The sequence below is a fragment of the Traorella sp. mt218 genome, from assembly GCF_055420025.1.
In genome coordinates this window covers 57,672-115,342 of the sequence record NZ_JBVAYM010000002.1, presented here as the reverse complement: position 1 = coordinate 115,342, position 57,671 = coordinate 57,672, and the positions used below count along the sequence as shown (strand labels likewise).

At 37.7% G+C, this 57,671-nt stretch carries 57 protein-coding genes and 1 riboswitch (2 of these 58 cut by a window edge); of the genes, 8 read left to right on the top strand and 49 right to left on the bottom strand.

Annotation, left to right across the window (positions count from 1 at the left end; all coding sequences use genetic code 11):
- The 7 genes from ftsH to ACZYT3_RS01670 all read right to left on the bottom strand — a co-directional run.
- Positions 1–1,883, bottom strand: the 5' portion of a protein-coding gene (gene ftsH / locus ACZYT3_RS01700; RefSeq protein WP_464087456.1) for an ATP-dependent zinc metalloprotease FtsH. It extends 148 nt beyond the left edge of the window; 1,883 of the gene's 2,031 nt are visible here — the first part of the coding sequence; it begins with the start codon at positions 1,881–1,883; the stop codon falls past the left edge of the window.
- A 20-nt stretch (positions 1,884–1,903) separates the two neighbouring features.
- Positions 1,904–2,443, bottom strand: coding sequence for a hypoxanthine phosphoribosyltransferase (gene hpt, locus ACZYT3_RS01695; RefSeq protein ID WP_464087455.1), 540 nt, complete (start codon positions 2,441–2,443; stop codon positions 1,904–1,906).
- A 25-nt stretch (positions 2,444–2,468) separates the two neighbouring features.
- Positions 2,469–3,659: a tRNA lysidine(34) synthetase TilS gene (tilS, locus tag ACZYT3_RS01690; RefSeq protein ID WP_464087454.1), complete on the bottom strand. Its 1,191-nt coding sequence runs from the start codon at positions 3,657–3,659 to the stop codon at positions 2,469–2,471.
- Positions 3,660–3,679: 20 nt separating this feature from the next.
- Positions 3,680–5,500: a SpoIIE family protein phosphatase gene (locus ACZYT3_RS01685; protein ID WP_464087453.1), complete on the bottom strand. Its 1,821-nt coding sequence runs from the start codon at positions 5,498–5,500 to the stop codon at positions 3,680–3,682.
- Positions 5,501–5,555: 55 nt separating this feature from the next.
- A complete protein-coding gene (locus ACZYT3_RS01680) occupies positions 5,556–6,116 on the bottom strand; it encodes a hypothetical protein (RefSeq protein WP_464087452.1) in 561 nt (186 codons plus the stop codon).
- A 108-nt stretch (positions 6,117–6,224) separates the two neighbouring features.
- On the bottom strand, positions 6,225–6,440 hold the full coding sequence (locus ACZYT3_RS01675) for a hypothetical protein (RefSeq protein ID WP_464087451.1): 216 nt from the start codon (positions 6,438–6,440) through the stop codon (positions 6,225–6,227).
- A gap of 11 nt (positions 6,441–6,451) precedes the next feature.
- The gene (locus tag ACZYT3_RS01670) at positions 6,452–6,997 is read right to left on the bottom strand and encodes a hypothetical protein (protein WP_464087450.1); all 546 of its coding nucleotides are present in this window, start codon (positions 6,995–6,997) and stop codon (positions 6,452–6,454) included.
- Positions 6,998–7,210: 213 nt separating this feature from the next.
- Between ACZYT3_RS01670 and ACZYT3_RS01665 the strand changes: the two genes are divergently transcribed.
- From ACZYT3_RS01665 to ACZYT3_RS01655, 3 genes are read left to right on the top strand one after another with little or no spacing between them, the layout of a single operon-like run.
- Complete coding sequence (locus tag ACZYT3_RS01665) at positions 7,211–7,744, top strand: flavodoxin domain-containing protein (protein WP_464087449.1); 534 nt, start codon at positions 7,211–7,213, stop codon at positions 7,742–7,744.
- Positions 7,741–8,547 carry a hypothetical protein gene (locus ACZYT3_RS01660; protein WP_464087448.1) on the top strand — a complete coding sequence of 269 codons (807 nt, stop codon included), beginning with the start codon at positions 7,741–7,743 and terminating at the stop codon, positions 8,545–8,547. Before ACZYT3_RS01665 ends, ACZYT3_RS01660 begins: the two co-directional genes overlap by 4 nt.
- Entirely contained in the window at positions 8,544–9,680 is a 1,137-nt protein-coding gene (locus tag ACZYT3_RS01655; RefSeq protein WP_464087447.1) for a hypothetical protein, read from the top strand. The genes ACZYT3_RS01660 and ACZYT3_RS01655 overlap by 4 nt, the downstream gene beginning before the upstream one ends.
- Before the next feature lie 3 nt (positions 9,681–9,683).
- Here the strand turns inward: ACZYT3_RS01655 and ACZYT3_RS01650 are convergent, their stop codons facing one another.
- The 24 genes from ACZYT3_RS01650 to ACZYT3_RS01535 form a co-directional block, all read right to left on the bottom strand.
- A complete protein-coding gene (locus ACZYT3_RS01650; protein WP_464087446.1) occupies positions 9,684–10,451 on the bottom strand; it encodes an SDR family NAD(P)-dependent oxidoreductase in 768 nt (255 codons plus the stop codon).
- The gene (gene ilvD, locus ACZYT3_RS01645; RefSeq protein ID WP_464087445.1) at positions 10,451–12,178 is read right to left on the bottom strand and encodes a dihydroxy-acid dehydratase; all 1,728 of its coding nucleotides are present in this window, start codon (positions 12,176–12,178) and stop codon (positions 10,451–10,453) included. Before ilvD ends, ACZYT3_RS01650 begins: the two co-directional genes overlap by 1 nt.
- A gap of 72 nt (positions 12,179–12,250) precedes the next feature.
- Complete coding sequence (locus ACZYT3_RS01640; protein WP_464087444.1) at positions 12,251–12,949, bottom strand: FadR/GntR family transcriptional regulator; 699 nt, start codon at positions 12,947–12,949, stop codon at positions 12,251–12,253.
- 42 nt (positions 12,950–12,991) lie between these two features.
- Positions 12,992–14,053: an MraY family glycosyltransferase gene (locus ACZYT3_RS01635; RefSeq protein ID WP_294560626.1), complete on the bottom strand. Its 1,062-nt coding sequence runs from the start codon at positions 14,051–14,053 to the stop codon at positions 12,992–12,994.
- Positions 14,054–14,065: 12 nt separating this feature from the next.
- Positions 14,066–15,058, bottom strand: coding sequence for a rod shape-determining protein MreB (gene mreB / locus ACZYT3_RS01630; RefSeq protein WP_464087443.1), 993 nt, complete (start codon positions 15,056–15,058; stop codon positions 14,066–14,068).
- A 94-nt stretch (positions 15,059–15,152) separates the two neighbouring features.
- Positions 15,153–15,776 carry a peptidoglycan DD-metalloendopeptidase family protein gene (locus tag ACZYT3_RS01625; protein WP_464087442.1) on the bottom strand — a complete coding sequence of 208 codons (624 nt, stop codon included), beginning with the start codon at positions 15,774–15,776 and terminating at the stop codon, positions 15,153–15,155.
- Positions 15,777–15,811: 35 nt separating this feature from the next.
- The gene (gene spoIID / locus ACZYT3_RS01620; protein WP_464087441.1) at positions 15,812–16,696 is read right to left on the bottom strand and encodes a stage II sporulation protein D; all 885 of its coding nucleotides are present in this window, start codon (positions 16,694–16,696) and stop codon (positions 15,812–15,814) included.
- Between the two features lie 56 nt (positions 16,697–16,752).
- On the bottom strand, positions 16,753–17,229 hold the full coding sequence (rlmH, locus tag ACZYT3_RS01615; RefSeq protein WP_294561074.1) for a 23S rRNA (pseudouridine(1915)-N(3))-methyltransferase RlmH: 477 nt from the start codon (positions 17,227–17,229) through the stop codon (positions 16,753–16,755).
- A complete protein-coding gene (locus ACZYT3_RS01610) occupies positions 17,222–17,956 on the bottom strand; it encodes an MBL fold metallo-hydrolase (RefSeq protein WP_464087440.1) in 735 nt (244 codons plus the stop codon). Before ACZYT3_RS01610 ends, rlmH begins: the two co-directional genes overlap by 8 nt.
- Before the next feature lies 1 nt (position 17,957).
- The gene (locus ACZYT3_RS01605) at positions 17,958–19,472 is read right to left on the bottom strand and encodes a peptidoglycan DD-metalloendopeptidase family protein (RefSeq protein ID WP_464087439.1); all 1,515 of its coding nucleotides are present in this window, start codon (positions 19,470–19,472) and stop codon (positions 17,958–17,960) included.
- Positions 19,473–19,487: 15 nt separating this feature from the next.
- A complete protein-coding gene (gene dnaB / locus ACZYT3_RS01600; RefSeq protein ID WP_294561077.1) occupies positions 19,488–20,828 on the bottom strand; it encodes a replicative DNA helicase in 1,341 nt (446 codons plus the stop codon).
- A gap of 8 nt (positions 20,829–20,836) precedes the next feature.
- Entirely contained in the window at positions 20,837–21,286 is a 450-nt protein-coding gene (gene rplI, locus ACZYT3_RS01595) for a 50S ribosomal protein L9 (RefSeq protein WP_294561078.1), read from the bottom strand.
- Entirely contained in the window at positions 21,264–23,246 is a 1,983-nt protein-coding gene (locus ACZYT3_RS01590; protein WP_464087438.1) for a GGDEF domain-containing protein, read from the bottom strand. Before ACZYT3_RS01590 ends, rplI begins: the two co-directional genes overlap by 23 nt.
- Entirely contained in the window at positions 23,224–24,141 is a 918-nt protein-coding gene (locus ACZYT3_RS01585; RefSeq protein ID WP_464087437.1) for a DUF2232 domain-containing protein, read from the bottom strand. Before ACZYT3_RS01585 ends, ACZYT3_RS01590 begins: the two co-directional genes overlap by 23 nt.
- A 56-nt stretch (positions 24,142–24,197) precedes the next feature.
- Entirely contained in the window at positions 24,198–24,428 is a 231-nt protein-coding gene (gene rpsR, locus ACZYT3_RS01580; protein ID WP_071440849.1) for a 30S ribosomal protein S18, read from the bottom strand.
- 19 nt (positions 24,429–24,447) lie between these two features.
- Positions 24,448–24,909 (bottom strand): single-stranded DNA-binding protein, encoded by a 462-nt coding sequence (ssb, locus tag ACZYT3_RS01575; RefSeq protein ID WP_294561081.1) that lies wholly within the window; start codon positions 24,907–24,909, stop codon positions 24,448–24,450.
- A gap of 1 nt (position 24,910) precedes the next feature.
- On the bottom strand, positions 24,911–25,198 hold the full coding sequence (rpsF, locus tag ACZYT3_RS01570; protein WP_071440851.1) for a 30S ribosomal protein S6: 288 nt from the start codon (positions 25,196–25,198) through the stop codon (positions 24,911–24,913).
- Between the two features lie 186 nt (positions 25,199–25,384).
- Positions 25,385–25,669 (bottom strand): helix-turn-helix domain-containing protein, encoded by a 285-nt coding sequence (locus tag ACZYT3_RS01565; RefSeq protein WP_464087436.1) that lies wholly within the window; start codon positions 25,667–25,669, stop codon positions 25,385–25,387.
- Positions 25,670–26,100: 431 nt separating this feature from the next.
- Positions 26,101–26,859, bottom strand: coding sequence for a glucose 1-dehydrogenase (locus ACZYT3_RS01560; protein WP_464087435.1), 759 nt, complete (start codon positions 26,857–26,859; stop codon positions 26,101–26,103).
- Position 26,860: 1 nt separating this feature from the next.
- Positions 26,861–28,303, bottom strand: coding sequence for a glycoside hydrolase family 1 protein (locus tag ACZYT3_RS01555; RefSeq protein WP_464087434.1), 1,443 nt, complete (start codon positions 28,301–28,303; stop codon positions 26,861–26,863).
- Positions 28,304–28,351: 48 nt separating this feature from the next.
- A complete protein-coding gene (locus tag ACZYT3_RS01550) occupies positions 28,352–29,395 on the bottom strand; it encodes a hypothetical protein (protein WP_464087433.1) in 1,044 nt (347 codons plus the stop codon).
- A 12-nt stretch (positions 29,396–29,407) separates the two neighbouring features.
- Complete coding sequence (locus ACZYT3_RS01545; RefSeq protein ID WP_464087432.1) at positions 29,408–30,820, bottom strand: PTS transporter subunit EIIC; 1,413 nt, start codon at positions 30,818–30,820, stop codon at positions 29,408–29,410.
- 131 nt (positions 30,821–30,951) lie between these two features.
- The gene (locus ACZYT3_RS01540) at positions 30,952–31,779 is read right to left on the bottom strand and encodes a PRD domain-containing protein (protein ID WP_464087431.1); all 828 of its coding nucleotides are present in this window, start codon (positions 31,777–31,779) and stop codon (positions 30,952–30,954) included.
- A 7-nt stretch (positions 31,780–31,786) separates the two neighbouring features.
- On the bottom strand, positions 31,787–32,260 hold the full coding sequence (locus ACZYT3_RS01535) for a PTS sugar transporter subunit IIA (protein WP_464087430.1): 474 nt from the start codon (positions 32,258–32,260) through the stop codon (positions 31,787–31,789).
- Between the two features lie 408 nt (positions 32,261–32,668).
- On the opposite strand from ACZYT3_RS01535, the gene ACZYT3_RS01530 reads away from it, so the two are divergent.
- The gene (locus ACZYT3_RS01530; protein ID WP_464087429.1) at positions 32,669–34,054 is read left to right on the top strand and encodes an ATP-binding protein; all 1,386 of its coding nucleotides are present in this window, start codon (positions 32,669–32,671) and stop codon (positions 34,052–34,054) included.
- A gap of 56 nt (positions 34,055–34,110) precedes the next feature.
- On the opposite strand, the gene ACZYT3_RS01525 is transcribed toward ACZYT3_RS01530, so the two are convergent.
- From ACZYT3_RS01525 to ACZYT3_RS01480, 10 genes are all read right to left on the bottom strand, one after another.
- A complete protein-coding gene (locus ACZYT3_RS01525; RefSeq protein WP_464087498.1) occupies positions 34,111–35,550 on the bottom strand; it encodes a glycoside hydrolase family 1 protein in 1,440 nt (479 codons plus the stop codon).
- A 1-nt stretch (position 35,551) separates the two neighbouring features.
- On the bottom strand, positions 35,552–36,931 hold the full coding sequence (locus tag ACZYT3_RS01520) for a PTS transporter subunit EIIC (RefSeq protein ID WP_464087428.1): 1,380 nt from the start codon (positions 36,929–36,931) through the stop codon (positions 35,552–35,554).
- Between the two features lie 94 nt (positions 36,932–37,025).
- Positions 37,026–37,892 carry a PRD domain-containing protein gene (locus ACZYT3_RS01515; RefSeq protein ID WP_464087427.1) on the bottom strand — a complete coding sequence of 289 codons (867 nt, stop codon included), beginning with the start codon at positions 37,890–37,892 and terminating at the stop codon, positions 37,026–37,028.
- Positions 37,893–37,908: 16 nt separating this feature from the next.
- Positions 37,909–38,376 carry a PTS sugar transporter subunit IIA gene (locus ACZYT3_RS01510; RefSeq protein WP_464087426.1) on the bottom strand — a complete coding sequence of 156 codons (468 nt, stop codon included), beginning with the start codon at positions 38,374–38,376 and terminating at the stop codon, positions 37,909–37,911.
- A 280-nt stretch (positions 38,377–38,656) separates the two neighbouring features.
- Entirely contained in the window at positions 38,657–40,540 is a 1,884-nt protein-coding gene (locus ACZYT3_RS01505; protein WP_464087425.1) for an FAD-dependent oxidoreductase, read from the bottom strand.
- A complete protein-coding gene (locus ACZYT3_RS01500) occupies positions 40,537–40,812 on the bottom strand; it encodes a hypothetical protein (protein ID WP_464087424.1) in 276 nt (91 codons plus the stop codon). The genes ACZYT3_RS01505 and ACZYT3_RS01500 overlap by 4 nt, the downstream gene beginning before the upstream one ends.
- A complete protein-coding gene (locus ACZYT3_RS01495; RefSeq protein WP_294562464.1) occupies positions 40,812–41,051 on the bottom strand; it encodes a hypothetical protein in 240 nt (79 codons plus the stop codon). The genes ACZYT3_RS01500 and ACZYT3_RS01495 overlap by 1 nt, the downstream gene beginning before the upstream one ends.
- A gap of 61 nt (positions 41,052–41,112) precedes the next feature.
- Positions 41,113–42,387, bottom strand: a complete 1,275-nt coding sequence (locus ACZYT3_RS01490; protein WP_464087423.1) for a PTS sugar transporter subunit IIC — start codon at positions 42,385–42,387, stop codon at positions 41,113–41,115.
- A gap of 22 nt (positions 42,388–42,409) precedes the next feature.
- Positions 42,410–42,718, bottom strand: a complete 309-nt coding sequence (locus ACZYT3_RS01485; protein ID WP_294562459.1) for a PTS sugar transporter subunit IIB — start codon at positions 42,716–42,718, stop codon at positions 42,410–42,412.
- A gap of 17 nt (positions 42,719–42,735) precedes the next feature.
- A complete protein-coding gene (locus ACZYT3_RS01480; protein WP_294562457.1) occupies positions 42,736–43,053 on the bottom strand; it encodes a PTS lactose/cellobiose transporter subunit IIA in 318 nt (105 codons plus the stop codon).
- A gap of 138 nt (positions 43,054–43,191) precedes the next feature.
- Between ACZYT3_RS01480 and ACZYT3_RS01475 the strand changes: the two genes are divergently transcribed.
- Genes ACZYT3_RS01475 through ACZYT3_RS01465 form a run of 3 tightly spaced genes read left to right on the top strand, consistent with a single transcriptional unit; the run spans position 43,192 to position 46,143 of the window.
- On the top strand, positions 43,192–45,126 hold the full coding sequence (locus tag ACZYT3_RS01475) for a BglG family transcription antiterminator (RefSeq protein WP_464087422.1): 1,935 nt from the start codon (positions 43,192–43,194) through the stop codon (positions 45,124–45,126).
- A 14-nt stretch (positions 45,127–45,140) separates the two neighbouring features.
- A complete protein-coding gene (locus tag ACZYT3_RS01470; protein ID WP_464087421.1) occupies positions 45,141–45,695 on the top strand; it encodes an RDD family protein in 555 nt (184 codons plus the stop codon).
- A gap of 1 nt (position 45,696) precedes the next feature.
- Positions 45,697–46,143 carry a DUF3284 domain-containing protein gene (locus ACZYT3_RS01465; RefSeq protein WP_294562453.1) on the top strand — a complete coding sequence of 149 codons (447 nt, stop codon included), beginning with the start codon at positions 45,697–45,699 and terminating at the stop codon, positions 46,141–46,143.
- 114 nt (positions 46,144–46,257) lie between these two features.
- Here ACZYT3_RS01465 and ACZYT3_RS01460 read toward each other — a convergent pair whose 3' ends face one another.
- From ACZYT3_RS01460 to ACZYT3_RS01435, 6 genes are all read right to left on the bottom strand, one after another.
- Complete coding sequence (locus tag ACZYT3_RS01460; protein ID WP_464087420.1) at positions 46,258–48,159, bottom strand: oxidoreductase; 1,902 nt, start codon at positions 48,157–48,159, stop codon at positions 46,258–46,260.
- Between the two features lie 124 nt (positions 48,160–48,283).
- A complete protein-coding gene (locus ACZYT3_RS01455; RefSeq protein WP_294562725.1) occupies positions 48,284–49,510 on the bottom strand; it encodes an aminopeptidase in 1,227 nt (408 codons plus the stop codon).
- 1 nt (position 49,511) lies between these two features.
- Positions 49,512–50,783, bottom strand: coding sequence for a metallopeptidase TldD-related protein (locus ACZYT3_RS01450; RefSeq protein WP_464087419.1), 1,272 nt, complete (start codon positions 50,781–50,783; stop codon positions 49,512–49,514).
- Positions 50,783–52,204: a TldD/PmbA family protein gene (locus ACZYT3_RS01445; RefSeq protein WP_464087418.1), complete on the bottom strand. Its 1,422-nt coding sequence runs from the start codon at positions 52,202–52,204 to the stop codon at positions 50,783–50,785. The genes ACZYT3_RS01450 and ACZYT3_RS01445 overlap by 1 nt, the downstream gene beginning before the upstream one ends.
- 98 nt (positions 52,205–52,302) lie before the next feature.
- Positions 52,303–53,466 carry a cation:proton antiporter gene (locus tag ACZYT3_RS01440; RefSeq protein ID WP_464087417.1) on the bottom strand — a complete coding sequence of 388 codons (1,164 nt, stop codon included), beginning with the start codon at positions 53,464–53,466 and terminating at the stop codon, positions 52,303–52,305.
- Between the two features lie 41 nt (positions 53,467–53,507).
- Positions 53,508–53,580: riboswitch (Fluoride riboswitch) on the bottom strand.
- A 1,009-nt stretch (positions 53,581–54,589) separates the two neighbouring features.
- Complete coding sequence (locus tag ACZYT3_RS01435; RefSeq protein WP_464087497.1) at positions 54,590–54,901, bottom strand: GNAT family N-acetyltransferase; 312 nt, start codon at positions 54,899–54,901, stop codon at positions 54,590–54,592.
- Positions 54,902–55,053: 152 nt separating this feature from the next.
- On the opposite strand from ACZYT3_RS01435, the gene ACZYT3_RS01430 reads away from it, so the two are divergent.
- Positions 55,054–55,869, top strand: a complete 816-nt coding sequence (locus ACZYT3_RS01430; protein ID WP_464087416.1) for an HAD family hydrolase — start codon at positions 55,054–55,056, stop codon at positions 55,867–55,869.
- A gap of 36 nt (positions 55,870–55,905) precedes the next feature.
- Here the strand turns inward: ACZYT3_RS01430 and ACZYT3_RS01425 are convergent, their stop codons facing one another.
- Positions 55,906–57,102 (bottom strand): N-acetylglucosamine-6-phosphate deacetylase, encoded by a 1,197-nt coding sequence (locus ACZYT3_RS01425; protein ID WP_464087415.1) that lies wholly within the window; start codon positions 57,100–57,102, stop codon positions 55,906–55,908.
- Positions 57,103–57,110: 8 nt separating this feature from the next.
- On the bottom strand, positions 57,111–57,671 hold the 3' portion of the coding sequence (locus ACZYT3_RS01420; protein ID WP_464087414.1) for a ChbG/HpnK family deacetylase. It continues 237 nt past the right edge of the window; 561 of the gene's 798 nt are visible here — the last part of the coding sequence; its start codon lies off the right edge, out of view; it ends in the stop codon at positions 57,111–57,113.

Here is a 57,671-nt window from a genome sequence, read left to right as displayed (position 1 = left end):
TCAACACCGTCACTCACTTCCGTAGAAGGCTTTTCTTCAATATTTTCTTCAGGCTTTGTCAGCGTACCATATTTCACCAGATTCTTGATCTGTTCACTCGTCAGCGTTTCTTCTTCAATCAGCTTACCGGCAATCAGATCGATCAGATCACGGTTTTCCATGATGATACGTTTACAATTTTCGTAACATTCATTAATGATACGACGTACTTCCTTATCAATTTCAAATGCAATCTCACTTGAATAATTTGCACTGTTGCTTGAATAATCACGACCTAAGAAAACATTTCCGGAATCATCTGCATACTGGATCGGCCCCAATTTGCTCATACCATAAGAACGAACCATGGCTTTCGCAATCTTCGTTGCCTGCTGGATATCATTGCTGGCACCGGCACTGATTTCATTGAAGACCACTTCTTCACAGACACGGCCACCAAGATAACCCGTAATCTGATCCATGAAGTCCTTTCTTGTCGGGAACATCTTTTCTTCTTCCGGAAGCATCAGATTGTATCCACCGGCATGGCCTCTTGGAATGATCGTCACTTTTTCTACGATATTTGCTCCTTCAAGCTTCAGACCGATGATTGCATGTCCTGTTTCATGATAAGCCACCAGACGTTTTTCACTGGCAGAATATTTCTTGCTCTTCTTAGCCGGCCCCATCATGACACGGTCAATGGCCTCACCAAGATCTGCCATCGTAATTTCCTTACGATTTTCACGGACAGCTAAGATAGCACCCTCATTCAACACGTTTTCAAGATCGGCACCTGAGAATCCCGGACATCTTTTCGCAAGATCCTCCAAAGATACATCCTTCGCCAGTTTTTTATTTCTGGCATGTACTTTCAGAATCTCTGTACGTCCGCGCTTATCCGGCAAGCTTACCGTTACCTGACGGTCAAAACGTCCTGAACGCAATAAGGCAGGGTCCAATACATCCGGACGGTTGGTAGCCGCAATGATCACGATTCCGTTATTCTGCGTCATACCATCCATTTCCACCAGCAATTGATTCAGCGTCTGTTCACGCTCATCATTGCCACCGCCCATACCGGCACCTCTTTGACGTCCTACCGCATCAATTTCATCGATGAAGACGATACATGGAGCTGCTTTCTTGGCACTCTTGAACATATCACGTACACGGCTGGCACCGGTACCGACAAACATTTCCACAAAGTCAGAACCTGATATCGAGAAGAACGGTACATCCGCTTCACCGGCAACCGCCTTAGCCAGCAACGTCTTACCGGTTCCCGGAGGACCTACCATCAGGATTCCCTTAGGAATACGTGCTCCCATATCAGAGAATCGCTTAGGATCCTTCAGATAATCGATAATTTCCTTAACCTCTTCTTTTTCCTCTTCACATCCCGCTACATCATCAAAACGAACCTTTACATCCGATTCAACACGATGTCTGGATTTTGTAAATTCAAAGGCCTGCTTATTGCCGCCGCCTTGCTGCATCACCTTAGAAAAAAGATAAAAGGATACACCACCCAGCAACAAAAGCGAACCGATCGGCATGATCAACTCGATCCATCGTGACGTATTAGACGGATCCGAAATCGTTACCGAATTATTTCCTTCATTAAGAACCTCCTGCAGCCACTGAATATTTGCCTCAGTATTCGGAACACTCGTTGAGAAAGAAACATCCTGTCCGTTTTTCTCATAGACACCTGTTACACTAACGATCACACTACCAACTGAAATATTGACATCTTTAAAAGTCATCTTTTCTGCCTGATTCAAAAAGGCATTGGTAGCTAAATACTCCGTATTGTTGAATCTCGAAACACTCGTTAAACTTAAAAATACAAACAGAGCTAAGATATAAGGAATAACATTAATAATCCTTTTCCTGTTCATTTAGCTTTCCTCACTTTCATCTACTGATAACACTCGTCTTTTAACACTCCTACATAAGGCAGGTTACGATATTTCTGATTGTAATCCAGACCAAATCCGATTACAAATTCATTTGGAACCTTAAAGCCGACATAATCAGCCTCAATATCCACAACTCTCCGATCCGGTTTATCCAGAAGCGAAACGACACGCACTTCACTTGCACCTTTATGCTTCAACAGGCGTTTTACCTCCTGAACGGTCCTTCCGGTATCTATAATATCTTCCACTAAAAGCACAGGTACTCCCTTTATTGAAGAGCGAAGATCCAGATTCACCTTCACATCACCGATCGATTCCGTTCCCTCATAGCTGGATACATCCATAAATTCATAACAGATATCCATAGCCAGATACTTGACAAGCTCTGCCAAGAAAGGAACGCTTCCTTTTAGAAGTCCTACTACCAATGGAAGTTCATTTTTCTTTTCATAGTCTTTTGTTATTTCTTCACCAAGCTCTTTGCAGCGTCGAACAATTTCTTCTTCGCTGACTAAAATCTTCTTTACATCCTTATGCATCAGCACATCCTCCAAAACGATATAGCTATTTTATCACAAAACAATTTGGTTTGACAGTATAATGTTTCACATCACACCCTATTTTAGGCACTAAAACAACATTTCCCACAGAATTCACAACAACAGGGTAACTTTTCCGCTCTTTATGTGATATTTTTCTGTCAATAAAGAAACGATTCAGCTTCTTTTTCCCAAATCGCAGCTCGATCTGATCCCCCTCTTTCGGCGAACGTATCGTAATCGGAAAATCCTCAGCCGACAAAGTCACAGCTTCTACGCTGCTGCCATTTTTACGGATCTTAAAATATTCGCAATCAAACTCTTCGATCTTATCAAAGGTATAAGCATACTCAATATCTCTTACAAGCTGTAAAACATCATAGCTTTTCATAAGCTTACAATCATCGATATCAAACTCATAGCGGCTCTCATCCTTTAGGATGGTTTCACAGATGCTTCTTATTCTTCTTTCGCTCAAGGAATAGCCGACACCCTGATGATTCAGCCATGCACGCAATACATCCTGAGGGTGCTTTAGCTTTTTAAACTTCTCAATCGGCAGATCCTCTCCAAGCTCTTTTGCGATCCTTTCGATTTCCTTCTGATATTGCTGCATCTCAGCATTACGTCTGTTGATTTCAGTAAGGACCTCCTGCCGTTTTGTTTCATCCCAGGTATCTACGACCTCTCTTCTTAAGCGATTACGCAGATAATCATTACTAAAGTTGGATTCATCCTCACCAAAAGGTACCTCATGATCATAACAATAATTGTAACAGTCCCTTTTGCTCATGTTTAAAAGAGGTCTTTCAATCACGACGCCATGATGCTTCACCTTCGCTGCCAAGCCATAAACCAAAGGGATGCTTTTACGCCGGCACTGCATCAGATACGTTTCAAACAGATCATCCTGCTGATGAGCCACCAAAACGCTGTCACAGTTTTCCTGCTCACAAAGCTCTTTAAAAAACTCATAGCGGAAGCGGCGGGCATAAGCCTGAAAATTCCCCTTATAGTGTGGATCACAATAACGTACAAAAAAAGGAATCTGATACCTTTCACAATAATCTCGTACAAGATTCTCATCTCTTTTCGCAGATTCTCTTTTCTGATAGTTGACATGAGCAACAATAATATTCATTTTTTTGCGGATACACTGATCTAACAATGTCATCGAATCACATCCGCCGGAAACAGCCACACAGTATTTATTCATAGTATGATTATACCACAATATCACTGTACTTTCGCAAGTAAAATGGTAGAATCATCACTTCGCTTATTTTCTTTCATGATTTCCACAAAACTCTCCACTTCTTTACGGGCACTTTGATCCTCACTATTTTTCATCCAACGCAAGATTTCTTCCACATTGACCCCATCACTGCTCATGACAAACCAATCTCCCTTTTCCACTTCGACATGAATATGATCGACATCAATATGAGCCACGATACCGATAGGCAACGAATTCCCCCATATCGCAAACAATTCCTTATTCCGTATGAGATAAGTCGGATTTGCCGCCGATTTACATATGACAACGCTTTTCTTATAACGGTCAAATGACAGCACATCACATGTAGCATAGGCATCGCTCAATAAAAGCTTATTGATACAGTTCATCGCCTCGATCTCATCAATATTTGAAAAGATCATCCGCTGGAAGAGATTCACGATACACTTCGATATCTTGCTTGCCTCTTTACCGCTGCCCATACCATCACTGATCAGACAATAAACATTGCGGGAATGATGGAAGATCGAAAAGGAATCTCCGCAACAAGTCGTAGGCGCATGATCTGCATAAGCATCAATATGGATCGGTGGTGTAGATATAAATTCGACATGCAGAACGCCCGGATGAAGAAACGACTGCCGGCTTGATGAACACTCCACCGGTGTCGGCAAGATGTGATTTAAAAGTGGCAGCAGGACTTCCTTTACCTCACTGCTGCCGAAATGGGTCAACAAACATTCAATCTGAATATGTCCATTTTCATTCACCTCAACATTAATTTCTTCATATCCGATATCATAGCCTTCTAAAATAGAAAGTACCTGATTCCGTATAAACTCCGCCGAATGATCATCCTGCATGCATTTTTTAGATGTATAATGAAGCGCCTTCGACATACTTTTCAAAAAATTAGATTCTACATTCGACACACTTTCATAATAAGTACCCAGATGATCAAAAATCAAAGAAAAATGCATCAATTGTTTATGTAGAAAAGCATTTGAATTTGAAGCATGAATTTCATTCAATACCGGTATCCCTTCCTTGCTTAAAAGAAGCAGGAATACCAGATACAGGCCTACGATCAAAAGCTGTTCAACCTGCTGCACCTGGCTCATAAACAAGCCAAGATATACAAGGATCATCAATCCCAGCTGTTCTTTTAAAAGTGATAATAAGAATATATAGACAAATATTTCAAAACTGATTGCCGGAGCAATCAGATTCAAAAGAAAGAAACTTGTGATACTAATCAGCGGTGAACAACCAAAACAAATAAAAATCAAGCCTAATGTCATGAATACATCCACATATCCGCTCATATACTGAATTATCATACAAACGATGCCAATCGCCATCAATGCATAAATTGGTGAAGGCAAAGGCATATCCTTTTTCATCCATTCAAACGATTTCATGGTTTCATGATAATAGATCATTTGAATCACGAAAAAGCTGAGGGCTATTCTAAGATCATTCGTATTGAAATATGCAATACTAAAAGAACATAAGGCTACATAAAGCTTTGAAGCATTCACCATATTACCTCTGCATAAACGTACAAAATAGGCAAACAGGTGATATCCGACAACAAAGATCCAGAATTGTATCAAAAGCAGCGGTGATACCAGATAAAGTGAAAATGTCGGTATCAAAAAAGCAATCTTTTCCCTTGTCGATTGCATGAACACATATGGAAATATCGCAATCAACAGCTGCAATGAAAACGAAAAGGTCATGATCAGACCTAATACCAAAAAGAAAAACGGTTTCCAATCTATCTTAACAGCCGCACGCTGTGCACTGAGTGTTCTCATACAAATCCCCCTTGTTTGCTACTATAAAGGATAAACAAAGGATACCTTGTCGAAATTACTCCAAAATCAAACTTTTAAATCTGTTTTTAATATCTATGAAAAGTTTTGAATTTGTCGGCACATGTGCCTTCACATCAATGATACGTGCCGTATTGATAAACTTCGCATCATTTAGAAATAAAACCGATTCCTTATATAATCCATCGATCGCTCCCAAAGGAAATAAATATGTACCATCACTTGTCAATGATTTTTTATACGTCCGCTCATTGCTCGTCATCGGAATGATCAAAGCTTTAAAATGCACGATTGCAATCACCAGTCCAAAATGCTGATAACCCGCTTCATACAGATAGGCCTGTCCAAAATCCGTATAACAGATATCCCCGGGTTCAATCGTAAACCCCAAAGCCTTAGATGAAGGAATATTGCGCCGTGTATTATAATTTTTTTCACTGACCAGTCGCTGGACCCCTTCCTTATATGTGATCTTGGCATATTCATCCTTCTTTTCCTCAATGAACCAGTCCCATAACTTTTCCCATTCCTGCTGGATCACATGTTCTTTCTGACTGACACATACATCATAAAACGCTTCAATATCTTTTACTTGCATATTAAATACCTCCTACTATTTAATATGCACACAAATTCGATTTTTCCCAAAAATTCGTAAAACTTTTTTCTTTTTTTGAAAAAAAAGAGATCGTATCCCAGGATACGATCAACGCTCACCCTTATTTTTCTTAAAAACAAACAGAAATATCAGCACGATGCCAACCAGCAGCACCCCTACACCAAGACCCATTAAAATACCGGTAATAAAATCCTGAAAATGAGATCCTGTACTATTTCTTGAAATAAAAATTAAAATAAGTCCCAAAACAAACAAAACCAGCCCATATAACATTTGTTTATTCTCTTCTAATTTACTATTCATCCAAATCTCCTTTACTTTTCAATCCACATATCGATACCTATGATCGTTTTTGAATAAGGCAGATATTCAATATCAGCCACAACATCATATCCTTTTCTATTCTTCACTTGTTCATAAAGCTTCTCTCCCTCTTCATAAGCTTCATAAGATATATCAAACTTTATTTGTCCACTTCCTCGGCTATTGCCGATCAGCTGAGTAACCATTGAATCAGCCATGTTGTTGGAATAAAACTGTAAATCATCCAGACGGATCACCTGCGGATCCTCTAAATGAGAAACATCCAGAAGCGGACAAATCACCTCCCTATATCCCATCAATCCTCCTGCCGCAATCAAAATCAGTGATAAAAGAACATTTGAAATCCTTTGAGCTGTCCTAAACAAATAAACAGCCCCAACAAACAACAATATACAAACAGAGACCCAAAAAGGGAGTGACATATATTGACAAACGATCTGGTCACGTATAAATAAATGAGCGACCATCATGGGAATTAAACTTATCAATAAGAGGATTCCCCCGGCATGAATAAGATGCTGCCACTTCTTAACCATCGTTTCACCACCTATCATTCACATCTTTTCTATGACCATTATAAAAAATGGCGGTAAAACAAAATGACTCTTTTTGTTAAGTCTGTGTAAAAATTTTATATAAACTGCTTTGTTTCAATGTCCAATTACACAAACTTTACAGACTCTTCACTGAGTGATGATAGCTCTTTAACCTGGACATCATATAATGATATCAGTAAGAAAGAGGCAATCATGAAAACAATCATTCTATATGGAAGTAAATATGGCAGCAGCCGGAAATATGCTGAAAAGCTCTCTGCATCATGCAATATCAAAATGATCTCTTATGAACAGGCATCCCATTTAGAAGATATGGATCGGATCATATATATAGGATCTTTATATGCAGGTGGTGTTTTTGGCTTGTCAAAACTATTACGACGGTTTGCTCTCAAAGATCATCAGCAATTCTTCTTAATCACTGTCGGACTGGCAGACCCCAATGAAGAAGAAAATAGAAATAATATTCAAAATGCACTCAGAAAGCAGGCAGGTCATGAACTTTTTGAGCGTTCAAAAATCTTTCACCTGCGAGGTGCGATTGACTATCAGCAGCTATCCTTTAAAGACAAAACGCTTATGACATTGCTTTATAAGGCACTTTCTAAAAAACCGGCAGACCAGCTGACAACAGAAGATCGCGCATTGATCGAAACCTATGATAAAAAGGTTGATTTTATTGATATTGATGCTTTAAGACCCATCATTGAGGAGCTTCTGATATGAAAATACTAAAAATCATATTTATCGGGCTTATTACGACCATGACCCGTATCCTCGTACAATGGCTGATTCCTGCAGGCAGCCAAAATATCCTATTGCCCAGTAAATTTGCCTTAAACAATACCCTGCCGGTCGTCTTTTCAATTTATGGATTATTTGCTTATTCCCTGATTGCTTCCATGTTTTTGCTCGTTTGTGGAAAAATGAGCGGCCGCAAAATCATACAGGGCCTGAAATATGGACTTTCCTGTTCTGTCATATGGGTCGTATATCTTTTGGAACCGTTGCCTCATGTCGCAATGCTTGACTGTATTACTTATCCACTGGCAGATTCACTGGTACTTATCGTGATGGGAGCCTTGTGCGGATTACTGCTTGGGGAAAACAAAAAGATCCAGCCACATAAATCTCATTTTTCACTTCTTTCAATCCTGACGATCATGAGCTGTTTTATACTCGCCCGTTATGTTCTTTATTTATTTTATGATATTTATTCTTCTTTTGATACATATCCGCTTCCTACCCTGTGGTGGTGCATCTTAAGCAGTTCTGTCATATCCTGTGTCATCATGTGGCTGAATGATTATGTTGATGAGCACAATTTCATGAAGCGTTCGCTCGTATTAGGAGGTATCCTGTTTGGGATCGATCTTACGCTTTTTAACTTTTTTATGCCTCTCGTATTTGAAATCAATATAGCGGATCTTTTATTGCGTACGATCAGTGATATTGCTGCTGTTACGGTTGGCTGTGTGATTTCTCAAAAAGTCACTTCCTTCACTATTCAGAAAGGATGTAAAGAATGATGGCTTCTTTCAAAAAAAGAATGATCAAGGTGATCGTTTGTTATGCTATTTTTATTTTCATCGGTCAGCTTATGTCACTGTTTCCCCAAAGTGCACTTCCCATCTTTTATGATCTGCGCATGTTTTTTATGATATTCGGACCTATTTATTTCATGCTGATCCTACGTATCATCCATACATTTCAAAATCAAAAGAAAGAGCAAGGCCGTACCCTTCTTTTTACACTGCTTTCTTTTTTATTCATGCATCATTCTGATCATGATTTGACTGAAACGGTTTTGATCAACAAAGGTTTACGTCAGATTCATAATGGCAAAACATCACCAAAAGCCAATCATTTTTTGAATGTTTTCATACCGGTATGTTTCTATGTCCTGATCTTAGAAATCATGACCCTCTTTATCTGTATCGCCACCTTTGCACCTCTTTCAAATACCATCAGCAATCTTTTCATTATTATGATCACTTTCACATTGCTTCTGCTTATCCTCCTTCCATTGATTCTTATCTTTGTTTCAAAATTTGATACAGATCAGAAGACACATAAGAAGAAACTGGATCAAGCTAAAAAAAGAGCCATCGCTTCAGATACTTTTGTACTGGAAAGCGATCCTGTTTGTCGTCAGCATTATCTCCGTTTTCCAAAATTTTTATTTTTGATGTTATGTCCATTTCTATTCATAATTTCCATGATCGTTCTTTATCTGACAAAAAATGTTTTATATATAGAAAGCATTCTTTTGCTTCGCACCCCTTTTTTATATCTGACCTCTTTTAGTGCAGTATCATTTTTGCCATTGCTGATCTACTGGATGAATTGCAACGGCACTTCAAAGGTACAACGAATCTATATTCATGAAAACCAGTTCATCTATACAGGTTATAGCGGCAGCATGGAAGAACGCCAAGAGTTTTCGTTCGCTTTGGTTCATCTGGATTTTTTTACGGTGAAAAAAAGAGCTATATGGATCAAAGGATCTTTTATGAAAAAAACAAAAGATTCTTCTGGTTCCCATCCGAAAAGAATGATTCATAAAAGATTGTGGATTCCTCGGACCTTTTCTTCGAAGCAGGAAGAAGTTCTGCTTGCTTTTCTAAAAAAAATGCAAGATGATCAGATCTTGCATAAATAATCATTATCGGGCTAAATATCCGCCGTCAACCGGGAAAATGGCACCACCGATATAATCACTGGCATGGGACGCTAAAAAGATAGCAGCTCCTTTCATATCATTGCCATTGCCCCATCGTTTTGCCGGTATCCGCTCTGTAATAGTCGCAAAGCGTGGATTTGCGGGATCAAGCAGCGCTTTATTCATTTCTGTTTCCATATATCCGGGTGCAATCGCATTGACATTGATTCCTTTTGCCATCCAGTCATTGGTCAGCTCTTTGGTCAGCTGGGCAATACCGCCTTTAGAAGCAGAATAAGCAGGTATCGTCTGTCCTCCGAAGAAAGAGTTCATAGAAGCAATCAAGATGATCTTGCCATAGCCTTTAGGTATCATCACTTTTGCCGCTAATTGACAAAGAATGAATACGGAAGTCAGATTGACAGAGATGACATCATCCCATTCATCAAGTGGAAATTCTTCCGCACTGTGACGTCGTTGGATACCATGGGAAGTTAAGAGAATGTCTAAATCACCGCCTAGCTTATCCAAACATTCCTGGAAAACACGATAAATTTCTTCTCTGTTGCCTAAATCTCCTTTTACGCCATGGCATTTATAACCACGGTTACAGAAATCCTGAGCGACTTCATATACCTTATCACTTGTGCCAACAATAGCTGCCTCACAGCCCGCTTCCAGATAGCCCTCAGCCATGCCATAGCCAAGACCCCGGGTACCACCGGTTACGATCGCTTTTTTTCCTTTGATATCAAACAGATCCATTTTCATCACTCCTCTTTCATATAGCCACCCTTCATCGGGGAAACCGCTCTTTCTGAAAAGAGCTTTAAGACACCGCTTTTATATTTTGCAGGGTGTGGCACATAATTTTTTCTTCTCTTTTCTAATTCAGCTTCTACCTCTTCCATGGACATTCTCTTTCCATGAATGCCTACGATCTGAAGAAGCCGCTTTGGAATATTGACCTCAATCAGATCACCTTCTTCAACAAGGGCAATCGGTCCGCCTTCAGCCGCCTCTGGTGATACATGCCCGATAGCCGGCCCCTTGGAAGCACCCGAGAATCGGCCATCTGTGATCAAAGCAATCGAAGCCCCTAATTCCGGATCGCTGGCAATTGCCTCAGTTGTATAAAACATTTCCGGCATACCGCTTCCCTTAGGACCTTCATATCGAATCAGGACAGCATCATGAGGTTTGATCTGATGGGTCAATACCGCATGGATCGCATCTTCCTCACAATCAAACGGACGTGCTGTCAGCACAGCTTCAAACATTTCTTTCGGTACAACCGTATGCTTGACAACGGCTCCTTCCGGTGCCAGATTTCCCTTTAAGATAGCAATACTGCCATCATTACCAAAGGCATGATCAAAGCTGCGGATCACATCTTCCCGTTGTAAATGAACCTTTTTCAGATATGCATCGCATTTATCATAAAAACCGTTCTTTTTCAAATCCTCAAGATTTTCACCTAATGTCTTACCGGTAACAGTCATGACATCCAGATGAAGCATGCTTTTAATTTCCTCCATGATGCGCGGCACACCGCCTGCATAATAGAAATATTGTGCCGGCCAGCGTCCTGCCGGACGGATATCCAATAGATAATGTGCCCCACGATGCAAACGATCAAACGTATCACTATCGATCTGGATACCAAATTCCTTGGCAATTGCCGGTAAATGCAACAGCGAATTGGTCGAACCGGAAATGGCCGCATGGACCATGATCGCATTTTCAAAGGATTTTAGAGTTACGATATCTTTTGGTTTTAAATCATGTTCTGCCAGCCATACGGCCTGTTCTCCGGCTTTTTCAGCCATCTCACGCAAATCAGGGCTTGTTGCCGGCATCAAGGCACTGCCCGGAAGCATCAGGCCTAAAGCCTCTGCCATGATCTGCATCGTTGAAGCCGTTCCCATAAATGAACAGGCTCCACAAGACGGACAGGCATGATGCTTATAATAATCCAGTTTCTCTTTCGTAATTTCACCACGTTCATACATGGCACTATACATGCCGATCTGTTCAAGCGTCAAAAGATCAGGTCCGGCATCCATGACACCACCGGTAATCATGATCGAAGGAATATTGACACGGGCAAGTCCCATAAGATGCGCAGGCATCCCTTTATCACAGCTGGCAATGAAAACACCACCGTCAAACGGCGTCGCATTCGCATGGATCTCGATCATATTCGCGATCATATCTCGGGATACCAATGAATAATTGATGCCGTCATGACCCTGTGATTCACCATCACAAATATCTGTCGTAAAATAACGGGCTCCATACCCTCCTGCCTTCTTAATTCCCTCACGCGCCTTTTCTACCAGTTCAAGCAGATGCACGCTTCCCGGATGGCTGTCACCAAAGGTACTTTCCACAAGTATCTGCACCTTGCCAAGATCCTCCAGCTTCCATCCGCTTCCTAATCGCAGTGGATCTAATTCAGGTGCAATCTCACGTAATTTCTGACTTTTCAGCTTCATCATGTTACTCCTTTTTATAAGACATAAGACATCATACGTCTAATCAAATCATACGCTTCTTTTCATACTTCGTCAACCTTCTTTCATCATCTCATCCATCTTCTCTTTATTATATTTAAGATGCTGTTCCATAGCCTTTTTAGCGGCCTGTGAATCATGATCAGCAATGGCATCTACAAGCAGCTGGTGCGTTTCGATCGTTTCCCTCATCAGACTTTTATTGGTCATATGGATAAAGAAGGATATCCCTGTTTGCAGCACCGGTATGATCGTTGAAACAACACTGTTCTGACTCAATTGTGATATCAAAGCATGAAATTGGATATCCTTTTCCAAATAATCCTGACCTTTCGCAATTGATTCTTTTATCTCATCAGCAATTTTTTGAAGCTCAGCGACCCCCTCCTCATCTGCCTTCTCTGCCGCTAAAGCCGCCATGTTCGGTTCGATCATCATACGCAGTTCATACAGATCATACGCTAATTTCTTTTTATCAGAAACAAACGCAAAACCTAACGGATCATCAATCTTTCCCGGATTTTGGCACACAAAAGTACCACATCCCCTTTTAATTTCTAAAACATGACGTGAAACAAGTATCTTAACAGCTTCTCTGATCGTTCCTCGTCCTACATGAAGCTGCTTTGCCATCTCAAATTCATTGGGAAGCTTATCTCCTTCTTTCAATTCCTTATCTTTAATTAAAGTAATGATCTGTTCAGCTACTCTTTCAGGCAACAGTTTTTTTTCATTTTGAAGCGATTCCAGCATGACCTACCTCCATGTTATAAACAATATACAAAAAGAACAAGATTACTTCTTGTTCTCCTTTTTCATTTTCAAAAAATTCACGATACTTGTCATCGGATGGAACCATGAAGCAATCATCTGAGTTTTTTCAAGGAATATCTCACAGACGACCAGTTCAATGAACAACAGCAATAAACCGATATCTTTATTTAAGATATAAATATAAGCCACGATTCCCGAACAGATCGTCACCGCATATAAAATCAGCACCGTATTTTTATGACCAAATTTCCTCATCAACACATGATGTAAATGATTCTTATCAGCCTCATCGATCTTCTTTCCGCTCAGCTTCCGGCGAATGATCGCACTCAACGTATCAACAATAGGAACACCACACATCAAGATAGGTACACCTAAGGTAATGAATGTCGAAGATTTAAAACCGATCAAAGATATCGTGGCAATCATAAATCCTAAGAAAAGTGCCCCGCAATCTCCCAGAAATACTTTGGCAGGATAAAAATTAAAAATTAAGAAAGCGGCCAATGAACCTGCAAGAATCAAAGAAATATGCATGATATCCGGACGGTTATCAATAACACCTAACGAAGCAACCACAACTAAAATGATCAATGAGATACCATCCGCAAGACCATCCAGTCCATCAATCAGATTGACCGCATTCGTAATACCCGTCAGCCAGAAAAAAGTCACGATCGTAGATACGAAGCCCATATCAATAACGATTCCCAGCGGTAAAAAAATCTTATCCAGAGTTATATTCCCATAAAATATAACGATCAAAGAAGCGACAACCTGAAAAGCAAATTTTTTCTTTGGCGAAAGATCAACCAAATCATCGATCAAACCGCCAAAAAACATGATACTGGCTCCGAGAAGCATTCCTCGTATCTGCGTATCTGATTTCATAAAACATGTCATTGAAATCATAAAGGCTACATATATCGCAACCCCGCCGATCCTGGCAATATTTTTCTTCGTATGAATCGTCCGTTCATTGATCTTTGCATAAGCATCGATATATTTAGCGATCCATATGACGAGTGGAGTTGTAACCAAAGTGATCACAAACGGTAAGATCAGATATTTCAGCCATTCCATAATAGCCTCTGATTAACCGACGATATGTAAATTTTCTAACAAAATGCCTGTTCCTTCAGCAACGCACTTCAAAGCATTTTCCGCAACATAAACCGGAATATGCAATTCATTTCTCAACAGTTCATCAATACCATTGAGCAATGCTCCACCACCAGTCAGCACGATACCACGCGTAACGATATCACTTGCCAGTTCCGGCGGTGTCTTTTCAAGCACTGTACGGCAGGCACTGACAACGCTCTGCAAAGAATCTCTCATCGCTAATTCAAGCTCTTCAGAAGTCATCAAAATAGAAGTTGGCAGACCTGTTACAAGGTCACGGCCGCTTACTTCCATCGTTTCCGTCTTAAAGCCTTTCCAAGCTGTTCCGATATTCTTCTTTAATTCTTCAGCTGTGCGATCACCGATCAACAGCTTCTTCTCATCTTTGACATATTTGATGATATCACGATCCAGCGTATCACCTGCAATCTTTAACGAAGTGCTGGTCACGATCTCACCAAGTGAAAGTACCGCAACATCTGTCGTACCTCCACCGATATCCAATACCATGTTACCACTTGGTTTAGAAATATCCAGACCGGCACCAACGGCGGCTACCTTTGGCTCTTCTTCAATATAAACCTTTTTCGCACCTGCACGATAAGCGCAGTCACGAATAGCATTTCTTTCAACGCTGGTAATATTGCTTGGGCAGCAGATCAAGATAGTCGGGCGCTGGAACATGTCCTTTAACTGTAATTTCTTTAAAAAGAAGTTCAACATGATCTCTGTAACTTCAAAATCCGCAATGACACCATCTTTTAAAGGACGGATTGCTAAAACCCTGCCCGGTGTCCTGCCGAGCATGTCTTTGGCTTCCTGTCCGGCAGCCAAACATTTCTTTGTATCCGCATCAATCGCCACCACGCTTGGTTCATCAATGACAATTCCCTGTCCTTTAACATATATCAGCAGGTTGGCAGTACCTAAATCGATTCCAATCTCTTTTGTAAATAAACCCATACGAATCCTCCTAAACTTACGCAGTTACATTATATCACATTTGAGTAAAAGGAAAAGGCAAATATTTCAAAAATAGTACCTCCTCATAGAAGTACTATTCAAATTTAAATATCGTATTCGGGTCTACACGAACATTATCTTTTTCTACTACTAAATGAAGATGATTCTTCAAAGAAGCCTGATAAATATTCGTAGTGGCCACTCCGATGATATCACCCTGGGCAACACGATCTCCCTTTTTCAGCGTTATCTTATCAAGCGACTGATAAGTAATGATCAGATGATCGCTTTGAATACGGATCCCATTACCTAAAAGCGGATCGGAAGTCACTTCAAGCACTGTGCCATTAGCGGCACTCAACACTTCAAAAGCTTCACCTGAATTTGAGATATCAACGCCTTGACTTGGACGAAATACACCTTCAAACTCAACGATGCTCACGATATCACTGGATTCACCATCAAAGTAATCGACTACTTTTTTTCCATTTTTATAAGGAAGTATGATCATATCTTTCACTTCGGCCGTCGGCTCTTCCTGTTTATCTTCTTCCTTATCCGGAAGCTTTAATACCGGAAAATCACTGAATACCGGAATTGTCTGATCGGGCATCATTGTCTGATAAGCTACTACCCCTGCTACTAAAACTGCCAATACTCCAAGACTTACATAAAACCTTCTTTTTGCTTTTTTATTTTTTCTTTCATAAGCTATCATATGTTCACCTCACTTTGAGTATGCCCATCTATGAATCACTTATTCACAATTTCAACGCCTTGATAATAATGCTTTAATATTTCGATATAATCATAGCCTTCCAAAGCCATGCCCTGGGCACCATACTGACTCATGCCGACACCATGTCCGCTTCCCCATGTTGTAAATATGATTCCCACCTCATTCCTTTCTATTTGAAAGCTGGATGACGAAAGCTCACACATTTCTCGAACAGCTCTTCCCGAATAGATCTTATCATTTACACGTACTTCCTTGACATAATCATTCTCATAATGTGAAATTATTTCCATGGAAATAAAAGCTTCCTTAAAAATTTGAGATAATTCATCAAACGTAAAGGCTTTTGTACGTCTATTATCTTGTTTGATATCATCATAATGAGAATCTACACTAACTAAATAAGGATAAGGTGTTGTCCAATAATCCTCGGAATTATTGGTCTTGCCATTACTGGATGAAAAAAAATAAGCATGAATGATCTGTTGGTCATAAACTAATACCTGCCCTTTTGTAGACACGACAGCTTCTTTGATCTTCGCAAGATTCATATCATACGAATCCTGCCATTTTTCTTTTAAAACATCATCATTCTGATAGACCTGTGAGCTTGTCGTATCATCCACCTTTAATTCTCTTGAATAAACATAGCTTCGTGAAGCTACCGCCTGTGCTTTCAGTGCTTCCAACTCAAAAGACGCCGGCATCTCCGAGGCCAGCACACCGATCAAATAGTTTTCCAGTTCAAGTTCAAGCTGTCCATTTGCTGTCGATACTTCCACTATGACATCCTCACTAAGCTGATTTTCTATATTCAGACGAGAAGACAATGGGGGAAGTGCTACATACAGAAATCCGACAAAAAAGAATAGAAAGCTTAATAGCTTGATTTTCATCTTCATATTCTATTATATGCACCTGCCTTTTTTTATATTAAAAAAGACTGTGAATCCACAGTCTATTTATGATAAGGCAAATGATTCAAGATCGTAAATGCCCGATAGATTTGTTCACATAAGATTAACCGGCAAAGCTGATGAGGAAAGGTACAATCAGAAAGTTTCCATCTCATATTTGCCCGTTGAATGACTTTTTGACTTAATCCCAGCGATCCACCAATCACAAAAACGATCTGAGAGCTTTCATAAGTCATGATTCTCTCTAATTGCTTCGCAAAGACTTCACTTGAATAATTTTTTCCGGCTAAATCTAAGAGTATCACAAAATCTTTCTCTTTGATCTTAGAAAGAATTTTATCACCCTCTGCTTCTTTGATAAGCATATCCTGCTTTTCTGAATGATTGGCCGGAATGCTTTCATCACTAACTTCTATAATTTCAATTTTTGAAAAAGCCGTAATTCTTTTTTTATACTCATCAATACAGCTTTGCAGTGCCTTTTCTTTAATTTTTCCTACTGCTACGATCCTAATCATCCTGACCTCCATTTACGATTTCAAACTGAGGTGCCGCCAAGATCTCCGGATGATATTGAATATCAGCCAATGCATTCTGTACGACGCTCAACGCCATTTCTCTTGAATTGGCTTCTTCACTGATATGAGCAAGAACGATCTGCCTTGTATGTTCACCAATACATTTACGTAAATGTCGGGCACAATCTTCATTGCACAGATGCCCGCTGGCACTGCGAATACGATTTTTCACATATTCAGGGCGTCTTGATTGGATCAACATTTTCAAATCATGATTACTTTCAAATATATAATAATCAGCATCTTTGATTTTCTCATAGTAACATTCTTTCAGATAACCGGTATCTGTAATATAAACCAATTTATCTTTCTGATCCTGAATGATATAACCCAGACATTTTGTATCATGTGAAAGACGAATGCTTTCGATTTTCATTGATTTGATCTGAAAGCATTCATCTTCATGAATTTTGATCTGCATCGGTACATTCAGTGGTTCTTCACTATATATGGGAAGATGCGCAAACATTTTCAAACAAGAGATATGATCTGTATGCGTATGGGTAATAAGACAAGCATCTAAATCAGTGATTTCACATTGGATCTTTTTAAAGCTTTCTTTAAGATATTTTTGTGTACTTCCACAATCGATCACGATTTTCGTATCTCGATTTGAAATGACACAACAGTTTCCTTTAGAACCGGATGCCAATAATGAAAACTTCATCTTAACCACCTATATACGGCCATGGATAAATCGTATTCGCATAATACGGACCATTTCGTATCTCAAAATGAACATGCGGTCCGGTCGCATTACCCGTCATTCCGATCTGTCCGATGACTTCTCCTTTCGCAACTGTCGTTCCTGCACTATAAAAGCATGGCTGATTCATATGACCATAATAAGTCCAGAAACCATTATTATGATTAATGATTGCATAATAACCGGTAACAGGCCCATAACCTGTTTCAACGATCGTACCACGGTCAGCTGCTTTAACACTACCATATTTATTGTAAAGATTCTGTACATCAATTGCGGTATGTCCATAGTAACAGAGCCAGTTACACGATACATATGCATTATCCACAGGTAAGCGGAAAGAACCGGAACCGACATTCGGAATGACCATCGTACCGATACGTACAATTTCCTGTTGCGGTGCATCTGTAAGCAATCGTGAAACCTCTTGTGTCTTTGATTCATCCAGTTTACCATTGATATAAGTTTCCTGATATTGCACGTTATAAGTTCCTTCTTTATAAGACTGTTCTACGATACGCTGTCCTTCCCGAAGCGTGTTATCATAGATGTATTCTGTACTTTCAGGATAAGCCGTTTCCTCTACGATACGATTTTTCACTACCTCCAGCTGAACCGGTGGATCGATTGGCGTAACATTCAGTTCCTCACCTACCTGAAGCAGCTGCGTTTCACTTTTTAAGGTTTCAGAATTAACCGAAAGCAAGTTCATGACCGAAACACCCGCTTTACTGGCAACACCCTGGATCATGTCACCTTCTTCGACCGTATAATAATTTGGCTCATAGCTATAACCGAAGCTCAGCCATGTAATACACTCATCATAGTTCTTTAAGATCAGGTCAATGGGCACCAATTCATTAGAGATCTTTGCGCTATCCAGATAGCGGTACGATATATCCTGACGCTCATCACTTGAATACGGTGTTGTCTGATGATTATCCAAAAGCTTTTTTACCTCATTTGGATCAACACCATTGCTTTCCAGAAAATTCAATACAAAATCTTCACGGGCACGTACAAAATCTTCACTATTTTTCACATAAGCAATACTGCCATTTGAAAATTCGATCTTATATCCCATAATAGAAAAGAAATTATTTTCTTCAAGATATGCAAAGATTTCTTCATCCTTATCTTCTGCTTCCAACTGTGATACGGTTTTGCTTACATGAACATCCTCACCTAAACCAACCTCTGTATTCGGAAAATCCTCCGCATATTTTTCTTCATAGATACGTTTTAAAAACTGCTCATATTCATCAATATCATGAACGATACCTAAAAGCTCATCTTTATAATAAATTGTCAGGACCTCTTTTTCCTCTCCTTCGCTGATATATTTCTGTGGAATTATGCCGCCTGTTTCCAGATTTTGCGCATTCAGATCATATTTCAGCGTATTGCCGGGAAGCAAAAGCGTCAATACTATCGCGCCCACGGCAAGTCCGGCTAAAAGGCCAATCTTTTTAAGCATAGCTTCAACTCCTTCTTATTTTTCGGGATTAAAAAATGCATTAATATTCTTTGAAAACATCAACTGAATTCGACGAGTCGCTCCATTACGATGCTTGGCAATATCAACATCCACCGGATCGACCGCATTCTCTGCTTCTTCTTCCTTCTTTTGATAGCTGTCACGATATAAAAAGATAACGATATCCGCATCCTGCTCGATAGATCCTGATTCACGAAGATCTGAAAGCATCGGATGCTTGTCCTGCCGAGATTCAACACCACGCGATAGCTGTGAAAGAGCGATCACCGGCACATCCAATTCTCTCGCCAAAGCTTTCAGTGAACGTGAAATTTCACTGACCTCCTGCTGACGATTATCACTATTGGAACGTGAAGAAGCACTGATCAGCTGTAAATAGTCAATAATGATCAGATCTAAGCCCTGTTCCGATTTCAATTTACGACATTTCGAGAAAATATCTCCCATTTTGATGACCGCGCTGTCATCAATATAAATCTTCGTTTTTCTGATTTCGCTGCACGCTTCCTGAATACGCACCATTTCTTCATTGCTGATATAACCGCTTCTGATCTTATCACCGTACACTTCGCTTTTCGCACTTAATATACGCTGCATCAGCTGTTCGCAAGGCATTTCCAATGAAAAGATCGCAACCGCCCCCGGATTTCGCAAGCTGCTCTGCAGAGCAATATTCAAAGCAAAAGCTGTCTTACCTACTGAAGGACGGGCTGCCAGGATGATCAGATCTCCTCGCTGAAAGCCATTGGTCGTATGATCAAGATCGACATATCCAGTCTTGATACCCGTAATTTTTTCTTTGCTGGAACGGAGCAGCTGGATCTTTTCCATGACCGTATTCAAAATATCACCGCTGCTTCTGAAATCTGTCGTTCTCCGCTGACGGGTAACATCCAATATCTTTCTTTCCGCATCATCCATCAATTCATCCAGTGACTTGATATTCTCAAAACCCTCAGCTTCGATCTTTTGTGCTGTTTCAATAAGCTTACGAACCTGTGCCCGGCTTTTGATAACTTCAATATACGTTGTTGCATTCGCACTGCTGATTGCATTTTCAGTCAGCTTTAAGATATAATCGGCTCCTCCGACAAGATTCAGCTCATGCGTGTCATTCAAACGGGTGATTAACCCAACAGGTTCTACCGGCTGGCCCTGATCGATCAGATACGTCATGGTACGGAAAAGACGCTGATGATTTTCATTAAAGAAATCATCAGCTGTTAAATCATGATCCTTCACATCACCTACGACCTTTGGATATACCAGCATGCCGCCTAATATCGCCTGTTCAGCCTCCAAAGAAGACGGCAGCTGTCTTGTATTTAACGCCATGTCCCCTCCTATAACTCACTTACATGTACTTTGATCTGACCGATAACCTTATTACGGTATAGATCCACCTTCACATAAGTTACACCACAGGAATTGATGCTCTCATTATCAAGAAATTTTCTCTTATCTACATGGATCTGGTATTTTTTCTGTAATTCCTCGCAGATCTGCTTTGATGAAACAGAACCGAATACACGTCCTCCCTCACCGGCCTTGACCTTAAATTCAAGCGTAATATTTTCCAGTTTCTTTTTAATTTCATTCGCCTGAGCTTCCAATTCTGCCTCTTTGGCCATATCCTTCGCCTTCTGCTCCGCTAATATCTGCCGACTTGTTTCCGTAGCTGCCACAGCCAGCTTCTGACGAATCAGAAAGTTACGGGCATACCCATCAGAAACATCAACCATTTCTCCTTTTTTTCCAACTTTCTTTACATCACTCAGTAAGATTACCTTCATCTTCTATTTCCTCCTGTCTGCTTTTTTGAATCGTTTCTATCAATTCTTTTTCGATTTCTTCTACGCTAACATTTTCCCTGGAAAGCGCCGCAGCACTGAAATGTCCGCCGCCATCCATTTCTTCCATCAATTTTTGAACATTTATATTTCCTTTTGAACGTGCCGATACTGCTACCGTATTTTCTTTCGTATAACCGATGACAAAGCTTGCCTCTATACCTTTGATCGCCAGCATCGCATCCGCACATTTGCTCATCATCGTTTTGGAAACGATCTGTTTGGCAGTTACCGACGCGATCATGATATTATCAAAAATAACCCTTCCATAGCGCATGATCGAACTTTTTTCCTCAAATTCTTCAATATTTTCTTTGATCAGATCCTCTGCCTCATTCGGATCAACCCCTAAGGTTCTCAAAGCTGCACAAGCTTCAAAAGTACGGGCTCCTGTTCTTGCTTTAAAGCGATTGGAATCAATCAGGATACCCAAATAAGCAATGGTCGCTTCCTGTGCACTGATATTGACCTTATGTGACATATAAGGTAAGAACTCTGTAATCAGCTCACTCACGCTGCTTGCACTTGTTTCAACATAAACCAACAGCGGATTATCAATAAATTTATCACTGCGTCGATGATGATCGATCAAGATGACCTTCGTCGCTTTTTCCAAAACCGCCGGGGCATTGCAATGATCCGGATTATGAAAATCAGCCGCAATCACAAGATCATCATCTTTCATCAGTTTCAAGGCCTCTGCTTCACCTATGAAATGATGACGGCTCTTCATCTCCGGTGCATAAAGCTTCATCGCTTCCTGGCACTGTTCTTCGATACCACCGGATTCACTAACGATATAAGCATTCTTCATATATCCCTGTGCTATTCGGCTCAGCAATAAATTAGCCCCCATACAATCAAAATCCATATTTTTATGACCGACGATAAACACATTGCCTGCATCATTAAACGCATCACGGATCGCCTTTGCCATGACTCTGACACGGACACGTGAACGTTTTTCCGTAGCTTCACTGTTTCCTCCATAATATTTTACTTCAGAATCATTCAGCTTCACCGCCACCTGATCACCACCACGATTCTGTGCCAGCTCCATCAGGTTGATAAGTGTTTCATCCAATTCGCTCAGCTTCTTATTTCCACGCGCGATTGCCATGGATAAAGTAACATTGACACCCATTTCTTCACTATTTTTGCGAATGATATTCAAAATCGAAAATTTTTCATTTAATATCTTCTGATAAATACTTTCATTAAGCACCATATAAAAACGATCACTTTTGACACGACGAATAACGATGCCATTTTCCTTCGCCCACTCAAAAACCGGCTGCCGAAGCTTCATATTCAATTGCGAATTCATCGATTCATCTTCATATTGACTGACCTCATCATAATTATCCAGCTGAATCAGTCCCAATACTGTTTTTTCTTCCTGTGAAACCTTCCTGAGCTTTTCATAATCCGTGACATCCTTCACATATAAAACAGTAGAATTTTCTTTACGGGTAATCTCATAAATATATTCCCCATCCTCAATCGTCACGACATCCGCCTTATCAATAAACAGATCATTGATATTCGGATTCCATGAGCTGACCTTCTTACCGATCAGATTAATACCTCTATCAGCCAGAAAATCATTGAACCATGTGACAATAAGGTTTTCATCATAAACAAGAATGCCCACTTCCCCAAAAAGCAGAGCATCTTTTGCATCATTTCCTAAAATACGTGCAAGATTCTGGTCACGACTCTTTTTATCCCTATCATAACGAATCATGACCCAGATTACCAAAAAGACATTAAAACCAACGACTCCTGCCATCATCATGACAAAATTAATGTCCATCCCTAAGATTGCCAGCAATCCTAAAATCAATATTTCACAGACAAGCAATATCACAAGCTGCAATTTAAAATTTTCTAGTTTGTCCATAAAGCCCTCTCTTTCGAATCATTCCACCCGTCAAGCCATCAATAATTCCCAATATCATGACAAATGACCAAGCAGGTGGCAGAATGAGCAATACGACCCAGCTCCATTTCGGAAGCCGCCGCATACTTACTATTACTATCATACCATAAATAAAGTTTACGATAAACAGGGTGAGGCAGAAAAAAGCAAGTATAAATTTGACAGTTTCATTTACTTGAAAACATCTCAACCCTAAAATTAAGAAGATACTAAGAATACCTCCCACCGCTAAAAACTTAGGATATTTAAAATTCAGATCAATTTTGATCCTTTCCACATTCATTTTCAATTTAATAAAGATGAGATGTGAAAGCAGATGCACACATAAACTTTCCATGATGACAACCAAAAAGAATAAAGTGATATCCAGTACATTGAACAAAGTGTTTGCATCAATAAAAAACACAACTAGATTTTTAAATATCTCAACATTTTCTAACATTTCAATGAACTCATTCCGAGTTGCAACCAGATCATATCCAAAAAAGCCGGCAAAGATATACATGGAAAAAAGATACGATATGAATGTACAGACAATTGTCCATAGAAGCAATTTATTCTGATGCCATTTCAACCGGACCCCTTCACCATATATAATCCCTAAAATAAGGGCACTGAAAAGATAGAAAATTGTCTGAGGAGGAGATATCATCAAAGAAACGATCAATACAGCAAAAAATACCATCCATGAATATTTCCACTCACACTGAGCAGCATAAATAATCATAGGAATACTTAAAAGCCAGCTCAGTTGAGAGCTTAATACATTTGCCATTTGTCTGTCAATGATAAGAAAAGCTCCTATCATTGCGACGATCATGGCTCCTTCAGTAATTTTCCGCGTATCTGATTTCATAAATTCTCCTCCTATAAAAGAAAACCTCCATCACATTAGACAGAGGTCATTTCTAATTAGTCTGCAACGTAAGGCAGTAAAGCCATCTGACGAGCACGTTTGATTGCAGTTGCAAGCATACGCTGGTATTTAGCGCTTGTACCAGTCACACGTCTAGGAATGATCTTACCGTTTGCGCTGATGAAGCGTTTTAATAATTCAGTATCTTTGTAATCGATCTTCTCGATTTTATTTTTCGTAAAGTAACATACTTTCTTACGTCCCATTCTTTGTTTTTTGAATGCCATTTTGCTTCTCCTTTCCTACCTAAAATGGTAAATCATCACTTGCGATATCAAGCGTATCACTACCGAAGTCACTCTCATAAGAGGACTGTACATCAGGCTGGTACGCATCGTTACGCGTAGAAGGCTGATAGCTTGGCTGTGATGACGTCTGCTGATCGCGCTTTTGTGCTAGAATCTGTACACTGTCACAGACTACTTCAGTCACATAAACAGTGCGGTCGCTCTGATCTTTGTAATTACGTGTCTGGATCCTGCCTTCTACTCCAAGCAAAGCTCCCTGCTTTACGTAATTTGCCATAAAATCGGCACTTTGCCTCCATGCAACACAGCTGATGAAGTCGGCATCCTGCCCACCTTCCTGATTGCTGGAGAACCTTCTGTTTACTGCAAGCGTAAAGCTTACGACAGAAGTACCGGTATTTGTTTTTCTTAGCTCCGGATCGCGTGTAATGCGTCCTACCAATACAACACGATTGATCATATTAAGCTTCTTCTTTCACGATTAAGAAACGTACAACATTGTTGTTGATACGAGCCAAACGATCGAATTCCTGAATACCTTCATTGTTAGCAGTAACTTTGATAACAACATAATATCCTTTCTTCTCATCGTTGATCTCATAAGCGAACTCTCTAAGTCCCCATTCATCAACATTGTCTACAGTACCTTCGTGGCTAGTGATGATCGCATGCAATCCGTCAATTGTTTCCTGACGAACAGCTTCTTCAAGATTAGCTTTTAAAATGTACATAATTTCGTACTTTTTCATTGAGTACACCTCCTTATGGTCTTTTGGCCCAAGAGTAGTTGAGCAAGGAGCAAATACGAAAAGTATCTACTCGCCCATTAAGTATAAACAAAATATCCCTAAAAATCAAGGTTTTTTTTCAATTTCAAAGCTAACGTTTTTTTCAATACCAAACACTAAGATAACCTATTTTTTTAATTATCTAATTTATTTTCTAGACACAAATTGAATCTTTAGATCCATATCTAAACTATCAGCTAATCGTTGTAATGTCCTTATTGATAAATTACGATTTCCACTTTCAATCTTGCTTATATCTGCCTGAGTCATGCCCGTCTTTTCCGCAAGTTGTTTTTGTGATAGCTTCTTTTTATTTCTTGCTTCAATCAAAGCAATCGCAAAAGAATACTCATCATCTAATTTATCATATTCTTCTTTAAAGTTATCGTCTTTCAGCCTTCCATTCAGATAATCATCAAACTTCCTTGTCATTAAATTCCCTCCCATTGCAGAAATTTTTTTCGATAGTTCTTAGCCTATTTTAATTCTCTTCTTTGTATTCTATTTGTTTTCTTTATAAATCCATTTGTCATGATAATCGTTTATTCAGATGAAAAAAATCTGAAAATATTACTTCCCATTACAACTCTAAAATTCAAATATACTATCATCAATATACTTACAATGTGGTTCTTACCTTCAGTATATGGAATATATTCCATTTTGTTAAATTCATAGTTTGTTAACTGTAACAGTAATTTCAACTTTTCTTACCTACTATTTATATATGCACTTCAACATCAAATTTTCTAATAAATATTCCTATTAAATAAAAAGTGATAATATTTCCCTATGACATCATAGAAACATTACCACTTTTAAATAATGATTAATTATATATATTTGTCCATTGCAAATACGAATTATCCGGCCATCCAGCCACCATCGACAACTAATACTGTTCCATTGATATATTTCGATTCATCACTGGCTAAAAATAATGATGCATTTGCAATATCATCTACCTGACCCATTGCTGGTGCAGTTGCGCTAAGTACCTTAATACGGCTATATCCTTCCTCATCTTTGATACCAATAGAAGAAGCAATTTCTGTTTCAATACCTCCCGGAGCAATTACATTAACACGAATATTTTGTGGATTATACATAAATGATGTATTTTTAGATATAGCAACCAAGGCTGCTTTACTGCCACAATATACAGCACCTGCGCAACTTCGCTGTGCTCCTACAGAAGCTATATTAATAATATTTCCGCCATGACCTTGTTTCAAAAATACATTCACCGCTTTTCTCATAGCACACATTGGTCCATAAACATTAGTATCCATGATCCATTTATATTTTTCATCCATTACATGTCCTATTGGTTCAAAAGAATCACAAACACCTGCATTATTAACCAATATATCTAATTTTTTAAATTTAGAAATAGCTAAATCAATCATAGCTTCATTGTCTTCTTTTTTAGAAATATCTCCTACAAATGCAACAACTTCCCCCGCTTCACTTTTTAGTGATTCAACTAAAGATTCTAATCTTTCCTTTCCTCTTGCGACCGCAATCACACGAGCACCTTCTTTTACAAACCGCTCTACGATTGCCTTTCCCATTCCGGCAGAAGCTCCTGTAACAACAACACTTTTACCTTCCAATTTCATCCTAGTCTAAATCTTCTCCATTTGTTTTAATCACTTTTTGATACCAATAAAATGAATCCTTTTTACTTCGATTCAACGTTCCTGTTCCATCATCATGCTTATCTACATAAACAAAACCATAACGTTTTTTCATTTCTCCAGTAGAAGCACTCACTAAATCAATACATCCCCAAGGTGTATATCCTATTAAATCAACACCATCTTGAATAGCTTCTTCCATTTGCTGAATATGTTTTTTCAAATAATCAATCCTATATTCGTCATGAATAGCTCCATCTTCATCAATCTTATCTTCAGCACCTAAACCATTTTCGACAACCATAATCGGTATTTGATATCTGTCATAAATATCATTTAATGCATATCTAAGTCCTTTTGGATCAATTTGCCATCCCCACTGAGAAGATTTCAAATACGGATTTGTCACTCCACCAATGACATTCCCTGGTGAATATGTTGTAACTTTTGAATCCGCAGATTCACAAGCACTTAAATAATAACTACATGTATAAATATCAACCTTACCTTCAGCTAATATCTCATCATCTCTTTTTTCTTTAATTATATGTATCTTATTTTCTTCAAAAAAACGCTTTGAAAATGAAGGATAATATCCCCTTACTTGTACATCTGCAACCAGCCAGTTCATTTCCTGATTCACCTTCTGACATAAAACGACATCATCAGGATTACAAGTGTAAGGATATTTAGCTGCATAGATATTCATGCATCCCATCTTAAAATGTGGATATTTTTCATGTGCCAGTTTTACCACTTTTGCGGATGCAATTAATTGATGATGTACACCCTGATATCTTTCCCCAATTGTATTAGGGCTTGTAAACAAAGGTCCTTCATAATTTTGAATAAGCCCCAATGATAGAGCACCACCAGAAGGCATGATACATGAATTAATTTCATTAAAAGTAAGCCAATACTTTACTTTATCTTTATATCTTTCAAAAAGGGTCGAAGCATATTTAACATAATAATCAATCAATTTACGATTTGACCATCCATTATATTTTTCTACTAAATGATAAGGCATTTCATAATGATAGATCGTTACTAATGGTTCAATATTATATTTTTTTAATTCATCAAAAACATCATCATAAAACTGTAATCCGGATTCATTAGGGACATCCTCTTCACCTGTCGGATAGATTCTTGTCCAATTAATTGACATTCTAAAAATTTTAAATCCCATTTCTGCGGCCAAGGCAATGTCTTCTTTATAACGATGATAAAAATCTACTGCTTCCCAACTTGGATATAAGGTCCCTTCTTCATATTTTATAGTTACTCTTTTTGGTGTTGTTCGAGAACCGGCAGTATAGTGATCTGCAATCGAATCTCCTTTTCCATCTACATTCCATGCACCTTCATATTGATTGGCTGCTGTTGCACCACCCCATAAAAAATCTTTTGGAAATTTACTCATCATTAACTCCTTTCAAAATATAGTAAGACCCGAGGGCCTTACTATTAATTAATCATGGACTACATATCCTGCTTCTTTTATTCTTTTATCAATTGCTTCCATATTTTCAGTAAAAGTATTTTCATAAATATGCTTATACGGAGTTTTACCTTCATACCATTCACCAAAGCAATGCGAATAGCCTAATTTTTCCATCCTTGGCTTTTCAGTAAATCCTTTCGCACCCCATTTCGCATGAAAATGAATTTCTTTATCTGCAAAGCGCCATGTTGCATCTTTATACACACAAGTTGGATCATTCGGTGCATATGGCAAATGATACCATTCTGTTTCTAAGGTAACCTTATCTGTAACAATTGGTTCTTCACCCTCTAAATAATAGAAAACGATTCCTTTTTCTTTATTAGCAACATCTAACTGTGCAAAAAAACTCTCTTTTCGACCATCTTCCCTGATTCCACTATAATTCGCACAGCAATAAATCGTACATCCGGCAGCCCATAAAGAATCTTGTGTTGCGTTTTCCGCAATGAAAGTTCGATCGTGACATCCTAAGCCTACAACAGGCTTGCCTTCGTATGTCCCCTCAACACTTATAGCCGTTTGTAGCCAGATCGGTGCTCTCATAATACTTGTTTTGTGAGTAAATAACGCATAAGGGAAAGGGGTACACTTCACATTAAGAATGCTTCCGTTTTCTCCTTCTTTCCCAGTTACTGATCCATCTTCATGATAAGCAATTTCAAAAGGTTTATCTATACCTCTCATTCCATAAACCAGTGGTTTCTCAGACAATTTTCCATATGGATTAACACGATCTCCCGCCTGTGCAATATCACGATGATGAGCCGAATTTTGAGGTGCATCAAAACCTTTTCCTAATTTGATAATACCAGCCCATCGAACACTATCTACATTCAAATGACGAAAATAGAAAAGCGGATTTTCAGTATCTCCTTCAGGAAATAAAATACCATAATTCGAAAAAATTGTAAGAATTGCATTACCATCAACATCATTTTGATAAATACCAGGACGATAACTAAAATCATCCATCGTAGGTGTTTTTAATTCATAATCAGGCATTCCCATAATTTTTTCCTCCTATTCTTCACTCTCGTTGAATTTACCGAAAATAACCATTATAACTGCTGCAATTACAAAACTTAAAATATTTACAATGCCGCCTCTGATCAAATTTTCTGTACTACCTCCGGCATATGGTGCAATACATGTAAATATTGTTGCCATCGTCATTCCATGAACAACCGGTTGAATAATTGCTGCAATCAATCCACAAATAGCACCTGAAAGTCCCATGACAATCATATTATTCTTCGAATTCAATCCAATACCATACAAAATCGGTTCTGAAATACCACCAATTAAGCCAGAAGTTAAATATCCTAAAGCTACTGTCTTATTTTCCTTTTTCTTATATTTAATAAGAGCTCCCAGAGCTAAACCATATATTGCCCAAGAATATGTCTGACCAATTACCATTACAAAACCTTCACTGCCTGTAGATAAGATAGTAGCAATAGCTGGCATATAAACTGCAGAATGCATACCACCAATTGTGATAAATGGCATAATTGCACCCAATATGATAAGACCAAGCACTGACAGTAAACCACCGGACGAACCTAAATATGTAAAGATACTAGCGAGTATATTTCCAATATAAGCACCTAAAGGTGCACATACACAGAACATGACCGGTGCCATGATGAACATCGTTAAAAATGGCACAAATACAAAAGATAAAACTTCAGGAACAATTTTCTTTACCCCTTTATATACATAGGACATGATCCATACACCCAATATAACAGGGAAGAAACTCTGACTATAATCTGCAACAGGAGCACTGATTCCTAAAACCGTAAAAGTATCACGTACGCCTACCATGTTCATAAAACCAGGAACGATAATCATAGCACCAATATAAATTCCTAATAATGGATTTGTCTTTAATGTCGTTGCTGCTGTATAACCTAAAATAACTGGTAAAAAATAGAAGACAGCATTATACATAAAGTCAAATAAGATATAGATATCACTATCTGCAGAATAAAGATTCAAAAAATTAGGTCCAAGTACTCCATTTAACGTCGCAAAGATTGATACTCCTGCTAGTAAAGTAATCATCAAATAAGCAGAACCTGATATATATGCTACAATGTTATTAAATACACCTTTAATCGTTAATTTCTTTGTAACATGAGCATCTAAATTCTCATCTATTGCTACTTCTTCTTTTAAGCCACTAATCCTGCATATCGTTGAATATACATCCCCAACAGCATTACCGATAATAATTTGAAGCTGTTCACCAGTCCATCTTGCACCGATAACCATATCTATTTTTTTAATTTCTTCTTCATTGACTAAGTCTTTGTCTTTTACAGTAAATCTCAAACGTGTTGCACAATGTGTAAATTTTGAAATGTTTTCTACACCACCCACAAGTTCAAGAATTTTCTTTGAAACCTCTTCATAATTCTTCTTTGCCATAAAATATCTCCTTCCTTATACTATTTTCTAACTGGCATTCGGCCGCTATTCCAGCTAGTTATAGCCATAAATAATAAAACCCCACAATCAAAAACACTCAACATGTTTTCAACTGTGAGGTCATGCCCGCTTTAACGGTAACATTCCTCCCTCGTACACAAGCGATTAATGTGTAGCACTAAGTACAGCTTTTCTTCATCTGTTAGTTTTAAATCAAGGTGCCTTCTTAAATAAAGACTGATTTCTTCTGAACATTGATAAGCTTTTTGATAATTTTCTTTAATCGTCTGATATAACTTATCATTTTCGGTTTGAATAAGGTGCTTACTCTTTCCTCTTTTCAATAAATAATACATATGAGAAACAAATCGTGAATAATTGAAATCACTTCTATCAATTACTAAATCATACTCTTTTTCAATGATAGCAGTTATCTTTTCTATGATCACATCATCCATCGTATTCTGATTTCGAAGTCTTTCTTCTGCGTTTATAATATGCAGAGCAATATATGCCGCTTCTTCTTTAGGAAGTACGATATGAATTTTTTCTTTAATAAGTTTTAATCCATATTTTCCTAACTCATATTCCTTTTCAAATAAATGTTCGATATCATGAATGATCGGTAATTTAACATTCATATTTTTTTGCTTTCTCTCAATTGTAAAATTGATATGATCTGCCAAAGTAAATATGATATTAGAGCTTAAAGGATTTTCTAACACGTTTCTTGCTTTATCTATGATCAATGTCGCAATATCCAAAATATTTTCTGGTATCTCATTAATCATAGTTACATAAGAATAATCCACATCGTAATAGGTTCTTTCAACATCCTTGACATTTAATTCATAAGGAAAATCATGGAACCCGATACCTTTACCACGAGCAATAAATTCTATACCACTTTTTGATTTACATAAAACCACATTGTTATTAATTCTTTTGATTGCCCTCATTTTGTTCTTATTTCCTTACTTTTAAAATTTCTACATCCTTTTTTACTTTACCATGAGATTTTAATATCTCGATCTTCCACTTCGAAGAATTCGTAATGACCATAGGAGTTATCATATTTATGTTATGAGCATTCATAACTTGCTTGTCATAAGATAGAAGCAATTGTCCTTTTTTGACATGATCTCCTGCTTTAACATAAACTTGAAAACCTTCACCTTGAAGCTCCACAGAATCTAGTCCAGCATGAATCAAAAGCTCGATCCCATTATTTGTCTTTAAACCAATAGCATGTTTCGTGTTAGCTACAAACATAACCGCTCCATTTACAGGAGAATATATTTTATTATCTTCATTTAAAAAACCAACACCTTCTCCCATCATCTTAGAGGCAAATACTTCATCAGGAACTGCATCCAGCCCAATGATTTCACCCTCAACAGGAGAATGAACAACTATTTCTTTTTTGAAAAAATCTAGCATCTTTACTCCTCCTTATAAAACAAAAACTCTTTGAAGAAACACAAACAAAAAACTGTTTGGTCATGCCTCAAAGAGTAACATTCCATCTAACTACATAATTATTATATCACAATTGATAGCGTTTGCAAGTGAATTTAAATGATTTTCTTTCCAATTAATTCCTCGTCAAATTTTTAATAATTATATATAGACTTTTAAGTAAAAACTTCAATTTTATCATTCATATTATATTTCAAATATAGATATTCGATGTTATATTCCTCTTCTGATCTTTTATAAGGTAAATTATTTAGCCACAAGTTTTATTCGATTTAATTCGACTCGGTCATAACCGAATAAAATTGACAAAGTGGGATTAATACCATATAATTTATTCGAACAAAATCGAATCGGAGGGAGTCGAATAAAATGAAATTTATTGGCAGAGAAAATGAGAAGAAAAAACTAATCAATACGCTTAATAAAAATTATTCTGAAACAATTCTAATTTATGGCCGCCGAAGAGTTGGGAAAAGTGAATTGATCAAACAGTGTTTAAAAGAAATAGACGATACAAGCATCTATTATGAGTGTAAACAAACCACAGAAATAAACAATGTCGAAAGTTTAGCTTCACTCATTTCAGAACAATTTCATTATCCAAAACTTGCTTTTTCAAATTTGGAAGCACTACTTTCTTTTCTCTTTGAAAAAGCTATTGAAAATAAAATGATCCTTGTATTAGATGAATATCCTTATTTAAGAAAAACAATTGTAGGAATCGATAGTATTTTACAAAATTTAATTGACAAATACAAAGAAGTATCAACATTAAAACTTATTCTATGTGGATCATATGTAGATATCATGAAATCTCTAATTGAAATCCACAATCCTTTGTATGGCCGTATTACACAAATCATTGATTTAAAACCTATGGATTATTATGAATCGTCAAACTTTTATCCAAACTTTTCAAATGAAGATAAAGTAAAATTATACAGTGTTTTTGGTGGTATCCCTCATTATAATAAACTCATTGATCCCCATAAATCTGTAAAAGAAAATATCATCGATTTAATTGCCTCACCCAATGCCAGACTCGAATTAGAAATATCTATGTATTTAAAATCAGAAATATCTAAAATGACGAATGCCAATGAAGTATTTGAGGCAATGGCAATGGGTGCAAGCAAATATAGCGATATATTATCCAAGTCACATGTATCAAGTGCACCTACTTTAATTGATGTACTTGATAAGCTTATCAAAATGGAAGTAGTTGCGAAGGAAACACCTATTAACGAAGAACATAATCGTAAGAAATCAAGATATTTTATCTGTGATAATCTTTCTCTTTTTTATTACAAATATATATTTAGATATGCTTCACAAATGAATATCATGGATAGCGAAGTCTTTTATAAAAGATATATCGATCAGGATTTTAATACTCAACATGTTCCCTTTATTTTTGAGAATATATGCAAACAGTTTTTAATCCGATTAAATCGCAAAGGTCTGATTGAAGAGCCTTTTGAAAAAATAGGAAAATATTATTATGATGATCCTATCAACAAGAAAAATGGTGAATTTGATCTTGTAACCTACGATAGAAAAGGTTATATCTTTTATGAAGCAAAATTTAAAAATTCTAAAGTTGATAAAAATACCATTTACAAGGAAATTGAACAAGTAAAAGACACTGGTTTTAACTGTCATCGTTACGGTTTCTTTTCAAAATCCGGTTTTGAAGAAATAAATGATGATACTTTGATTCTTTATACCTTAGATGATTTATTTAAAGATATATAATATATTTAAAAAGTGATTGAATCATAACAATGAAACAATCACTTTTTTGTGAGGTCTTAATCTAAATCTTCACCATTGCTGGCAATGACTTTTTTGTACCAGTAGAATGAATCTTTTTTATAACGGTTATAAGTTCCATTACCATAATCATCGACATCTACATAAATATAACCATAACGTTTTGACATTTCTCCGGTAGATGCACTAACTAAGTCAATACAACCCCAAGAAGTATAAGCAACAACGTCACATCCTTCTTCTATGGCTTTAGCTATTTCTTTTATATGTTTTCTCAAATAAGTTATACGATAATCATCATGAATTGTTAGATCATTTTCTAAAACATCACTAGCTCCCAAACCATTTTCCACGACCATTATTGGAAGGTGATAACGATCATATAGCTGATGTATAATATATCTTAATCCTTTTGGATCTATCTGCCAACCCCATCGAGTAATGTCGAGATATTTATTTCTAACTCCAGCTCCCATATTTACTTGAATATCTGCTTTCCTTTTTGCGCTAACACAAGATGACGTGTAGTATGAAAAGGCATAGAAATCTGCTTTACCATTTCTAATAGCCATTAAATCTTCTTCACTGCAAACCAATTGAATATTCTTTTCTTTAAAATACTTCCATATATAATAAGGATATTCTCCTTTGCATAAAACATCTCCACAAAAATACGATGAAAGTCTTTCATTTTCCATATTTTCTAAAACGTCATCCGGATCACAAGTTAACGGATAACTTGTTTTACTGGCAAGCATGCAGCCAATTTTCATTTTTGGATCAATTAAATGGCCTAAAGATACAGCCTTTGCACTAGCTATAAACATATGGTTTAGGGCGTTAAACTTAATCTGATTTAAATGTTCTGTACTATCCTTTACAAAAGATCTCTTGCCCATCTCTTCATCATATATTCCAAATAATAATGATGCTGTATTAACAATAGAGTTTATTTCATTGAATGGTATCCAATAATGGACACAACCATGATATCTCAAAAATAAAACTTCGCAATATTTCAAATAAAATTGAATCATTCTTCGGGATGCCCATCCTCCATATTTATTCACTAAATAAAGCGGACAATCATAATGAGATATTGTCACTAAAGGTTCAATATGATATCTCTTAAGTTCTTTTAAAACTTTATCATAAAATTGTAATCCTTCTTCATTTGGACTTTCTTCATCGCCATTTGGGAAAATTCTAGTCCAACTAATGGATAATCTAAACATTTTAAAACCCATTTGTGCCATTAATGCAATATCTTCTTTATAGTGATTATAAAAATCAACAGCATTATGACTCGGATAAACATAGCCCTGATCCATATTGAACAAAACTTCTCGTGGTTGATTTTTTGTCCCTTTTGTAAATACATCTGCAACGCTTATTCCTTTACCTCCTTTTCTCCAAGCTCCTTCAGCTTGAAAAGCAGAAATAGCACCACCCCATAAAAAATCATCTGGAAACTTCATATTACTTACTTTCATCAATTCCAAAAATAAATGTCAAAACAAACGTTGATATCATTCCAACAATAAGTGCCAAGCAATAGAAAATGATATTATTCGGATCCTCACTAATAAATGACGTCAATGCAAATAATCCTACACCACTCGCCATTGTAGCAACTGTTTTAAATAAACCAGCAATCAACCCACCAATAAAAGAACCAATCATTACAGCATATAAAGGACGACGATATCTTAATGTAATACCAAATAAAGCAGGCTCTGTGGCACCTCCAAACAGAGCTGTAACTCCTGTTGTCCATGCAGTCGAACGAATATCTTTGTCTTTTGCTCTTAATGCTACACCAAAACAAGCTGCCGCTTGATTATAATTTGCAATTGTTGAAGCAACCTTAACTAATGGGTCATATCCAAATGAAGAAACAAATTGAATACGTGCTGGAACCATCGACATATGCATACCTGTCATAACAAGAATAGGTTGTATACAAGCTAAAATTGCGACTGCAAGGAAACCAACATTATCATAAATCCACATTATAAGCGTTGCAATCCATGTACCTATAAATTGACCTAAAGGGCCTAATACGCATAAAGCTAAAGGAATCATTATCAATAATGTTCCTAATGGAACTAAAATCGAACGTATGATTGCAGGAGAATATTTTTTCCAAATTTTTTCAACATAACTCATTACAAATACAATCAATATTGCTGGAAAAATCGTACTTCCATAACCATAAGTCAAATATGTTATCGGAAGCCCAAAAACTGACATAGTTTCACCTGCTGAACCCTTGGCAATGAAATCCGGATTTAATAGCATAGCTCCCATTAACATTCCCATATAAATATTACAATTAAATTTCTTTGCTGCAGCAGCTCCTACAAATACTGGTAAAAAATATAAGGCACTATTACCAACAAAATTCAAAACAAAATACGTATTCGATTCTTCTGTAATTAAATTAAAATTCCCTAACAAAATGAGAATGACATTCAAAAAAGCACACCCCATTAATACAGGAATAACCGGAACAAGACAAGCCGAGAATGTTTCAATAATACTTACAAAGCTAAATTTCCTTTTCTTCTCATCTAGATTTTCATCTATTTTGTCTACTTGATCAAATTCATACTTATTACAAATCAAATCATAAACTTGATCTACTTGCTGCCCTATAATAATTTGAAACTGACCACTTATCCATTGACACCCTAAAACTCCTTGTACTTTTTTTAATTCGTTCTCATTCACCTTACTTTGATCTTTTACATTAAAACGTAAGCGGGTTACACAATGAGTAAAAAATGTAATGTTATCTTTTCCACCCACATATTCAATGACTTTTTCAGCCAATTCATCATAATTTTTTTTCGACATAATCTTTCTCCTTTACTTATATATATCTGCAAACAATGGCTGCGCACTTCCATTGGCTTTGCCTAAAATAAAAACCCCAAAAACTAGTATTACACTATTTTTCTGGGGTGATGCCCTTGCGGTTACAATCCTCTTTTGTATATAAACGATTTACATGGATCATGAGATATAAAAGCTCCTCGTGTGTACATTTTTCTTTAAATTCTTCAAATAGATAATCCTCTATTTTAGAAACACATGCATAAGTTTCAGGATAATTTTCTTTCATGCTCTCATATAAATCCAAATTACTATCTTTAAATTCTTCATTTCTTTCTTTTCGTTGTACAAAATATTTTAAATGGTTTTTAAAGCGAAAATAATTAAAACTTCTCTTATCAAGAATAATCTTAAAGTAATCTTCTATGATCTTTGTCACATTATGAATGATACGAGATGTTTTATCTGTAGTTTTGGTATAAGTCTGTTTACTACTCCCTTCCATTGCATTGATAAAATGCATGGTGACGCTTGTTACTTCCCCTTTATCTAAGTGTACCTTTAATTTCTCATTAATATTTTTGATAAACCATTTCGCAATCTTTGTTATTTCAGGATATTCATATTCTAATTCATAAGAATACGGTAGAGTGACATTCATTCCTTTTTGATAGCGGGTAACAGCAAAACTGATATGATCAGCCAAGATAAAAACTAAGTTAGGATTTAGGTTTTCTTTCATCCTATGATTCGCTATATCACACATTCTCGCTACCAGTGAAAAGATTTTTTCATCTATCTCATTTAACATGCCTAGGTATCGCTCATCAATATCATAATAAGTACGATCGATCTTAGATAGATCTTTGAGCTCATATGGCATCTTTTCAAAACCGATCCCTTTTCCAAAAACGATGGCTTCACGCCCATGTCCATCAAGACCAATAGCTACGTTATTATTGATCTTTTTTATGATTTTCACGAGAACCCCTCCTTTTTTAATGAATCAGAACTTCACCTGCATCAACTTCTTTACCATAACAGTCTAAGCTTACTTCCTTATCATACCCACCTGTAAATATGACCATTGTTGTCATATCAACTCCCTTTTCTTTCATAAACGATGAATCAAATTCTATCAACCCATCTCCTGCCTTCACTTTATCTCCTTTAGATTTAAGAACTTTAAATCCTTCTCCATTAAGATGAACCGTATCTAATCCGATATGAACTAATATCTCAATACCCTTTCTTGTTTTTAAACCTATTGCATGTTTTGAAGCAGGAATTAGTATTATTTCTCCATCGACTGGCGATACGACTTTATTTCCATTCGGTACGATCGCAAAACCATCACCCATCATTTTTGATGCGAACACCTGATCATTTACTTTTTCAATAGGGATACATACTCCTTTAATTGGCGATACGATCTCATTACTTTCTTTTCTTAAAAAGTTAAACATTCTTATGACCTCCAATATATAAAAACTCTCTGAAACACCTGTTAAGGTAATGCCTCAGAGAGTTACAATCCTTGCTTATTTATTTACATAAGTATAATAACATGTAGTGTAAACGCTGTCAATAAGCAAATTTTCATTTTGAAATCAGGCTAAAAAAATAACGGTATTCTTATTAATTTAACATTTTAGATTTTCTTTCCATCTGATCCGCTTAATAAAACGCAAATGCAACGCAAATTGCTTACGTTGCATTTATAATGAAATATTCAAATGAAACATCTTATAAACTTTTTCCTACGAAATAAGCAATATTGACTGCATCGATCACTGAACCCACACATTCACAGTCACCGACCATAACAGTATCTTTACATACTCCATATAATGACATTGCTTCTTCCTTTAAAGCTTTTCTTCCTGCTGCATTGATGATCGTATCAAATCCTATCTTTTCTTCTTTGCCATTGATCTCAACGATGACCTGATCCTCTTCGATTTCTTTGCAGCACGCCTGAGTAACTACATGCAAATTATCCTGCTTGTCCATGTGCTGTTTCAAGGCAATCCGGTACAACATATTTCCATTCAAGGCAATATCATCCGCCATCTCAACAATTGTCACATCATGTCCCTCTAAAGATAATTCTAATCCTAATTCACAGCCAATGGAACCTCCACCGATGATCACTGCTTTATGACCTACTTTTGCTTTTGATTCGATGGCTGTCAATGAATCCATCATTTTTTCAGCTCCTTTGATATGTAAATTCGCAGAAGCAGATCCCACTGCAACAATCAAACGATCCGGCTTTAATATTTCCAGCATCTTTTTATCAGCCTTTGTATTCAAGCGGACATCTATCGATGATTTTTCTATCTGATGGGTCAAATATTTCTGATAAGCTCTCAGATCTTCTTTAAAAGGTCCTTCACTGGCCCACTTCAAAAGGCCTCCAAGATGATCCTCCTTTTCCAGTAAGGTTACATGATGACCCTGGTCACTGGCAGACAAAGCAGCAACCATACCGCTGACACCACCACCTACGATCACGACATGTTTCTTTGTTGTTTTGATCGGTTGTGTCAATGCCATACGATCCTCTCTTCTGAATCGCGGATTCACAGAACACTGCACATTCCAATGGTCAGTCGCTATATGATAACAATGCATACAGCGAATGCATGGAACGATATCCTCTTCATGACCATTCATGATCTTCTTTGGCCAATATGGATCAGCTATCAAAGAACGTCCAAACATACAGCAATCCGTATAGCCTTTTTCTATCAATTCATTGGCCTCTTCGGGATTCATCACAGCTCCAACCAGACATACCAGCAAATTTGTATTCTCTTTTACTTTTTTCGCAAATGCCGCATTATAATTATGAGGCTCGAAAATCGTAGGTACGGCATGTACATTGGCTGCATGATAAACATCCATGCCACAGCTGATATTTACCATATCCGCTAACCCTTCAATTTCTTTGATGAAATAAAGCATATCTTCTTCCGGATATGTTTCCGGTACCATCAATTGCCGAGATAGACGAACGATGATCGGATAATCCGGACCTACTGCTTTACGAATGATTTCTAAAGCTTCTTTTGGGAAACGGCAGCGGTTTTCAAGACTTCCGCCATACTCATCTTCTCTTTGATTCCATACCGGTGATAAAAACTGTGATCCTAAAGAATCATGTCCAAAATGAAGTGTTACCGCATCAAACCCGATCTTTTTACACTTGACACAGAATTGAGCTGTTTCCTCTGCTAATTCACGCATCTTTTCATGCGTAAAGGCCTTCATCTTTAAACCATCAAAACGAATGCCGTCCATCGGCCCATATACATAACCTTCTTCATCCGGCACCATGGAAAAGAAGCCTACTTCACAAGCTACCTTGGCACCATCTTGCTTTGCGACATTGATCTGTTCCTTTGTTACATCCAATTCATATTTATTGAAAAGATCCACTCCCTCACCGGGAATATGTACCAATGCACTACCGCCCATTGAACGATCCCATGCACTTATTGCACCATAATTGGTGCTTGATATGATCTTATGTGAGGCAATGATTCCCATCGGTGCCGCAACGATACGATTACGTAGCATCATGCCATTGACCTTTAAGGGTGAAAACAACGCTTCAACTTTCATAAATAAACTCCTGTACTTAAAACTCCTAATACGACCAATACGACACAGATCACAAATTTCAAAAATCCGCCAATATGCAGCTTTTCAAAAAATGATCTCAGCCATGGCAGGCTGACAAGTACCACACCTAAAAAGCATAAGGCTGTCAGCCATGCCTTCTCAATCAGGAAAAGAAGGCACATAGCGGCAAATATACCCGGTATGATCCAGCTATACAGCTTTCGCATCTTACGACTGAATTCAAGATCGCCCAAATAGAATTTTTGATTCATTATAAAATTCTACCCTGCTCATCGATCAGCTGAATATTGGTATAAGCGTTTTTAAGCTCAGGAAGGGTTGCGATATACTTTTTCAGGGCCGCTTTTGCTGCGGCATCACTTTCACCGTCATGCTTTACTTTTAATGTAAGGCCCTGCATTGAAACAACCTCAAAATGAATTCCTTCCCATTCCAGACCATTTAATTTTTCATGTAAGATCTTTGCTTTTGGACTTCCAATCTGTAACATATTTTCCTTCCTTTCTATAAAAGAAAGCAACAATGCTGACACTGCTGCTTTCCATTTTTATTTAAGCTTCAACGGCTTCATTTCCTTCTTCTTCAAGAGCCTGCTTATCAATCAATTTCACAAATGGGAACCAGATGGCCATATCGATCACAATGATCAAAACCTGTAAGATAGCTCCTTGTACCGGTGTAGATATACCTAATAAACCTTGGATGATACCTGGCATCGTCCAGCTTGGATTGACACCGTTTGGACGTCCGACAAGTCCGGACCACATAGCGAAATAAGCTACACAGGTATTCACGATAACACCACCCATATAAGGGATGAACAGCATAGGGTTCAACATGATAGGAATACCGAACAACAATGGTTCACCGATATTAAAGATCTGTGGAACGATGGCAACTCTTGCCAATTGCTTGTATCTCTTTGATTTCGCAAAGAAGAATAATACGATGGCTAATCCTAAGGTAGCTCCGATACCACCAATCTGAATTGAGTTCAACAATCCTGTACCATAGATATTCGGAAGTGCTTCACCGGCAGCTAAAGCTGCGGCATTTGCTTCATTGGCAGACATCTGCAATGCATCCATGAAAGGTACGACGCTTGAACCATGGATACCACAGAACATTGCCAGTGTCATTACTACTTCTGTAATGAGCAAGCCTCCAAAGCTTGTACCTAAGCCTTGCAATGGTGTCTGGATAAATGTATAAATCAACTGGTGAATCGAACCAAATTCTGTTGCGGCCATTGCCTGTCCGATCAAAGAGCATCCAAATACGATGATAAATGCCGAAATCAATACGGCGAATGTAGCTTCAATATAATGAGGTACCCCTGCAGGCATCTTGATCGTTACATTATGATCAGCACATAATTTCACAAAACGTACGACCAAGAAACTTACGATGAAAGCTGAGAACATACCTGCATGACCCAACCATGATGTTGGAATAGAAGTATATAATTCAGTCGGTGTCAGCAGTAAGAACGCTGCTACTGCCAATGGAATACATGCCAGTGGTTCATCCACATTCAATCTCTTTGCATAAAGATACGGCAATACTAATACGGTATAAAAAGCGATACAGCTGATTGTCCAAGACTGGGCATTCATGAATACTGTTCCAATCATCGGATGTTCAGCAAGGAAAGGCTGCCATCCTCCTATATCCAAAAACGCAAACAGACAAGCAAAAGAACCAACAACCGTAATCGGAAGCAATACCTGCATTGCTTCTGCCAATGCCTGTAAGAAATTCATCTTGTGAACCCACTCAGCAAGCGGTTCTACAAAGGCTGAAATCTTATCCATTAATTTTTCCATAATTTCCTCCTTCAATAATGATTTACTTTTTTAAATGTTCGAGTACTGTCTTCAAGACTTTCTCACCATTCATCATTCCATAATCCACCGTATCCACGACCATGAATTCAATGCCTTTATCCGCATATTTTTCTTCGAAAGTCTTCTTCTTAAAACGTACCTGTGGCCCTAACAGTACAATATCAGCTCCGTCGATCAGCTCATCCAGCTTTGTATATGGATATGCATTGATCGTTGCCTCGACCCCTAATTTCTTAGCAGCTTCCTGCATACGCGTTGTCAACATCCCTGTACTTGCACCATGCTCACAAACCAAGATAATGTTATACACCTCTTTCACCTCCTTATTTATTGACGTGTCTTATAAACACGTATAAATCTTTCAGCCAGATCCCTTGTCAATTCTGCTGCACTTAAATGATTCGACGCATGAATCAGCATCATGGTAGCTGTTATGCATCCCGGATCCCTTGCTTCCTGGACCAAAAGACCTGTATGGATCTCATGTGCCTTTTGGATAGATTCATCACTGTGCTTCAAGCTTTCTTCAGCACCCTTGAAGTCCCCGGCCTCTGCATTTTCAATGGCTTCCATTGAATAACTTTTCCCATCACCTGCATGAGCAATGATCTGACAGGCAACGTTATTGATTTCTTCTATCGTCATAGCTTCCACCTCTCATTTACACTTTCAGTTTACTCAAACAAAAATAACCTTTCAATCTCAGCTTTTGCCCTTTGACCATGCAAAAAACAAAAACAAATCTATAAGAGAATTGGGTAGAATTATAGTGGAGGAAATACTATGGCTAATTTGGATAAAAAGCTTCAAACAATCTCATATCTTAATAATCAAACCGATTGGACGACCACGACAACACTCGCCAATCATTTGGAAATTTCAGTACGAAGCGTCAAATACTGTATCTCAGAAATCAATAAAGAATACCCAAAATTGATTATTTCATCAAATAAAGGCTATAAGATCGATAAAGAACAAGCAAGCACCATCCTCAATGTTCATAGCAACTCAAACATTCCTCGTAACTATGAAGAGAGAAAGAGAATGATCATCATTTCTATCCTTTTAGAAAAACAGCGTCCGACGATCAGTGAGCTTTCAGAACGCCTCTGTATCTCACCAGTCACGCTGCAAAATGAATTATCAAAGATCAGAACTGAAATCTCAAAATATCATCTGAATGTTCATACCCGCAATGATATCGTTTCAATTACAGGGTTATCTAAAGATAAAAGAAAGATCATCCTTGATTTGATCAATAGTGAAATTCAAAATTCATATCTCTCACTCGACCGTGTGCAGCTCATATTTACAACCGTAGACCTCACAAAAATCGAAAAACTGGTGATAGGAATCTTAACCGAAAATGAATATTTCCTTGATTCCCACTCCCTCTTCAATTATGTGTTGCACATCGCATTAACGATTGAACTGAGGGGAAACCGTCAGGATATGAAAGATGTCCGCACCCCTATTGAACAGGAAGCCTTAATGGAACTGGGTTCCCCTCATGCTCAGAAAATCGTCAACGAGATCTATTTGAAATTAAAGGAAATATACAATACTGATTATTCTTTGCTTGATATCTATCAAGCCAGCGTACTCATGATGACCCGAGTCGTTTCAAACAATGTCACATCGATTCGCTATAATCAGATTGAGTCGATCCTTGGCAAGGATATCAGCGATCTTATTGAAAAGATCGTTACTTCCGTTGATAATACATACTGTGTCAATCTTAGAAATGAAAACTTTCTGATACGATTTGCTTTTCATTTAAAAAATCTGTTAGTACGCCTTGAACATCACATCAGTATCAACAACCTTCAATTCAGCGGTATTAAAAATGATTATCCCTTGATTTATGCGATATCCGTACACATATCCAATGTAATTTATGAATGCAGCGGCTATGTGCTTCCGGAAGATGAGATTGCTTATATTGCCCTTCATGTAGGTGTGCTTATGGATGAAAACAAAGCCTTACATGATAAAGTAAATGCCATCATCATCTGTCCGAATTATTATTCACTTGGTCAAAAGATATCCAAAAAGCTTTCCGGCATTTATTCTGAGAATCTTTTGATCAGCAATGTCCTAACATCCATTCGCAGTGACATGGACCTTTGCGGTGTTGAATTGATCTTATCGACAGAACCCATCGACACATCTATTTCAATCCGGCATTATATCTTAAATCCTTTTGTGACAGAAACCGATATCCGTAATATTTTTACTATTATTGATGATATCAAGAACAATAAGATAAAAAATGTCATTCGTGATAAGATCATGTATTTCTTCCATGAAGATTTATTTTTCACGGATAAGAAATTTAAAAATGATGTTGATGCGATAGAAACGATGTGTGATGTCATGATCTCTCATCAGTATGTAGATGCCTCCTATAAGGATGAAATTTATGCTCATGAGAAAATATCTCCCAGCTCTTATGGCAATATCGCCATTCCTCATCCTTTAAACAACAAGGCGAAATCCAGCGTGATAGCCGTCAGCCTGAATCCTGAACCGATATCCTGGGGCATCAATCAGGTCAATCTGGTATTCATGCTTTCACTAAAAGAAGAGGACCGTGATTTATTTTCAGATATTTTTGAATTTATCACGCAAATATTAAAAGATGAACATATCTTTAAAAAAGTTATGAATATCAAGACCTTTGATGAATTTATCAATTATTTGGTTTCATTTTATTAGAAAAGAGGATCATCATGAAAAAAATAACTGCATCTCCCATCAAACGACTGATCGCATATATCATCGACTGGTATCTAAGTGCTTTATGCATGTCCCTGTCAATCTGTCTTTTTGCCAGTATCTATCAGGGAAAGCTTACGATTGATACGACGATTTCAAAGCTTCCTTTTTCTTATGCCTTGACGTCACTCATTGTCGGTATTATACTTGTTTATATCTATTATGTCATGCCTCAATGGATCGCTCCTACATATAGGGGACAGTCTTTAGGGAAAAGGGTGATGCATATTCGTATCGTTCGCACAGATGGAAAAGATGTTCGTTCTTTAACGATATTTTTACGGACAGTCATAGGTATTATCCTGGTCGAAGAAACCTTCAATAATGCTTCATTTGTGTTACGCAGCGTCTTGGGAATGGTTATTGACAATCAGCTGGTTGTTTATCTCTATTATGCGTTTTGCATCGTATCACTGATTTCGATCATCATGCTTTTCAAAGATCCACTCGGACAAATGATCCATGATAAGATTGCAGGCACATTTGTTATTGATACAAAGGAGAAGTAGTATGGAAGTTACGATTCAGGCTAATGTTGAAGCGAAAGCTTATTTCGATTTTATTCTTTCAACCGTGCAGACAAGTCTGGAAGTAGCCGGAAGCAATGAGAAAATCAAAAAGGGCATTACCTTTGAAAAAAGTCTTAATACCGGCTTTATGAAAACAGAAATGTGCAAGGTCAAAGTTACGGATTATGTATATCCAAAAATCATCGAATTAGACTATGTATCTAAATCCGGTACGAATACGATCCGTTATGTCATCCTTCCTAAAGGAAAGGATGCCTGTGAAGTAACCTATCGGGAAACAAAATATGATGCTAATCATGTTGAAAAGAAGATAGGCGCATGGAGCGAAAAAGGCTATCGTAAAAAATTAGAAAAAAGAATGAATGCTGTTACCCAGTATTTGATCGAACAAAAAAATAAAAATGAAACAAACACAGCTGGACAATAGGCTGTGTTTTTATAAAAGATAGGAATATCTATAATTATTAATTTTCTACATTAATCAAAAATACCATAAGAAAAGATATAACTTATTATAGCTACATCTCTTTCTTATCATTCTTTAAATTATAGCACCGATACCATATCCTTCAAATACAGCTTCCTGTATTTTTCTGGTCCTTATCGCATCACCTGCTTCATAAATCTCTGGAGTGATACCATAGAAAGACTCTACAAGCTTACGATCGGCACGCACACCTGCACATAGGATCACAGTATCTGCCTGTATTGTTTCGCATGAACCGTCCTGGTGTTGAAGAACTGCCTCATTATCTTTAATTTCAATACACTTTGTTTGATAATGAATCTGAATCGGCTCTTGTAATGATTCATATTTTTGACGTAAAGCAATACGATACAACATATTGCCCTGAGCAGCTAATTGATCGGTTAATTCCACGATCGTCGGATGTTTTCCTTTCAGCTCTGCAAGCTCCAATGCCAGCTCTGCACCAATGGTACCACCGCCGATGATGAGCGGATGATCTCCTACAAGCGATTCGTCTTCAATGGCCTGTACATAACTGATCACATGTTTCTTTTCACTTCCTTTTATAGGAAGGCTCATAGGCTTACCACCAACAGCAATGACCAAGGCATCCGGTTTCAGCTCTTTTACCATTTGTGGATCTGCTTCACAGGAAAGGCGTACATCAACATTTGATTTTGCCAATTGATTCTTTAAATACTGCAGATACGCACGAATATCTTCTTTATAATATTCCTTGGAAATTAAATTTAAAGCACCGCCGGCACTTGCTTCTTTTTCAAGCAAGATGACATGATGTCCTCGCTTGCTGGCAGTTATGCTTGCCATGATACCTGCCGGTCCCGCTCCGATGACTACGACCCTTTTTGGTGTTTCACATGGCTTCAGCTCTTTATCAATAAACTTTTCATTGTGATAGCGTGGATTGACCGAACAGCCTACATTACGACGATTGGTCGAGATATGATAGCATTGTAAGCATCGGATACAAGGAATGATATCTTCGCTCTTACCATCTCTTGCCTTATTTGGCCAATAAGGATCCGCAATAAAGCTTCGTCCAAAAGCTACTAAGTCGACATCTTCATTCGCAAGCAACCCTTCCGCTTCCGAAGGATTCATAATCGCTCCGACAACAGCTACCTTGATCTTCTTAACATGCTTCTTGACCTCTCTTGCCCACTTGACATTTGGCATATGCTCACAAAAATTAGTCGTAGCCATCCTCACATTACCTTCGTGATTGATATCCAATCCGGCAGAAATCTGTACGGAATCTATGTAAGGCTCTGCCATTAAGATAAATTGCAGCGTATCTTTAAATTCAATTGATCCGGGAACACACTCTTCACCGGAAATACGCATATCAATCGGATAATTTGCACCTACTGCCTGACGGATCCTTTCAAGGATCATCAATGGAAATTTTGCTCTGTTTTCAAGGCTGCCTCCATATTCATCTGTCCGATGATTAAATAAAGGAGAAATAAACTGAGCCGGCAGCCATCCATGGGCAAAATGCAAGAAAATCGCATCAAATCCCAGATTCTTTGCATCCAAAGCACTCTGTGCATATAAATCGGCAATTCTTTCCATGCCTTCTTTATCCAAGGCTCTCACCTCAACACCATCATCACGAACAAAAGAGCACGGACCTACTGCATATTCACCAGGAAGGACACGTGCATACTGTCCGGCATGAAAGATTTCAATCGATGCACGGGCACCTGCACGATGGCATATACGAATCTTTTCCTGTGTTTTTTCTACTTCATATTTGAAAAAACCACTTTGTTCATTTCCACTGGCAAAGCTGCTTCTGCCCGGTTCAACAATCGTATGTCCACATATAACAAGGGCTGCTCCTCCAAGTGCTTTTTCAGAAAATTCTTCACCGATCGGTGCTGCAATGATGCGATTTTTTAAAATCATGTCATTCACCTTTAACGGAGAAAATAAATGTTGATATTTCATGTCTTGACCCTCTCTTCCATCCTTATTATCAATCAAAACATGATTTTTTCATATCTTCTCTTTTGCCCCTAGAAAGGGCAAATAAAAGACGTCATGCTTTTAAACATAACGTCTTTTTCATAACTTAAATTGCCCAAACACCATTTTTGAAGATCTGATGTCTGTTTCCATCATGATCAACACCAACGATATCCAAGTCCTCGCTGCCGACCATAAAATCCACATGATTGATGGATTCATTGAAACCAACTTTCTTAAAATCTTCCTCACTCATATTTTCATAGCCTCGGATATTATTCTTGAAGGCTTCACCAAAGGCTAAATGACAGCAGGCATTCTCATCAAATAATGTATTTGAGAAAAGAAGACCTGTCTGGTTGATCGGTGAATCATAAGGAACAAGTGCAACTTCACCCAGATGACGGGAGTTTTCATCCATATTCAACATATTTTCTAAGATATCCTGTCCTTTTTCAGCGCTCACTTCAACACACTTGCCATCCTTGAAAGTCACCTTAAAGTTTTCTACTAACTGTCCCTGTAAAGATAAAGGTTTGGTTGAGTAGACCACACCATTGACACCATCACGTTTCGGCATCGTGAATACTTCCTCAGTTGGCATATTTGCGGTAAAATCATTTCCCAGCATATTTGTTTCACGAGCACTGATCCAATAGTGATTTGGCTGTAATTTTAATGTCAGATCCGTTCCATTGCTTGATTTATATTCCAGATAATCAAGATTCATCTCATTTAATTTCGTGCTCTTTTCCTGTAAATCATCAATATGATCCTTCCATGCCTGAACCGGATCCGGCTGATCAAGACGCATTGTCTTAATGATTGCTTCCCATAATTTGCTGACAGCTTCATCATCGCTCAATTCAGGGAACACCTTTTTTGCCCATTTAACAGAAGGAATAGCAACGATGACCCACTGATTTCGATTATCTTCCTTGTCGCTGTATTTTTTCAAAACAGAATAGCGGGCCTTTCTGACAGCTGCATATTTCTTTAGATCGATACCATTATAGGCATCCGGATCTGCATCATCAACATAGATCTTACAAGGCAGCGTTTCAGCACGATACTTGGCTTTTTCTTCCTGCCATGTCAATACTTCAGACATGACCTTCTCATCTTCATACAACCAGCGAAGCTTATCAATTTCTTCATTGAGCCATTCAACCTTGACGCTTCTGGCTTTATCCTCATAGCAAACTTTAACGATTTCCTTAACGAAATCAGCACATTTTGTCGATGCGGTGATTTCCACATCCTGACCTTCTTTTAAATTAATTCCAATTTCAACTGCGAGTTTCGCGTATTCTTCATAAATTTTTTGATTCATCTTACTCTCCTGCTACGACCACATCACGTAAATATACGGCACAAGGCACGATATAATTATTAATCTGTCGTGTTTCTTTAGAAAATTTCATATTTTTTACTGCTTTAGAAAAATTTGCGGATATCGATCCTCCGGCAACCGGATGAACACCCCGGGCATCTTTTTCATATCCTAAACGGATCTCACCACCAAAGCTTCCCGTAATCGGATCCATGATAAATGAACTAAAATCCGTAACTTCCAGATAAGGCTCTTTTTTCATATCTTCAATGCTCATGCTTCCACCATGTACGACAACATTATTGATCGATGTCGTATCATCCATATGGATATAGTGAGCATGCTGGATGCTTCCCCAGAACGTCTTACATACACCTTTATCAAAGAGAATGCGATCTTTTACAGGATTACCATCCATATCATAGGCATCATTTTTCGTAGAACCATCCATATGTGCCTTTAACTCGATCGTTAGATCATCTGCATCATCTCCGCTCATCTTCTCATCAATCTTAGCTTTCGCAATACCCATGTATTGATTAGCAGCATTGGTATGCGAAGTAAAATACTGGAAGAACTGAACCACATCATCTCCGCTTAAGATAACATTGGCATGCTCGTTCTTTTTGGTCGATACGGCCTTTAAACGGGCTTCACCACTAATGAACATCTTTTCGATTTCCAAAGTGATCTCTTCACCCTTTTTATTCGCAAAGCGCAAATCTTTATAAAGCTCGATTTCATGACCTTCTTTGCTGGTATTGATCACAGCCTCTACTTCACAATCAAAGCCATAGAAAGTAACATCCACGCCCTGAGAATTAAGGATATGGGTTTTCTTCTTATTAACGAAGACCTCATAAGAGTTAACTTTCTCATTCTCTTTTGCCTTAACCTTCTGCATCGCTTCACAAATCTTCACCAGCTCTTCTGTCAGATTTACATCTAAGTCATTTCCCTCACTTTGCTGATCGGCAACTAATGGGAACCATGGATTTTGTACAAACCGGGCAGCAAAGATGGCTTTATCAATTTCTTTCTTTATTTCCTCCACACTATATGTCGGATGAATTTCCTTTGTGGCACTGCCGCGATATTTTTTATCATCGCTGTCTACATAGACCGTTACCATGGTATGCGTAACCTCCTTGGCACGGCTCATATCCAGTTTTTGACCGATAAAGAAGGCTTCCTGTGAATAGGTCGTGATCTCTTTAATGATAAAATCACTGGCTTTGCTTTCTTTTAATATTGGATAAAGTTCTTTTTTCATTAGCCTAACCTCACTTTACACTTCAAATAAGGACCTCCGTCACTTACCTTGACCCATTCCTTATGTCCTTTGCCACAGGCTCCGCTGCCAAACATTTCAAAATCATTTGAAATCATCGAAATGCTCTTCAACATATCCGGTACATAGCCTGTCAAGGTTACCGGAGCTACTACTTTTCCTGTCAGCTTACCATCCTTGATTTCTCTGCCCATGGCTACCACACACTGAATTCCCCAGTGCTTTGGATCTTCCATACCTGAATCCATGCCCTCTAAAAGATAACCATGCTTAATAGAAGCTATCATATCATCCAAGGAATCTGTACCTGAAGCAAACAGGGTATTGGTCATTCTCGCATAAGCCTTACGCTCAAAGCTTTCACGCTTTCCATTTCCTGTCGGCACTGTTTTTAATCGCAATGCACTTAACAGATCGCTGATACCTCTGACAAGAGTCCCATGATCGATAATAGTTGTATCGGATCCCAAAGCACCTTCATCATCAAACATATAACTGCTGACCTGTGAGGCACTCAAGGCACCGTCCTTCATGGAAGTGATATCACTGGCAACCTTCTTGCCAATATAATCCTTCGCCAAAGCACGTTCTTTCACAAACATATCCATTTCCACACCATGACCAAAGGCTTCATGAGCAATCAGACCGGTAACCTCCGGTGTCGTGATCACATCATACATGCCCGGAACCACTGCTTCTGCATTCAGCTTATCATTGAGATCTTGAATGATCTTTTCTACCTTATCATCCATTTCATCTAAGATCTCCGCACCCTTTAATCCTGAAAAAGACTCATAAGCCATTTCAGTCTTTTCACCATTGCTTCCGATTGCGGCAGCCATTCCTTCCGCATAAGCATAGCTTTGCATCAGATCTTTTTTATCGGATAAAAACATCTTATTGACATGGGCAAACTGCATCGCAGCCTGAAACTCAATGACCCCCTCATGCTTTGCACCGGCATCACTGATCTTTTTCAGATGTGCTAAGATATCCTCAGCACTCATCTCTTCCGGATTTACCTCAATTTCATTCATCATTATTTTGGTCATTTCTTCTTCATGGATCAGTGGTGATTCCATCTTAGAAATACCCAAATTCTCCAAAGCTTTCAGCTCATCCTTTAGAACCGAAGCAATCGTCTTTGCACATGCTTCAACATCTTCACATTCATTGAAAGAATACTCACAGTAACTGCCATTCTCATAAACACGTACCACAAAGCCTCTTTCACTAAAGCCATAGTCACCAACATTTGTCTGTCGCTGTCCCACACGATAGCTGGTGCCGGATACATCCGTGCATAATACACTGACATATTCAAATTCATTATCTAAAAGAGTGATCAATTCCTTGATTTTAGGTTTGATTTCCATCAGATATCCTGACATTTTGACTTGCATATATCAACCCTCCTATGTGTAAGATTTTACTCTTATTTTATTTCATTGTCTATCGAAATAAACAAATTCAACCACCAGTTGCATACTCTTTTAAATCATCATAAAAGTTTCTGATATGTTTTATCAATGGCAAGTGCTCCCAAAGGTGCCGTGATCAAAATTGAAACGACTGCTACCGTTAAAACGCTTTGTCCGCAAGCCAGTCCCATCGCCATAGGTACAGAGCCGATTGCCGCCTGTACGGTAGCTTTTGGGCAATAGGCAATCATACAGAAAAGCCGCTCTTTCATATTTAAATTTGTTTTCAACAGGCACACGAAGACTCCTGCCATTCTAAACAATAGAACTGATAATATTAAAAGTATAGGTGCCCAGCCAAGTGTCAACGCATATTGCAGATCAATAACTGCCCCAACAAGCACAAATAAGAATATTTCACCAATGACCCACATCTTTGAATAATCCTTTGATAATAGGCGAGCGTTGCCCTCGCTTTTCTTCTGAAGAGCAGCTCCCATGCTCATCACACCGATCAGTGATGCAAACGGTAAATGACTTATGTCTTCAAAAGATACCATAAGAAGTGAACAACCTAATACAAGTATAATTTTCATCATACGATTCAAATCCCATTTTTCTAGGATCCATGCAATAAGCAATCCTATAAGCATGCCACCTAAAATACCTGTAATAATTGAAACAGGCACATTTAGTAAATGATTCCAAGTAAAAGGAGACTCACTCGCCAATGATGTAAATGAAGTAAACAGGGCAATCACAAAAACATCATCAACACTCGCTCCTGCCATGATCAATTGCGGAATACCTTTTTTTGTTCCGGCTTTCTCTTCCATCAGCTTCAGCATCTTTGGTACGACAACGGCCGGTGATACGGCTGCGATCACGCTTCCTAAAATCAATGAATCTAAAAGATTCATTCCTAAAAATATAGGTGCCAAGACAACCATGCCCAAGATCTCAAAACATGCCGGTACAAAACACATCAAAAAGGCTGGGCGACCTACTTTCTTTAAATCTTCAATACTTAAATTTAAACCGGCACGTGTCAAAATAATGATCAAAGCAATTTTTCGTATATCTGCCGATATATTTAGAATTGAGTCATCCAGAAGACCAAACATGGAGGGTCCTAATAAGATTCCACATAAAAGCATACCAATCAAGGACGGTAAACCTAGTTTTTTAAACAACTCCCCAAAAATCATCCCCATGATCAATATCAAAGCAATACTAAACAGCATATTCACACCCCCATAAAAAAAGCTGATGAGCTGTATGAAAAAAACATACAGATGTCATCAGCGTAATTGCGGTTTAGGCAAAAGCCAAGGGAGAACATCATTCCCATGGATACTCTAACACAATCACCTCATTTCTTCAACATCAATTTTTTTGTATGAATAAAAAAATCAAAATATTTTTAAAGAAAAGTGGGAATTTTGATCTTTTAGTGGATATATAATAGTAGGAAGACATAAAATCAAATACAATTAGGCATTACTTTAAGTATGTAAGTCCTACGGCTTGTGAGGCTGGTTGGCACCTAAGTTTATTAGACCTGTACTTTCATTTATGGGTAAGGAAATGATAGACTGTACGATAAAAACTGATTGAAGTATGCATATGGAAACCCTCCAAAAACATGACATGGCTATTAAGTACGAAGAAGCAAGATTGTTACCCGAAAACCTGCCTCACAGCCATATGATAAATGATGTCTTCTACTTTTAAGATTTGGGCATTACTTTAAGTATGTAAGTCCCATGGGTTGTGAGGTAAAAATCACCTGATCTACAGGCTTTCGATTGCAGGAAGGTGATGGTGTGTATGGTGGATATATTCAGAGAACTACGCTTATTGATTCATGCAATGAGGCGTTTTCTTGAAAGTATCGATAAACTACTAAACAAAAAAGGAAGTAGTTTCCACCCAAACTACCTCACAGCCATATTATAAAAAATCCTATAAGAATTTTCAATCTAAAATATCAGTTTTTTAATCTGGGCAATACTTTAAGTATATAAGTCCCTGGGCTGTGAGATAGATAAAAATCACCTGATCTACAGGTTTTCGATTGCAGGAAGGTGATGGTGTATATGGTGGATATATTTAGAGAACTGCGCTTATTGATTCATGCGATAAGACGACTTCTTGAAAGTATGATAAAACTATTGAGCATAAAAAAAGCGAGATAGTCTACCACAACCTACCTCACAACCTCATTATAGAAGAGTTTTAGGAAATAAGCAAGAGGCATTAGGTCTTTCAAAAATCCATAACACCTACCTATGTAAGTCCTCGTCCTTACTTAAGTTGTTTGATCCATCAAATGGTTCATTGCTTCATATTTTACATTACGCACATTCACTCTCTCTTTGTTTTTATAAAAGTGCAACAGCCCATATCACTCACTTTCTTAAATCCTATTTTCTCATAAAATCCAACATTATCTTCATCACTCAATAAAACAATCTGGTAAACATTTTGATATTTTTCAAATATCGCATTTATCAATGCTGTCCCAATCCCCTTTTTTTGATAATCAGGATGTACGATCAAATCTTGTATATAAACAATTGAATATCCATCACCTACGACACGAATGATACCTGCTAATTTTTCTTCCACATAGGCACTCATAATGCATAAAGAATGCTGGTAAGCATTTTTAAGCATGACCGGGGTCATGTGTATAATTTTCCCATCCAACACTTTTATATAATGAAAACATCATTATCAATCTTTCTCTGCAATAAAATGATTTTACCACTATCCTTTTATCCTATTTATGTGTAAAATAAGCTTTGTGTAAATTAAAAGGAGAATTTATGATTCAATTAGTAGTATGCGATTTAGATGAAACACTGTTGACCAGTGATAAAAAAATAACTGAAAAGGATAATTCAGCCATCCAAAAAGCAAGAGCTAAAGGAGTTAAATTCGTTTGTGCAACAGGTCGAGGTTATTCCTACATTGATGATATATTAATGACATTAGATGTCTATCATAAAGAAAATGAATATGTCATTTCAAACAACGGGGCTATTATTACCGAAAATAAAGATAATGATGAGCTTTCGTTTCATAAGCTTTCTAATACGATTGCTTTTCAGATCATTGAACTGGGATTCAGATTAAAACTTTGTGTACAAGTCTTTACTTCAAAAGATGTTTATTCTTTTAATACGAATGAGGATGAAAAGAAATGGCTGCTGATGTTTAAAAAGGATGCAATTCTTTGTAAGGAGAACAATTATGATTTTCTAAAAGACAAAGAAATCGTCAAAGTGATGTATCAGCATCCTGATATGAATGTTTTATTTTCATTGGAATCAAAGTTAAATGATGAAATTAAAAAAAATACGACAATTGCATACTCAAGCAATCGCTATATGGAATTTACAGCTGTCGGCATCAGCAAAGGTGCTGCCTTAAAAGAGCTCACCACAATATTGAACATACCACTAAAAGATACGCTTGCGATTGGTGATAATTATAATGATATATCAATGATTGAAACCGCAGGTATCGGTACCTGTGTCGCCAATGCCAATGATGATGTCAAAAAAGCTTGTCATTATGTTTCACCATTTACTCATGATGAGAATGCAGTTGCTGATATATTAGAAAAATTTGTATTATAAAATCCTGCATAATGCAGGATTTTTTATGATTATATGCTATACGGCATGTTCCTTTAAAAAGTCAGTATTGAAAATATTTTTATCACTCTGACTGTCATATACACAACGTCCTTGTGAATAAGTGTAGAAAAGCCGGAACTGATCATCAACTACAATAAGATCCGCATCTTTTCCTTCTTCAATACTTCCCTTATCATTTGCACCATAAACCATAGCCGGATTCTTTGAGCACATCAGCAATACTTTTTCCAAAGGTAATCCTATATTTTGAACCAGATTTTTCACACTTGAAAGCACTGGTAAAGTCGATCCGCATAAACGACCGGTATCGCTTAAACAATAACCTTTTTCATCAATGGTAACGATCAGCTCATCACCATTACCCATTGCCATGCGATAGCTTCCAATAGGTGCTCCAGACATCGGTACATTATCAGATACCATCATAAACTTATGATAAGCATCATTTTTCATACGTAACATCAATCGGATCATCTCATTGGATACATGCAGACCATCACATATCAATTCATTAAAAACTTCATCACTTAACATACAGGCACCTAACCCACCCATGCGACGATGATGAATTCCAGACATAACATTTGCCGTATGCGTCGTTACAGTAATACCCCATGAAAAAGATCTCATTGCTTCCTCATAATTACAATTACTATGTGCAAATGCACATCTTACATGACGACTTGTCAGATATTCAATAGCTTCTTTGGCTAATGGTAATTCCGGAGCCAAGGCTACCAGCTTCAGCATTCCTTCTGATTCATCGATCATTTTTTGGATATAAGCCAGATCAATATCCGGATGACCTGTATCGATTCCTTTCTCACCTACGCGATTTAAATAAGGGCCTTCGCTATGAATACCGATAGGCTGGGCACCATCCACTTCTTCTTTTGCTATCTTTGCAATTGCTTTAAAATAAGGCAATTCAGCTGTTGGTAAACAACTCGTAACACCTTGCGATGCCAATCCTTTCAAATAACCCCGAACCGTCTTTTCAGTATCCTGGCATTCACCCATCAAACCATATCCCATCGTTCCGTGATTATGTGTATCGATAATTCCTGGTAAGATCATCTTATCCTGAACATCAAGATCACATGTCACATTGGCATTTTTCGATAATATCTCTTTAATCTTTCCATTTTGAATATGTAAGATACCTTCTATACAACCCGCAGGCGTATAGATCCTATTGGAATGAATATACATAAAACCTCCTATTTTAAATCTTTATATGATATCAATTCAATATGATTATCCTCGATCCATTTCTTGAAATCTTCTGATAACAGCATTTCCAGATCACGACATCTTTCAAGTGAAAGTGTTGTCAATGATAATAGTTCTGCATCGACATAGCCCGGATGACCACCAACAAATGCATAATCACAGCTTAAAAGATAATCACTATTATCCAATACATTCTTCAATGGCTGTTTATTCAACTGATCGATTGCATTAAATTCCTTTTTCACCTTTGATACTTCTTTTGGCATAGTCAAAACACTTCCAAAATGGTATTTTTCCCATAGATCCATGGAATAAGGAATACCTGTTTCCTGACTGATTACCTGAATCGCTTCATTGTAATGTTCATGACCTAAAGAATGAGCATGCAAATAAGAAGGTTTTCTTCCACACAACTCAACAAAACGATCATACTGGGCTTTCAACTCTTTATATACTTCATCATATGGAAACATTTCTCTTCTTCCTTTTTCACTTTGAAAACATGGATCTTTGAGTCTTTCCTTCGAACGAATAAATTCCCCATTACC

Coding starts and splice junctions, on each gene's coding strand:
- ACZYT3_RS01435 (WP_464087497.1), bottom strand. CDS start 54,901: ATGCTTAAAAATGCTTACCAGCATTCTTTATGCATTATGAGTGCCTAT.
- ACZYT3_RS01535 (WP_464087430.1), bottom strand. CDS start 32,260: ATGCTAGATTTTTTCAAAAAAGAAATAGTTGTTCATTCTCCTGTTGAG.
- ACZYT3_RS01440 (WP_464087417.1), bottom strand. CDS start 53,466: ATGCTGTTTAGTATTGCTTTGATATTGATCATGGGGATGATTTTTGGG.
- ACZYT3_RS01510 (WP_464087426.1), bottom strand. CDS start 38,376: ATGTTTAACTTTTTAAGAAAAGAAAGTAATGAGATCGTATCGCCAATT.
- rpsF (WP_071440851.1), bottom strand. CDS start 25,198: ATGAAAAAGTACGAAATTATGTACATTTTAAAAGCTAATCTTGAAGAA.
- ACZYT3_RS01665 (WP_464087449.1), top strand. CDS start 7,211: ATGAAAACAATCATTCTATATGGAAGTAAATATGGCAGCAGCCGGAAA.
- tilS (WP_464087454.1), bottom strand. CDS start 3,659: ATGAATAAATACTGTGTGGCTGTTTCCGGCGGATGTGATTCGATGACA.
- ACZYT3_RS01475 (WP_464087422.1), top strand. CDS start 43,192: ATGGCTAATTTGGATAAAAAGCTTCAAACAATCTCATATCTTAATAAT.
- ACZYT3_RS01555 (WP_464087434.1), bottom strand. CDS start 28,303: ATGAGTAAATTTCCAAAAGATTTTTTATGGGGTGGTGCAACAGCAGCC.
- ACZYT3_RS01480 (WP_294562457.1), bottom strand. CDS start 43,053: ATGACGATAGAAGAAATCAATAACGTTGCCTGTCAGATCATTGCTCAT.
- dnaB (WP_294561077.1), bottom strand. CDS start 20,828: ATGGCGTTAAATACAAGACAGCTGCCGTCTTCTTTGGAGGCTGAACAG.
- ACZYT3_RS01500 (WP_464087424.1), bottom strand. CDS start 40,812: ATGAATCAAAAATTCTATTTGGGCGATCTTGAATTCAGTCGTAAGATG.
- ACZYT3_RS01520 (WP_464087428.1), bottom strand. CDS start 36,931: ATGTCGAAAAAAAATTATGATGAATTGGCTGAAAAAGTCATTGAATAT.
- ACZYT3_RS01445 (WP_464087418.1), bottom strand. CDS start 52,204: ATGCAAGTCAAAATGTCAGGATATCTGATGGAAATCAAACCTAAAATC.
- ACZYT3_RS01540 (WP_464087431.1), bottom strand. CDS start 31,779: ATGAGGGCAATCAAAAGAATTAATAACAATGTGGTTTTATGTAAATCA.
- ACZYT3_RS01625 (WP_464087442.1), bottom strand. CDS start 15,776: ATGATAGCTTATGAAAGAAAAAATAAAAAAGCAAAAAGAAGGTTTTAT.
- ACZYT3_RS01590 (WP_464087438.1), bottom strand. CDS start 23,246: ATGGACAAACTAGAAAATTTTAAATTGCAGCTTGTGATATTGCTTGTC.
- ACZYT3_RS01670 (WP_464087450.1), bottom strand. CDS start 6,997: ATGGTTAAGAAGTGGCAGCATCTTATTCATGCCGGGGGAATCCTCTTA.
- ACZYT3_RS01685 (WP_464087453.1), bottom strand. CDS start 5,500: ATGAGAACACTCAGTGCACAGCGTGCGGCTGTTAAGATAGATTGGAAA.
- ACZYT3_RS01680 (WP_464087452.1), bottom strand. CDS start 6,116: ATGCAAGTAAAAGATATTGAAGCGTTTTATGATGTATGTGTCAGTCAG.
- ACZYT3_RS01465 (WP_294562453.1), top strand. CDS start 45,697: ATGGAAGTTACGATTCAGGCTAATGTTGAAGCGAAAGCTTATTTCGAT.
- ACZYT3_RS01470 (WP_464087421.1), top strand. CDS start 45,141: ATGAAAAAAATAACTGCATCTCCCATCAAACGACTGATCGCATATATC.
- ilvD (WP_464087445.1), bottom strand. CDS start 12,178: ATGAAGCTGAAAAGTCAGAAATTACGTGAGATTGCACCTGAATTAGAT.
- ACZYT3_RS01605 (WP_464087439.1), bottom strand. CDS start 19,472: ATGCTTAAAAAGATTGGCCTTTTAGCCGGACTTGCCGTGGGCGCGATA.
- ACZYT3_RS01495 (WP_294562464.1), bottom strand. CDS start 41,051: ATGTTACAGATTGGAAGTCCAAAAGCAAAGATCTTACATGAAAAATTA.
- ACZYT3_RS01455 (WP_294562725.1), bottom strand. CDS start 49,510: ATGAATCAAAAAATTTATGAAGAATACGCGAAACTCGCAGTTGAAATT.
- spoIID (WP_464087441.1), bottom strand. CDS start 16,696: ATGAAGATGAAAATCAAGCTATTAAGCTTTCTATTCTTTTTTGTCGGA.
- mreB (WP_464087443.1), bottom strand. CDS start 15,058: ATGGGTTTATTTACAAAAGAGATTGGAATCGATTTAGGTACTGCCAAC.
- ACZYT3_RS01525 (WP_464087498.1), bottom strand. CDS start 35,550: ATGAAGTTTCCAGATGATTTTTTATGGGGTGGTGCTATTTCTGCTTTT.
- ACZYT3_RS01530 (WP_464087429.1), top strand. CDS start 32,669: ATGAAATTTATTGGCAGAGAAAATGAGAAGAAAAAACTAATCAATACG.
- ACZYT3_RS01505 (WP_464087425.1), bottom strand. CDS start 40,540: ATGAAAGTTGAAGCGTTGTTTTCACCCTTAAAGGTCAATGGCATGATG.
- ACZYT3_RS01450 (WP_464087419.1), bottom strand. CDS start 50,783: ATGAAAAAAGAACTTTATCCAATATTAAAAGAAAGCAAAGCCAGTGAT.
- ssb (WP_294561081.1), bottom strand. CDS start 24,909: ATGATCAATCGTGTTGTATTGGTAGGACGCATTACACGCGATCCGGAG.
- ACZYT3_RS01550 (WP_464087433.1), bottom strand. CDS start 29,395: ATGGGAATGCCTGATTATGAATTAAAAACACCTACGATGGATGATTTT.
- ACZYT3_RS01430 (WP_464087416.1), top strand. CDS start 55,054: ATGATTCAATTAGTAGTATGCGATTTAGATGAAACACTGTTGACCAGT.
- ACZYT3_RS01675 (WP_464087451.1), bottom strand. CDS start 6,440: ATGAATAGTAAATTAGAAGAGAATAAACAAATGTTATATGGGCTGGTT.
- ACZYT3_RS01560 (WP_464087435.1), bottom strand. CDS start 26,859: ATGAAATTGGAAGGTAAAAGTGTTGTTGTTACAGGAGCTTCTGCCGGA.
- rplI (WP_294561078.1), bottom strand. CDS start 21,286: ATGAAGGTAATCTTACTGAGTGATGTAAAGAAAGTTGGAAAAAAAGGA.
- hpt (WP_464087455.1), bottom strand. CDS start 2,443: ATGCATAAGGATGTAAAGAAGATTTTAGTCAGCGAAGAAGAAATTGTT.
- ACZYT3_RS01585 (WP_464087437.1), bottom strand. CDS start 24,141: ATGAAATCAGATACGCGGAAAATTACTGAAGGAGCCATGATCGTCGCA.
- ACZYT3_RS01490 (WP_464087423.1), bottom strand. CDS start 42,387: ATGGAAAAATTAATGGATAAGATTTCAGCCTTTGTAGAACCGCTTGCT.
- ACZYT3_RS01650 (WP_464087446.1), bottom strand. CDS start 10,451: ATGAAAATGGATCTGTTTGATATCAAAGGAAAAAAAGCGATCGTAACC.
- ACZYT3_RS01640 (WP_464087444.1), bottom strand. CDS start 12,949: ATGCTGGAATCGCTTCAAAATGAAAAAAAACTGTTGCCTGAAAGAGTA.
- ACZYT3_RS01460 (WP_464087420.1), bottom strand. CDS start 48,159: ATGAAATATCAACATTTATTTTCTCCGTTAAAGGTGAATGACATGATT.
- rlmH (WP_294561074.1), bottom strand. CDS start 17,229: ATGATTAGGATCGTAGCAGTAGGAAAAATTAAAGAAAAGGCACTGCAA.
- ACZYT3_RS01565 (WP_464087436.1), bottom strand. CDS start 25,669: ATGACAAGGAAGTTTGATGATTATCTGAATGGAAGGCTGAAAGACGAT.
- ACZYT3_RS01660 (WP_464087448.1), top strand. CDS start 7,741: ATGAAAATACTAAAAATCATATTTATCGGGCTTATTACGACCATGACC.
- ACZYT3_RS01610 (WP_464087440.1), bottom strand. CDS start 17,956: ATGAAGTTTTCATTATTGGCATCCGGTTCTAAAGGAAACTGTTGTGTC.
- ACZYT3_RS01425 (WP_464087415.1), bottom strand. CDS start 57,102: ATGTATATTCATTCCAATAGGATCTATACGCCTGCGGGTTGTATAGAA.
- rpsR (WP_071440849.1), bottom strand. CDS start 24,428: ATGGCATTCAAAAAACAAAGAATGGGACGTAAGAAAGTATGTTACTTT.
- ACZYT3_RS01635 (WP_294560626.1), bottom strand. CDS start 14,053: ATGGAATGGCTGAAATATCTGATCTTACCGTTTGTGATCACTTTGGTT.
- ACZYT3_RS01545 (WP_464087432.1), bottom strand. CDS start 30,820: ATGGCAAAGAAGAATTATGAAGAGGTTTCAAAGAAAATTCTTGAACTT.
- ACZYT3_RS01655 (WP_464087447.1), top strand. CDS start 8,544: ATGATGGCTTCTTTCAAAAAAAGAATGATCAAGGTGATCGTTTGTTAT.